This window comes from Chryseobacterium sp. NRRL B-14798 (assembly GCF_050470705.1).
GTDB lineage: Bacteria > Bacteroidota > Bacteroidia > Flavobacteriales > Weeksellaceae > Chryseobacterium > Chryseobacterium cupriresistens.
Map to the genome: position 1 here is coordinate 1,994,287 of NZ_JBFLUL010000005.1, position 56,595 is coordinate 2,050,881.

At 36.3% G+C, this 56,595-nt stretch carries 61 protein-coding genes and 2 pseudogenes (1 of these 63 only partly in view); 33 read left to right on the top strand and 30 right to left on the bottom strand.

Annotated features, from left to right (window positions below; all coding sequences use genetic code 11):
• Nucleotides 1-492 precede the first annotated feature (492 nt).
• Together AB1278_RS09380 and AB1278_RS09385 are read right to left on the bottom strand one after the other, a co-directional pair.
• Nucleotides 493-1,275: pseudogene (locus AB1278_RS09380) on the bottom strand (recombinase family protein); the annotation flags it as partial.
• 48 nt (nt 1,276-1,323) lie between these two features.
• Nucleotides 1,324-1,545, bottom strand: a complete 222-nt coding sequence (locus AB1278_RS09385; protein ID WP_202838622.1) for a hypothetical protein — start codon at nt 1,543-1,545, stop codon at nt 1,324-1,326.
• Nucleotides 1,546-1,894: 349 nt separating this feature from the next.
• On the opposite strand from AB1278_RS09385, the gene AB1278_RS09390 reads away from it, so the two are divergent.
• Nucleotides 1,895-2,422 carry a JAB domain-containing protein gene (locus AB1278_RS09390; protein ID WP_330746809.1) on the top strand — a complete coding sequence of 176 codons (528 nt, stop codon included), beginning with the start codon at nt 1,895-1,897 and terminating at the stop codon, nt 2,420-2,422.
• 482 nt (nt 2,423-2,904) lie between these two features.
• Here the strand turns inward: AB1278_RS09390 and AB1278_RS09395 are convergent, their stop codons facing one another.
• Both AB1278_RS09395 and AB1278_RS09400 read right to left on the bottom strand, forming a co-directional pair.
• On the bottom strand, nt 2,905-3,720 hold the full coding sequence (locus tag AB1278_RS09395) for a hypothetical protein (RefSeq protein ID WP_227942506.1): 816 nt from the start codon (nt 3,718-3,720) through the stop codon (nt 2,905-2,907).
• A 68-nt stretch (nt 3,721-3,788) separates the two neighbouring features.
• Nucleotides 3,789-4,583, bottom strand: a complete 795-nt coding sequence (locus tag AB1278_RS09400) for a helix-turn-helix domain-containing protein (RefSeq protein WP_227942505.1) — start codon at nt 4,581-4,583, stop codon at nt 3,789-3,791.
• Between the two features lie 289 nt (nt 4,584-4,872).
• Between AB1278_RS09400 and AB1278_RS09405 the strand changes: the two genes are divergently transcribed.
• The 6 genes and pseudogenes from AB1278_RS09405 to AB1278_RS09430 all read left to right on the top strand — a co-directional run.
• Nucleotides 4,873-5,001, top strand: a complete 129-nt coding sequence (locus tag AB1278_RS09405) for a hypothetical protein (RefSeq protein ID WP_330746807.1) — start codon at nt 4,873-4,875, stop codon at nt 4,999-5,001.
• A 637-nt stretch (nt 5,002-5,638) separates the two neighbouring features.
• Nucleotides 5,639-5,830: a DUF3606 domain-containing protein gene (locus AB1278_RS09410; RefSeq protein WP_202838626.1), complete on the top strand. Its 192-nt coding sequence runs from the start codon at nt 5,639-5,641 to the stop codon at nt 5,828-5,830.
• Nucleotides 5,796-6,353 carry a DNA polymerase ligase N-terminal domain-containing protein gene (locus AB1278_RS09415; RefSeq protein WP_429813937.1) on the top strand — a complete coding sequence of 186 codons (558 nt, stop codon included), beginning with the start codon at nt 5,796-5,798 and terminating at the stop codon, nt 6,351-6,353. The genes AB1278_RS09410 and AB1278_RS09415 overlap by 35 nt, the downstream gene beginning before the upstream one ends.
• Nucleotides 6,353-8,551 (top strand): DNA ligase D, encoded by a 2,199-nt coding sequence (gene ligD / locus AB1278_RS09420; RefSeq protein WP_429813940.1) that lies wholly within the window; start codon nt 6,353-6,355, stop codon nt 8,549-8,551. Before AB1278_RS09415 ends, ligD begins: the two co-directional genes overlap by 1 nt.
• Nucleotides 8,552-8,664: 113 nt before the next feature.
• Nucleotides 8,665-9,042 carry a hypothetical protein gene (locus AB1278_RS09425; RefSeq protein WP_227942503.1) on the top strand — a complete coding sequence of 126 codons (378 nt, stop codon included), beginning with the start codon at nt 8,665-8,667 and terminating at the stop codon, nt 9,040-9,042.
• Between the two features lie 102 nt (nt 9,043-9,144).
• Nucleotides 9,145-9,291: pseudogene (locus AB1278_RS09430) on the top strand (JAB domain-containing protein); the annotation flags it as partial.
• 112 nt (nt 9,292-9,403) lie between these two features.
• On the opposite strand, the gene traN reads toward AB1278_RS09430, so the two are convergent.
• Genes traN through AB1278_RS09475 form a run of 9 tightly spaced genes read right to left on the bottom strand, consistent with a single transcriptional unit; the run spans nt 9,404 to nt 17,347 of the window.
• A complete protein-coding gene (gene traN, locus AB1278_RS09435; protein ID WP_429813943.1) occupies nt 9,404-10,303 on the bottom strand; it encodes a conjugative transposon protein TraN in 900 nt (299 codons plus the stop codon).
• 17 nt (nt 10,304-10,320) lie between these two features.
• On the bottom strand, nt 10,321-11,625 hold the full coding sequence (traM, locus tag AB1278_RS09440) for a conjugative transposon protein TraM (protein ID WP_227942500.1): 1,305 nt from the start codon (nt 11,623-11,625) through the stop codon (nt 10,321-10,323).
• Nucleotides 11,606-11,893: a hypothetical protein gene (locus AB1278_RS09445; RefSeq protein WP_429813946.1), complete on the bottom strand. Its 288-nt coding sequence runs from the start codon at nt 11,891-11,893 to the stop codon at nt 11,606-11,608. Before AB1278_RS09445 ends, traM begins: the two co-directional genes overlap by 20 nt.
• Nucleotides 11,894-11,903: 10 nt before the next feature.
• The gene (traK, locus tag AB1278_RS09450; protein WP_227942498.1) at nt 11,904-12,527 is read right to left on the bottom strand and encodes a conjugative transposon protein TraK; all 624 of its coding nucleotides are present in this window, start codon (nt 12,525-12,527) and stop codon (nt 11,904-11,906) included.
• A gap of 15 nt (nt 12,528-12,542) precedes the next feature.
• The gene (gene traJ, locus AB1278_RS09455) at nt 12,543-13,535 is read right to left on the bottom strand and encodes a conjugative transposon protein TraJ (RefSeq protein WP_330746804.1); all 993 of its coding nucleotides are present in this window, start codon (nt 13,533-13,535) and stop codon (nt 12,543-12,545) included.
• 1 nt (nt 13,536) lies between these two features.
• The gene (locus AB1278_RS09460; RefSeq protein WP_227942496.1) at nt 13,537-14,169 is read right to left on the bottom strand and encodes a DUF4141 domain-containing protein; all 633 of its coding nucleotides are present in this window, start codon (nt 14,167-14,169) and stop codon (nt 13,537-13,539) included.
• A 21-nt stretch (nt 14,170-14,190) separates the two neighbouring features.
• Nucleotides 14,191-16,701: a TraG family conjugative transposon ATPase gene (locus AB1278_RS09465; RefSeq protein ID WP_429813950.1), complete on the bottom strand. Its 2,511-nt coding sequence runs from the start codon at nt 16,699-16,701 to the stop codon at nt 14,191-14,193.
• Complete coding sequence (locus AB1278_RS09470) at nt 16,698-17,030, bottom strand: DUF4133 domain-containing protein (RefSeq protein WP_227942565.1); 333 nt, start codon at nt 17,028-17,030, stop codon at nt 16,698-16,700. The genes AB1278_RS09465 and AB1278_RS09470 overlap by 4 nt, the downstream gene beginning before the upstream one ends.
• 11 nt (nt 17,031-17,041) lie before the next feature.
• Nucleotides 17,042-17,347 carry a DUF4134 domain-containing protein gene (locus AB1278_RS09475; protein WP_429813953.1) on the bottom strand — a complete coding sequence of 102 codons (306 nt, stop codon included), beginning with the start codon at nt 17,345-17,347 and terminating at the stop codon, nt 17,042-17,044.
• A gap of 165 nt (nt 17,348-17,512) precedes the next feature.
• On the opposite strand from AB1278_RS09475, the gene AB1278_RS09480 reads away from it, so the two are divergent.
• Both AB1278_RS09480 and AB1278_RS09485 read left to right on the top strand, forming a co-directional pair.
• Nucleotides 17,513-17,728, top strand: a complete 216-nt coding sequence (locus AB1278_RS09480) for a DUF4238 domain-containing protein (RefSeq protein WP_429813956.1) — start codon at nt 17,513-17,515, stop codon at nt 17,726-17,728.
• Nucleotides 17,713-17,898: a hypothetical protein gene (locus AB1278_RS09485; RefSeq protein WP_330746803.1), complete on the top strand. Its 186-nt coding sequence runs from the start codon at nt 17,713-17,715 to the stop codon at nt 17,896-17,898. Before AB1278_RS09480 ends, AB1278_RS09485 begins: the two co-directional genes overlap by 16 nt.
• A 117-nt stretch (nt 17,899-18,015) precedes the next feature.
• Here the strand turns inward: AB1278_RS09485 and AB1278_RS09490 are convergent, their stop codons facing one another.
• Genes AB1278_RS09490 through AB1278_RS09500 form a run of 3 tightly spaced genes read right to left on the bottom strand, consistent with a single transcriptional unit; the run spans nt 18,016 to nt 19,827 of the window.
• Nucleotides 18,016-18,648, bottom strand: coding sequence for a conjugal transfer protein TraD (locus tag AB1278_RS09490; protein WP_429813959.1), 633 nt, complete (start codon nt 18,646-18,648; stop codon nt 18,016-18,018).
• 2 nt (nt 18,649-18,650) lie between these two features.
• The gene (locus AB1278_RS09495) at nt 18,651-19,049 is read right to left on the bottom strand and encodes a DUF3408 domain-containing protein (protein WP_227942491.1); all 399 of its coding nucleotides are present in this window, start codon (nt 19,047-19,049) and stop codon (nt 18,651-18,653) included.
• 10 nt (nt 19,050-19,059) lie between these two features.
• Nucleotides 19,060-19,827 (bottom strand): ParA family protein, encoded by a 768-nt coding sequence (locus tag AB1278_RS09500; protein WP_429813962.1) that lies wholly within the window; start codon nt 19,825-19,827, stop codon nt 19,060-19,062.
• Between the two features lie 607 nt (nt 19,828-20,434).
• Between AB1278_RS09500 and mobA the strand changes: the two genes are divergently transcribed.
• The gene (mobA, locus tag AB1278_RS09505; protein WP_330746801.1) at nt 20,435-20,866 is read left to right on the top strand and encodes a conjugal transfer protein MobA; all 432 of its coding nucleotides are present in this window, start codon (nt 20,435-20,437) and stop codon (nt 20,864-20,866) included.
• A 7-nt stretch (nt 20,867-20,873) separates the two neighbouring features.
• The gene (mobB, locus tag AB1278_RS09510) at nt 20,874-22,157 is read left to right on the top strand and encodes a conjugal transfer protein MobB (RefSeq protein ID WP_330746800.1); all 1,284 of its coding nucleotides are present in this window, start codon (nt 20,874-20,876) and stop codon (nt 22,155-22,157) included.
• A gap of 18 nt (nt 22,158-22,175) precedes the next feature.
• Here the strand turns inward: mobB and AB1278_RS09515 are convergent, their stop codons facing one another.
• Nucleotides 22,176-23,183: a PDDEXK nuclease domain-containing protein gene (locus AB1278_RS09515; RefSeq protein ID WP_227942488.1), complete on the bottom strand. Its 1,008-nt coding sequence runs from the start codon at nt 23,181-23,183 to the stop codon at nt 22,176-22,178.
• A gap of 179 nt (nt 23,184-23,362) precedes the next feature.
• Between AB1278_RS09515 and mobC the strand changes: the two genes are divergently transcribed.
• Complete coding sequence (gene mobC / locus AB1278_RS09520; RefSeq protein WP_330747665.1) at nt 23,363-25,360, top strand: conjugal transfer protein MobC; 1,998 nt, start codon at nt 23,363-23,365, stop codon at nt 25,358-25,360.
• 193 nt (nt 25,361-25,553) lie between these two features.
• Here the strand turns inward: mobC and AB1278_RS09525 are convergent, their stop codons facing one another.
• The 5 genes from AB1278_RS09525 to AB1278_RS09545 all read right to left on the bottom strand — a co-directional run bounded on the left by AB1278_RS09525 (nt 25,554) and on the right by AB1278_RS09545 (nt 30,321).
• Nucleotides 25,554-27,629 carry a DNA topoisomerase gene (locus AB1278_RS09525; RefSeq protein ID WP_429813967.1) on the bottom strand — a complete coding sequence of 692 codons (2,076 nt, stop codon included), beginning with the start codon at nt 27,627-27,629 and terminating at the stop codon, nt 25,554-25,556.
• Nucleotides 27,630-27,653: 24 nt separating this feature from the next.
• Nucleotides 27,654-28,682, bottom strand: coding sequence for a DUF3945 domain-containing protein (locus AB1278_RS09530; RefSeq protein ID WP_429813970.1), 1,029 nt, complete (start codon nt 28,680-28,682; stop codon nt 27,654-27,656).
• On the bottom strand, nt 28,679-29,053 hold the full coding sequence (locus AB1278_RS09535; RefSeq protein ID WP_429813973.1) for a hypothetical protein: 375 nt from the start codon (nt 29,051-29,053) through the stop codon (nt 28,679-28,681). Before AB1278_RS09535 ends, AB1278_RS09530 begins: the two co-directional genes overlap by 4 nt.
• 239 nt (nt 29,054-29,292) lie before the next feature.
• Nucleotides 29,293-29,511, bottom strand: a complete 219-nt coding sequence (locus AB1278_RS09540; RefSeq protein ID WP_120231288.1) for a hypothetical protein — start codon at nt 29,509-29,511, stop codon at nt 29,293-29,295.
• Nucleotides 29,512-29,541: 30 nt separating this feature from the next.
• A complete protein-coding gene (locus AB1278_RS09545) occupies nt 29,542-30,321 on the bottom strand; it encodes an XRE family transcriptional regulator (protein WP_330746798.1) in 780 nt (259 codons plus the stop codon).
• Nucleotides 30,322-30,382: 61 nt separating this feature from the next.
• Between AB1278_RS09545 and dinB the strand changes: the two genes are divergently transcribed.
• From dinB to AB1278_RS09560, 3 genes are read left to right on the top strand one after another with little or no spacing between them, the layout of a single operon-like run.
• Nucleotides 30,383-31,531 carry a DNA polymerase IV gene (gene dinB / locus AB1278_RS09550; protein ID WP_429813977.1) on the top strand — a complete coding sequence of 383 codons (1,149 nt, stop codon included), beginning with the start codon at nt 30,383-30,385 and terminating at the stop codon, nt 31,529-31,531.
• Between the two features lie 16 nt (nt 31,532-31,547).
• Nucleotides 31,548-34,601: a DNA polymerase III subunit alpha gene (locus tag AB1278_RS09555; protein ID WP_429813980.1), complete on the top strand. Its 3,054-nt coding sequence runs from the start codon at nt 31,548-31,550 to the stop codon at nt 34,599-34,601.
• Between the two features lie 29 nt (nt 34,602-34,630).
• Nucleotides 34,631-35,239: an alpha-ketoglutarate-dependent dioxygenase AlkB family protein gene (locus AB1278_RS09560; RefSeq protein ID WP_429813983.1), complete on the top strand. Its 609-nt coding sequence runs from the start codon at nt 34,631-34,633 to the stop codon at nt 35,237-35,239.
• 99 nt (nt 35,240-35,338) lie between these two features.
• Here AB1278_RS09560 and AB1278_RS09565 read toward each other — a convergent pair whose 3' ends face one another.
• A complete protein-coding gene (locus tag AB1278_RS09565) occupies nt 35,339-35,479 on the bottom strand; it encodes a bacteriocin-like protein (RefSeq protein ID WP_110010354.1) in 141 nt (46 codons plus the stop codon).
• Nucleotides 35,480-35,899: 420 nt separating this feature from the next.
• Between AB1278_RS09565 and AB1278_RS09570 the strand changes: the two genes are divergently transcribed.
• From AB1278_RS09570 to AB1278_RS09625, 12 genes are all read left to right on the top strand, one after another.
• Nucleotides 35,900-36,601 carry a hypothetical protein gene (locus tag AB1278_RS09570; protein ID WP_429813986.1) on the top strand — a complete coding sequence of 234 codons (702 nt, stop codon included), beginning with the start codon at nt 35,900-35,902 and terminating at the stop codon, nt 36,599-36,601.
• Nucleotides 36,553-37,329 carry an exodeoxyribonuclease VII large subunit gene (locus tag AB1278_RS09575; RefSeq protein WP_429813989.1) on the top strand — a complete coding sequence of 259 codons (777 nt, stop codon included), beginning with the start codon at nt 36,553-36,555 and terminating at the stop codon, nt 37,327-37,329. The genes AB1278_RS09570 and AB1278_RS09575 overlap by 49 nt, the downstream gene beginning before the upstream one ends.
• 14 nt (nt 37,330-37,343) lie before the next feature.
• Nucleotides 37,344-37,706, top strand: a complete 363-nt coding sequence (locus AB1278_RS09580; protein ID WP_429813992.1) for a hypothetical protein — start codon at nt 37,344-37,346, stop codon at nt 37,704-37,706.
• A 354-nt stretch (nt 37,707-38,060) separates the two neighbouring features.
• Nucleotides 38,061-38,246: a hypothetical protein gene (locus tag AB1278_RS09585; protein ID WP_047433500.1), complete on the top strand. Its 186-nt coding sequence runs from the start codon at nt 38,061-38,063 to the stop codon at nt 38,244-38,246.
• A 252-nt stretch (nt 38,247-38,498) separates the two neighbouring features.
• The gene (locus tag AB1278_RS09590; RefSeq protein ID WP_429813995.1) at nt 38,499-39,095 is read left to right on the top strand and encodes a Crp/Fnr family transcriptional regulator; all 597 of its coding nucleotides are present in this window, start codon (nt 38,499-38,501) and stop codon (nt 39,093-39,095) included.
• Nucleotides 39,096-39,293: 198 nt separating this feature from the next.
• Nucleotides 39,294-39,539, top strand: a complete 246-nt coding sequence (locus AB1278_RS09595; RefSeq protein WP_429813998.1) for a hypothetical protein — start codon at nt 39,294-39,296, stop codon at nt 39,537-39,539.
• 186 nt (nt 39,540-39,725) lie between these two features.
• On the top strand, nt 39,726-40,550 hold the full coding sequence (locus tag AB1278_RS09600) for a helix-turn-helix domain-containing protein (protein ID WP_429814001.1): 825 nt from the start codon (nt 39,726-39,728) through the stop codon (nt 40,548-40,550).
• Between the two features lie 226 nt (nt 40,551-40,776).
• Entirely contained in the window at nt 40,777-41,598 is an 822-nt protein-coding gene (locus AB1278_RS09605; RefSeq protein ID WP_429814004.1) for an alpha/beta fold hydrolase, read from the top strand.
• A gap of 116 nt (nt 41,599-41,714) precedes the next feature.
• Nucleotides 41,715-42,623 carry an alpha/beta fold hydrolase gene (locus AB1278_RS09610; RefSeq protein ID WP_227942476.1) on the top strand — a complete coding sequence of 303 codons (909 nt, stop codon included), beginning with the start codon at nt 41,715-41,717 and terminating at the stop codon, nt 42,621-42,623.
• A 64-nt stretch (nt 42,624-42,687) separates the two neighbouring features.
• Nucleotides 42,688-43,128, top strand: a complete 441-nt coding sequence (locus AB1278_RS09615; RefSeq protein ID WP_429814007.1) for a RidA family protein — start codon at nt 42,688-42,690, stop codon at nt 43,126-43,128.
• Nucleotides 43,129-43,766: 638 nt separating this feature from the next.
• On the top strand, nt 43,767-44,309 hold the full coding sequence (locus AB1278_RS09620) for a hypothetical protein (RefSeq protein WP_411412960.1): 543 nt from the start codon (nt 43,767-43,769) through the stop codon (nt 44,307-44,309).
• A 319-nt stretch (nt 44,310-44,628) separates the two neighbouring features.
• Nucleotides 44,629-45,120 (top strand): hypothetical protein, encoded by a 492-nt coding sequence (locus AB1278_RS09625; RefSeq protein ID WP_395973996.1) that lies wholly within the window; start codon nt 44,629-44,631, stop codon nt 45,118-45,120.
• Nucleotides 45,121-45,872: 752 nt separating this feature from the next.
• On the opposite strand, the gene AB1278_RS09630 is transcribed toward AB1278_RS09625, so the two are convergent.
• The 3 genes from AB1278_RS09630 to AB1278_RS09640 all read right to left on the bottom strand — a co-directional run bounded on the left by AB1278_RS09630 (nt 45,873) and on the right by AB1278_RS09640 (nt 48,575).
• Nucleotides 45,873-46,670 (bottom strand): carbon-nitrogen hydrolase family protein, encoded by a 798-nt coding sequence (locus tag AB1278_RS09630; RefSeq protein WP_395973994.1) that lies wholly within the window; start codon nt 46,668-46,670, stop codon nt 45,873-45,875.
• Nucleotides 46,671-46,762: 92 nt separating this feature from the next.
• Nucleotides 46,763-47,512, bottom strand: coding sequence for an SDR family NAD(P)-dependent oxidoreductase (locus AB1278_RS09635; RefSeq protein ID WP_395973992.1), 750 nt, complete (start codon nt 47,510-47,512; stop codon nt 46,763-46,765).
• Nucleotides 47,513-47,618: 106 nt separating this feature from the next.
• Nucleotides 47,619-48,575 carry an NADP-dependent oxidoreductase gene (locus AB1278_RS09640; protein ID WP_395973990.1) on the bottom strand — a complete coding sequence of 319 codons (957 nt, stop codon included), beginning with the start codon at nt 48,573-48,575 and terminating at the stop codon, nt 47,619-47,621.
• A 213-nt stretch (nt 48,576-48,788) separates the two neighbouring features.
• On the opposite strand from AB1278_RS09640, the gene AB1278_RS09645 reads away from it, so the two are divergent.
• The 5 genes from AB1278_RS09645 (at nt 48,789) to AB1278_RS09665 (ending at nt 52,742) form a co-directional block, all read left to right on the top strand.
• Nucleotides 48,789-49,154, top strand: coding sequence for a winged helix-turn-helix transcriptional regulator (locus tag AB1278_RS09645; protein ID WP_395973988.1), 366 nt, complete (start codon nt 48,789-48,791; stop codon nt 49,152-49,154).
• A gap of 466 nt (nt 49,155-49,620) precedes the next feature.
• The gene (locus AB1278_RS09650; protein ID WP_395973986.1) at nt 49,621-50,193 is read left to right on the top strand and encodes an NAD(P)H-dependent oxidoreductase; all 573 of its coding nucleotides are present in this window, start codon (nt 49,621-49,623) and stop codon (nt 50,191-50,193) included.
• 179 nt (nt 50,194-50,372) lie between these two features.
• Nucleotides 50,373-51,257, top strand: a complete 885-nt coding sequence (locus tag AB1278_RS09655; protein WP_411412963.1) for a helix-turn-helix domain-containing protein — start codon at nt 50,373-50,375, stop codon at nt 51,255-51,257.
• A gap of 113 nt (nt 51,258-51,370) precedes the next feature.
• Nucleotides 51,371-52,042: a DsbA family protein gene (locus tag AB1278_RS09660; protein WP_277694255.1), complete on the top strand. Its 672-nt coding sequence runs from the start codon at nt 51,371-51,373 to the stop codon at nt 52,040-52,042.
• A 70-nt stretch (nt 52,043-52,112) separates the two neighbouring features.
• Nucleotides 52,113-52,742, top strand: a complete 630-nt coding sequence (locus tag AB1278_RS09665) for an NUDIX hydrolase (RefSeq protein ID WP_042721856.1) — start codon at nt 52,113-52,115, stop codon at nt 52,740-52,742.
• 3 nt (nt 52,743-52,745) lie between these two features.
• On the opposite strand, the gene AB1278_RS09670 is transcribed toward AB1278_RS09665, so the two are convergent.
• The 4 genes from AB1278_RS09670 to AB1278_RS09685 all read right to left on the bottom strand — a co-directional run bounded on the left by AB1278_RS09670 (nt 52,746) and on the right by AB1278_RS09685 (nt 55,798).
• Nucleotides 52,746-53,213: a nucleoside deaminase gene (locus AB1278_RS09670; RefSeq protein ID WP_227942464.1), complete on the bottom strand. Its 468-nt coding sequence runs from the start codon at nt 53,211-53,213 to the stop codon at nt 52,746-52,748.
• A gap of 7 nt (nt 53,214-53,220) precedes the next feature.
• Nucleotides 53,221-54,108: a helix-turn-helix domain-containing protein gene (locus tag AB1278_RS09675; protein WP_227942463.1), complete on the bottom strand. Its 888-nt coding sequence runs from the start codon at nt 54,106-54,108 to the stop codon at nt 53,221-53,223.
• Nucleotides 54,109-54,184: 76 nt separating this feature from the next.
• On the bottom strand, nt 54,185-54,550 hold the full coding sequence (locus AB1278_RS09680) for a DsrE family protein (RefSeq protein WP_042721867.1): 366 nt from the start codon (nt 54,548-54,550) through the stop codon (nt 54,185-54,187).
• Between the two features lie 162 nt (nt 54,551-54,712).
• Nucleotides 54,713-55,798 carry an NADH:flavin oxidoreductase gene (locus tag AB1278_RS09685; RefSeq protein WP_429814018.1) on the bottom strand — a complete coding sequence of 362 codons (1,086 nt, stop codon included), beginning with the start codon at nt 55,796-55,798 and terminating at the stop codon, nt 54,713-54,715.
• A 378-nt stretch (nt 55,799-56,176) separates the two neighbouring features.
• Between AB1278_RS09685 and nrdD the strand changes: the two genes are divergently transcribed.
• Nucleotides 56,177-56,595, top strand: partial view of an anaerobic ribonucleoside-triphosphate reductase gene (gene nrdD / locus AB1278_RS09690; RefSeq protein WP_227942461.1) — the start only. Its footprint extends 1,375 nt past the window's final position; the window shows 419 of its 1,794 coding nt (coding positions 1-419); its start codon is at nt 56,177-56,179; the stop codon falls past the right edge of the window.

Below are 56,595 nucleotides of genomic sequence, written 5' to 3' on the forward strand. Positions count from 1 at the left end.
ATTTTTTCTTGTCAATTTCTGATTTTGTAATTCCATTTCTAAATTGTCTAACTTAGCTTTGGTATCAGATTTTATGAGACGGTAATCATCATAATCTAGCAGATCGTTCAAGTATTTGTCTCTGGCATTGTCTAATTTATTATTTAAATCTTGTAATTGCGAGATAAGATCTTTTTTTCTGTCATCAACATTTTGTTGGATATGTTTAAAATTAAACAGTATTATTTCCTTTAATAATTGTTTTGCGCTTTCGTTAAAACTCAATGTTTTTAATTGCTCTTCAAAAATTGTATTGACCACAGTGGAATTGTATCTGTAGCCACACTTTGAATTACAATGGTAATAGTAATATATTTTAAGTTTGCCCTTGGAGCCGCTTCCTGAGATATGTTCCCCACATCTGGGACATTTCAGAAAACCTCTGAGTGGTAAATTCTCCGAAACAAGAATTTTGCCCCTTGGCCTTTCATCCTTCGCTTTTCCAGTGAGTACCTGCTGAACTTGGATAAATAATGAATCAGAAATCAGGGGTTTATGCTTTCCTTCAACAATACATTCCTCCTCATCTTTATAAGCCTTTATAAAAATTTTGCCACAATAAATAGGGTTACGGATAGACTTATAAAATGAACTTCTACTGATAGGACTTCCTCCCATCGAATTCATTTTTTTGCGTATTTGGTCTATGGCATATTTTCCTTTAGAAAGTTCGTTAAAAGCCCAGCGCATGTTTGATGCTTCGGGTTCTTTTATAGCCACATATTTTCGGCCATCTTCAGTACATTTATTGATGTACCCGTAAGAAGCGGTTCCCATAACTCGTCCTTCTTTCTGCGCTCTTCTCATTCCGTATAATGTATTTAACGCTCTGCGATCATTTTCTACTTCTGGAGCAGCAAGGTAGATAGCAAGCATCATTTTATTTTCAGGGATACTTGTGTCCAGTGGCTGTTCAATAGCTTGTGGAGAAATATTGTGATTTTGTAGCAGCTTAATCATTTGATAGGCGTCGCCAGCATTTCGACTAAAGCGATCCCATTTGGTAAAAAGCAAATAATTGGATTTTGTACTCCTTTTTTTTATATGATTGACATATTTAATCCATTCTGGCCTTACAAAGTTTTTTGCCGAATGATCTTCAAATATCGTCTGACCAATAATTAAATTGTTTTGTTTGCAGTAACGCTCAAGCCGTTCAAACTGATCCCTCTGAGAATAACCTTTATCCGCCTGTTCGTCGGTAGAAACCCGAATGTATAAATCTGCTATCTTCATGATCTTTCTATTGTTATTCAAAAAAAAATAATTTATGCAATATAAGAATTATTTGGTAATAAACTCTTTTATAATGAGTTCTGCAATTTTGTGCAAAATTTCAGAGATTACTTTTACTTCTTGGTCAGTTAATTTTAGCCCCGAATTTAAAAGTATTTTTTTTGTTTTTTCAAAAGGAAGTTGCTGAATAGTATGATAACTATATAATGATCTTGGTAATGTCTTTATAGCATTACTTTTTCTTATTTTATGATTACGATTTCTCTTCATAAACCATCTCTATTTAGTCAGTTCCGGTACTATGTGTTTAACTATGAGTTAAATTACTATTAACTGCTTTATCATGTTGAATAGCTGCTCATTTGGAACATAATGTCTTTTGCTGGCTTATTTAATTGAATATTGTTTACAGATATTTCAAAAATAACCGGTAAAAAGGCAGCCAAGTTGTAACGGTCAGCCTTTCTATCTATATCCCTGTCAAAAGACTACGGCATAAACGGTTTCCTCCCTAAAGGTACCCTCCAGTTATTCCGTTTCCTTTTGCCTTTCACTTTGCCCGTAACAATAATCTGCTTTCTTTTTTCCAGTTTTTCTTTTGAGAAATATCAATAGAGTCTTGAGCTCAATAGGAAGAGGAATTGATTTAATAATTAAGCAGGTACGGGAAAAGAAAGGCTCCGCCGTATCCGGAGCAAAACAAATGAAGTTTAATATTGTCAATGAAATTAAATTAACTTATTCAAGAGAAGGGAATGCCGAAAAACTGATAACAAATTCAGATGATGCGGTTGAAGTATTCAGAGCACATTTTGATAGTAGCCAAATTGACTATAGAGAATCATTTTATGCACTCTATTTGAATCATGCACATAACGTTTTAGGAATAAAGAAAATTTCGGAATCTGGAATTTCTGCAACACTGGTGGATATTAGAATTATTATGCAGGCCGCCTTATTGTGTAATGCGTCATCTATTATTGTAGCACATAACCATCCATCGGGAAGTTTAAAACCGTCATCTGAGGATCTGAAAATGACCGGTAAAATCAGGAATGCCTCTGAATTTTTAAATATTCAACTGCTGGATCATTGTATTTTAACATCTACAGAATACTTATCATTTGCTGATGAAGGTTTACTGTGAGAGATTTTGTAAATTATAAATCATAAAAACGGCGATTAAAGATTGCCGTTTTTTTAATTTTCGGCGAAAAGACAGATCTTCCTTTGGTCGAAGGTGTTTTTTCGCGGTAAATTTATATTGTACGATTGGGAGCATATTTGATAATTTTTGCCCTGACCAGATCTCTGTTTTTTACCTTTAACCGCTGATGGCAGCCATCGTTTTTTTCAAATTTTTCAATACGGGATACGAACTGTATTCTTTAACCAGTGTATTATCCATATTTCCATCTTTTAAAGTAACAAGTGCCATGCTTCCGCCACAGTTTATTGTTAACTTATTAAGGAAATAATACTTGATTCTTGTAATTCAATTCTTTTTAAAGATGAAAAAATCTCATAATATTTCAAAATCCAAACAAACTATCACATGGGTACAAACTCAGATTCGTTTCATTTAAAGCGTAAGGTATATAGTAGTAGACATAAAGGATTATTATAGTATTACCTAATCTTAAGCTGCCATGTCTGCTGAACATTTCCTTTACTTCTCAAGGCCTCCAGCTGTTGGGGAGATGCAGAATTCAATAAACTGGGAAGGCTGCTGAATTTTTCAAATTCAGGTTCATATTTATTTATAATAATAAATCCATTGTCATAAAAAAATTGTTCTGCCTGGTCAAAAGAAACAAAATAATTTTCCATGACATTATTTGATTTAAAGAAGCGTGCCCATTTTTTATCCTTATCGCTACCTACGGAACCTGTTTCGTGTTTGAGATAAATATCAGCTGTTACCCAGGTTCCTCCGTTTTCCTGCAAGACCGAATGTATATTTTTAAGGATTTGAGACTGCTTTTCTCTATCAAAATACATGAGCAGGCCTTCATTAATAATAAGAAGATCCTCATCTTTAGTCAGAATACTGCCGGGGTTCAAAACGTCAAATTCCTGAAACTTGAGGTTGCCGGGAACAGGAATATTCAGACGTTTTAACATTTCCATTTTTTCATTCATTACCGTCCTGAGATCAGTATCAAAATAGATCCTGTCAGGATTTTTACTGGTGTATTCCAACCCACGCAATGAATATCCGGCTGACAATTCAAGTACTGCCGAGGAAACACTCTTTTCAAGGAAAAAGTCAAGGGAAAGGTAGCGCATTTCAAAATGGAGCACACTTGCCCTGAACCCAAAATCTGAATTCAGTGGATTGTCAATACTGAAATACTTTGCAATTTCTTTTGCATACGGTATAGTCGTAGTTGCAGCTTTAAAGGTAATAAGCTCTTTTGCTGTGTCAGTTACTTTGTTTAGCATATTGTTCTGTTTTTTTTCTGCAAAGTAACAGTACAGATGTAGTTGGTGATAGGAAAAAACAGACCTGTTTATTTTTTAATAAACTCGTTTCCCAGTTTATTGTTTTTTTTCAGAAATACATTCGGTTGTAATGTTAAGACTTTACGGAAGCTTTGCAAAAAATGGGATTCATCATAAAAAAGATCGTACAGTTCATTTTTATTCTCTGGTTTTTTATTTCTTATGTAACGGTTAAATATCTCCTGAAAACGTACTATTGAGGCATATTCCTTGGGAGTAATTCCAGTCTGCAACTTAAAGAGTTTGTTAAGGTGGCGTTGCGAAGTATTAATTCCTGCAAAAAGATCTTTAATTAAAATATTGCCCTTGTGAGCGTTTATTTGTTCCGCAATATGGACAACACGGCTATCTGGTTCAAACCTTATCCTTTCTGTAAGCAGTTCGGTAAGCTGAGTTACTGATTCCTGAAGGTTTCCTGAAAAATCTGTCAAAACTTCAGAGCCGTCAAGCTTTCTTTTTGAGATGGAAACCACTTTGCTGAGATAATTGGAAAGATCGCTACCTGCTATTGAGTAATAACCGTATGGCTTGAAACTGATACCGATGGAATGTACGGGAACATTGCCTTTGAGCACAATTTTAGTATGGTGCTGTCCTACCAAATGAAGATCAAATGTCGAATGATGATAAGATTGATTTTGAATAATATGTTCATATTTCCCACTATAATTCCATATGACGATCCAACGACCTGATGGAATTATAGCTGCTTGTTCATCAGCTTCCATCTGCTCCGGGCTTTCAAATGACCAGATAGATTCAACATAATTCATTAAAGCTTCTGGTATTGGATAATATTTCATTTTAATTGGCTTAAATTAATTATTGAAGATATTTCTCATAAATGCAATATCAGCTAAACACATGCAATTTTACAACTTCAAAAAAGAATAAATAATATTATAAATTGATTTAAAATACAAATATGCTACTTGAAAATATCTTTATATTTTAAATTTATTATTATAGATTATGTTTGGTTTATATTTTTAACTTTTAACCAGTATTTGCTAGGGATATGGCTTGAATTTTGATATTTGTTTTTACCAATTTACTAAGATTTTTTGTTGAATCACTTTAAATGAAAAGAATATGATCATCGATGAAAATCTTTTGCTCGAAAATGGAGCTGTTTACAAAGACTATGCTGACAAAGAAATAATCTTTCATTTTGGTAGCATTCCTCAGTATTATTTCCAGATTGTTACAGGAACAGTATAGGTAAATACTTACCATGAGGATGGTAAGGAATTTACTTTTAACATTTTATCAGCCGGACAGAGTGTTGGCACATCGCTTTTACTATTTATTTTTTGAGTAGTTGTATGAATCGGAATTTCCATTCTAGAACACCACTTTACGTGGTAGATTCCTGATATGCATTTTCGATGTCTATCGGTAGTTTATTTTACCTGATACGATATCGGTCTTGTAACCGTATATTGTTCTGTCTCCAATATCTGAAACCATTACAGTAAGGATTTCTTTTCCTGAAGCATTATATCTAAGTTCTGAGAATTGGCTGCGTGGATCAGGTTGGAGCTTAATTTTATTTTGCTCAGTTGTTTATTACAAAGCTGGAAAGCTTACCGAATGTTTATTTTAATAATAGATGAATTGAATCTGAGTGTCAATTACCTAAATTATATGTTCAAGGATTAAAGTAGGAAGACGACCCAACGGCATCTTCATAGCCGGTCGATAGAGATAGCCTAAGAATTACTTTGTAATTCATTCTTCTCCTATTTATCGTTGTTGGTACAGTAAATCCTGTGATGATAAAATATATTTTCGCAAAACGGCTTGGTTTTTGTAATTTTTTTAACCTACAAAATATTTATTCTCAAAACATCAGATCATGGCAGACAATAAATCCAAAAGAGGTTCATCTGACCGAAATAAAGTCAGCGGATCGGAAAATTACGAAATCCAATATTTTAAGGAAAAAATGGGAGTGACATCTCAGGCTGTAACAGGAGCGATAAGGGCAACCGGATCGAATGACCGTAAAATACTTGAAAAATATCTCAAGGAAAAACATAGAAAGTAAAGATTCTTTACTCACTGCAATAAATCTTAAAACTATTTTTATGGGCTTATCTGAATACCGCAAAAAGCGTTCTGAAGAAAAGACCCCAGAGCCTTTTGGAGGAAAACCAAATGGAAAAGAGCTGCATTTTGTGATTCAGAAACATGATGCCTCACATCTTCATTATGATTTTCGTCTTGAAATGGATGGGATATTAAAAAGCTGGGCAGTGCCAAAAGGGCCTTCAATGGATCCTGACATAAAAAGACTGGCTATGATGGTTGAAGATCATCCTTATGACTACCGGAATTTTGAAGGTATTATTCCCAAGGGGCAATATGGTGGTGGAACTGTGATCGTGTGGGACCAGGGGACCTATATGCCGGCAGATTTGCAAGATGAAGATCATACAAAACAAGAGAAGAATCTTCTTCATCAACTATATTCCGGGAAACTTAAGTTTATACTCAATGGTGAAAAGCTTAAAGGAGAGTTTGCTCTCGTAAAAGCGCATGGAAGGGGGGGGATAACGGCTGGCTGCTGATGAAGCTTGAAGATCAATATGCCAGTGAAAAAGATATTACAGAGAAAGGTAAGTCAGTGATTTCCGGTAAGACAATTGAACAGATGGAAAAAGCAACGGCTAATATCTATGGAAAAACAGATATTAATGAAGATGAGGCTGTAAAGAATAGGAAAAATACGAAAAGGAAAGCTGGAACCGATAAAGAACCTGAAAGTAAGAGTAACATCAAATCTCTTCTTAATAAATCGCCTGAACAAAAATTTTATACCCGAATTGAGCCGATGCTGGCAACATTGGTTGATAAGCCGTTTGATAATGATGAATGGATCTATGAAGTGAAATGGGATGGGTACAGAGCGGTAGCATTTATGAATGATGGTGAGGTTGAATTAAAGTCCCGTAACGATAAAAGTTTTGGCGAAAAATTTTATCCTATATATGATGAACTTAAAAAATTGAATCTGAATGCAGTGATAGACGGTGAAATTGTTGTCCTGACCCAAAAGGGTACCGCTGATTTTGGACGGCTTCAGAATTGGCGGAGCGAAGCAGATGGCGATCTGGTTTATTATGTGTTTGATATTCTATGGTATGAAGGCAAAGACTTAAAGGATCTTTCCCTTTTGGAAAGGAAAGCGGTCTTAAGGAAAGTGCTTCCTGAAAGTAACAGTATTATTGTCAGTGAACATTTTGAAACGTCAGGTACTGATTTTTTAGAAGAAGCGAAAAGGCTTGGCCTTGAAGGTATAATGGCAAAACGTAAGGACAGTGTTTATCATGTACATAACCGATCCCGGGATTGGCTCAAAATTAAAGCTAATAAAAGGCAGGAAGTTGTGATTGGCGGATATACCCTGAACGATGATTCCAATAAGCTCTTCAGCAGTATTCTTGTTGGAGTATATGAAGGCAGTAAATTCATATATACAGGAAAAGTAGGAACAGGATTCAATAGAAAGCTGCAGACGGAAATGATGGAACTTTTTAAACCGCTGATTATCAAAAAAGCACCTTTTGCAGAAGAGCCTGATGTGAATAAACCCTCACGGTTCAGACCCAACCCTCCACATGCAACGGTAACATGGCTTCGTCCTGAATTAGTGTGTGAAGTAAGCTTTGCAGAGATGACGAGTGATGGTGTTATGAGGCATCCTTCTTTTGAGGGAATGAGAGAGGATAAAAATGCGAAAAAAGTTGTTCTGGAAACAGAAGCACCTATAGAAAAGCTAGTAGAAGATCACCCTGGTAAAATGATAAAAGCAAGAACCGGGACCAGCCGTAAAACTCTTCTTAATCCGAAAGATAAAAGCCAGGTGCGGAAAATAAACAGACATGAACTCAAATTTACCAATCTTGATAAATTATTCTGGCCTAAAGAAGGGATCACAAAAAGAGATCTTATTAATTACTATTACCAGGCAGCCCCTTTTATTCTGCCTTATCTTAAAGACCGTCCGCAAAGCATGAACCGTTTTCCCAACGGTATCGAGGATGAAGGATTTTATTTCAAGGATGTTACGAAAACAGCTCCCGATTGGGCAGAAACTTATTTATATCATAGCGATACCGATAATAAAGACCGGCATTATCTTGTAGGAAAAGATGAGGCTACATTGCTGTATATGGCTAATCTGGGATGTATTGAAATGAATCCATGGAACAGTACCATTAAAAAACCTGAGCATCCTACTTTTTGTATTATTGATCTTGATCCGGATAAAAATTCATTTGAGCAGGTGATCGAAGCAGCGCAGGTAACAAAAGGTATTCTGGATGATATGGGGGTTCCAAGCTATTGTAAAACAAGCGGATCTACCGGGCTGCATATTTATATTCCTCTCGGAAATAAATACACCTACGAACAGTCAAAAGAATTTGCAAGAGTAATTGTTACTCTTGTACATAAGGAATTGCCTGAATTTACAAGTATCGAACGGACCATAAAGGATAGAAAAGGGAAGATGTATCTGGATTTTTTACAGAACAGACCTCATGCTACCATCGCAGCAGCTTATTCTGTCCGTCCGAAACCCGGTGCTACAGTTTCCATGCCGCTTTACTGGGACGAAGTTAAAAAGGGCTTGAAGATTGCTGATTTTCATATTTTCAATGCTATAGAAAGAATGCAGAGCGAAGGAGATATTTTTAAACCGGTATTAGGCAAAGGAATTAATCTGAAAAAGATCGTAGATCAGTTTTCGGATGAAATTAGGTAAAGAAGCATATCGGGATCAAGCATTTTTAAATATTAATATTTGCATCAAGACTACAGACCAATTCCTGATTTTATCAGTTTAAGTTTTCAAATTATTAAATTTGGAAGTCAAATTTGAAATGCAGTAAAAGTGGAATCAACAGACAATTTCGAATCTCATCTCTATTTCAGCTATACAAAGCACTGAACTTTCCTGTAGACCTGTTTGATCTTATGGAGGGATTCACTATTTTCAATTTAAGAGATATCCCGTTCAAACTTCCTTATCAATCTGCGTCTTACCGACCCAATTTTTCTCTTTTTTTGTTCTTCAAGAATGGCAGTGGAAGATATACAATCGATGAGCAAAGCTTTGAAGCTGAACCACATTCAATCTATTTTACCAATCCAAGTAATTATCGGACATTCAGCTGGAAGGAAATCGAGGACATTTTGTTAATTACTTTTGACGAAACCTTTCTTAAAAGTACGTTGGTGAAGATGTTTACGTAGATTTTCCATTTCTTCTTATTTAAACTGTAGACCAAGAGTGGTGACAGATGATTTTTTCCAAGAAGTTAAAGAGGTTAATGTCATTGTAGCACCAACCATCCTTCGGGAAGTTTAAAGCCGTCATCTGAGGATCGGAAAATGACCGGTACAATCAAGAATGCCTCTGAATTTTTAAATATTCAACTGCAGGATCATTGTATTTTAACGTCAGCAGAATACTTGTCATTTGCTGATGAAGGTTTACTGTAAGTGATTTGTAAATATAATCATAAAAAAACAGCAATTAAAGATTGCCGTTTTTTAAATTTTTTGGCGAAAAGACAGATTTTCCTTTGGTCGAAGATGTCTTTTCGCTGTAAATTTATATTGTACGATTGGGAGCATATTTGATAATTTTTGCCCTGACCAGATCTCTGTTTTTTACCTTTAACTGCTGATGACGGCCACCGTTTTTTTCAAATATTTCAATGCTGAGTGCCTGATCTTTCAGCAATGTAAATTGGTCGAAAAGATAAACACTTATAGCAGTGGAGTGGCTTTCTACATTTGTTACTGGAGAATATATCCGTACAGGACACATCACTTTTTCCTGAACAGCAGTCCGTTTGAGGTTTTTTTTATCCGTTATTTTAAAATGGATAAAATCGATATCATAATTGATATTTCGGCTGTTCTTGATCTGAAGAACAAAATAGAACTTGCCCCTGAATGTATTCAACGATTTCAATGAGAAATACACACCATCATTCTTTGCATGAATATGTCTGGTGCCGCGTTTCGTACTTTTTTGCAGTGTTTTCATTATATGATCTGTAAGAGCGGATGAATCCCCTTGGAGTTCCTCAAACAGAACCTCAGGATCGCTCTCTTTTTCAGTCTCCATAAGTAATTTAGAAAGATCATAGCTGAGTATATCAGGATAAGGATCATATACAACATCAAAACTGTAAAACCTGCCATCTTTTGTGACCACTGAAAAATTGGTTTCTGTCTCGAAATCTTTTATTGCTGCTTTAATCCTTAAAATATTTCCTAGATCTTCTGTTTTGCCTGCTGTAAGATAATCACTTCCCAAATCAACATATCGTATTGGTGAAGGAAATAGTAGGTGGGTTGTTTTATTATACGTGACCTCCATCTTGTATGGTTTAACCCTAGCTTTGTGGAGATTTGTATATCCTATAGTGTCCTGGGCTTTAACAGTATTGATCAGAATAAACGAAAAAATTATTAAGAGCTTTATATGATGTATTATTCTCATGATGGTATAATTATATGTTATTTACTTTTTGGAACTAAGAAAACATGATGTCCTGTCTTTACAGTTACTTTTTGATTCCTGACCTTTTTCTGAAAATATCCCGCTATTCCCTGAATAACCCCTTTGGACATATCGGCAACAACCTGTTGTCCTGCAGACTGCGTCATCATAATGCTTGTTCCTGAATTCTGGCCCATGTTGGCGGCCATTTCACTGAGGGCACTTTGTTCGGAAGAGTAGGGAATATGTAGTCCTGGCAGTCCGTCATTATCGTGGATATCAATGTCAACAGGCTCAATCATGCCTCCATACTCTATGGCAGAGATATGAAGCTGCAATCTTTCGCCCTGAAATCTGCACTTGGCTTTCAGAAAAGTTCCAGAAGGGATTTTTATGTGTCCAAGCAAAATAGACTCCAGGATCCTTACTGAAATAACACTTTCAGAGGTGACTGTTTTTGTTTCTGGAATGACAGCGCGGATACTGTTTCTGGGTTGTGATTCCTGGAACTGTTGATCCTGAATTCCTGTAAATCTTTGAGCATAAATACTGCTAAGGGTGATGCTGTCTGATGTACTGCGGTATAAACTTGAAACAATAGGATGAATGACAGGCTTTGCAATGGTGATCATGGTTTTAGCAGAAGCTGATCCTTCTTTTATTTCGCCTTTATTTTCTGAAACCTCCTGTTTAGAAGTTGGAAAATATTTGGCCGCCATCTGGTAAGATTTTTCCATGAGCTCCAGCTGGTTATTGATACTTGTGCTGGCCGGTATTGATTCCCGCTCTGTAACCTCTGTTCGTAACCGATGGATTTCTTTTTTAAGGTGCTCCACTTCCTGATCATCCCTGCTGTAAAATGAGCCTAAGACTTGCCGGGTATTCTGATAACTGCCCATCGAATTCCGGGCGGATAAGACAGATTCAGATTTATCTTGTAAAGACATCGGATCCGAGGGTAATGTTTCTGAAGAAGAATCCGTCCAATAGTCTGATAAGGTTGTGAGGGCATTTTTTTTCTCTTCATTTTGCTGTTCAAGCAACTGCTGTTCATACGCTTTTTGCTTATCAGACTGCAACTGGCCGTCAGATGCCTGCGGAATAACTGAATTGAAACCTGCCTTTTCTGCGTTATCATTCTCTTTTTCCGGTTTAAAGACTAAGAACAGGAAACTCGCACATGCAATAACCATTAGTAGATAAATGAATGGTTTTTTCAACTGCTCAATCATGAGCTTTCGGTTTTCAAATCCGTATTCGGAACTATTGCTTTGGTTGCCTTCCCTGACTCTGATACTGCTGTTATTTTGGGCTTTCATCATGATTGTTTTTTGGGGAATTATAGATTGAATTGCCTGCCTGCTGTTTGATTTTGAGATCTGCTGGTGCAGTAGTGATATGCCTGATGAGCGGTATATCAGTACTGCCAGTTCCTTTTGCCCATATCCGAATGATAACAAGTATGGTCAAAAGTGTATATCCTGTAAAAAATAGTTTTGTCAGTACGCGCTGCTTTTTTATAGGAATTGCTTTCCACTGGCTTTCCGTTTTTTCTATCCACCGGTCAATTCGTAGGGTTAATTTCTTCATGTTTGTTCATTTATCGGTTAACGGTTTCGAGATCTTTATTTTCAAGTACATTGAATTTTTCAATTGTAAATCCCTGTGGATTACTGTCAGATCGTACTGAATTAACAAGGAAGCAGTTGGTGATCAGGTTTCGGATCGTAAGGTTACTGGATCGGATGATAAACTGCCTGCCATAAGTTTTTACTGAATATGGATAGCTGCTGAAATTCGCAGCGATACTGTCAATTTCAATTCTCTGCTGTATATTTCCACTGATTATCCGGTTATAATATCCTTTTTCAGAAAGATCTTTGTAGTAGTTGAATGCGGACTGATCAGCCAGATTAAATGCCCTTTTCACATTGCTTTCAATCGCATTTTTATCGGGGGCAATCGTAAAAAACAGTTCATGAAACCGCCTTACGTGCTCCCTTGCTTCTACGGGTCTGTTAATGGACATATCCTGGGACAGTGCAACCATAAGTGATTTGCCATTATCCAGGACATATATTTTTTGCCTCTGTTCTTCGGCAAAGCTATATGACTGATAGACAACAATACCAACCACCCCAAAGCATAGCAGAGCGAAAATGAAGGTGAATAACCTGATCTGCTTAAAGCTGTTTTCTATATTTCTTAAGGTTTTAAATTCCATGATTTGATGATTTTGTTATTTAAGAAGCCTTCCTGATATATTACCAGCTGCAGAACCCGCCGCCGCACCGGCAATATTTCCTGACTTTTGTGCCATCTGGGTAACATTCCGCATAAAGTTTCCCGCTCCGCCCGCTTGAATGATCCAGCCTGTAACGGTAGGTACAGTGAAATAGCCAATGATTCCAATGATCATATAGATAATGTACACCGTATTGGAAGTATCTGGAATAAAGTTGGGATCTGCCAGCATTTCAATATCCCTTTCTATAATAAGGGATTGAATCTTTGCCAGGATAGCACTGAACATATCAGCCACCGGTAACCATAGGTATACACTGATGTATCTGGTCAGCCATTGGGTAAGCGTAGATTGAAAACCATCCCAAACCGATATGGCAAATGCAATAGGACCAAGAATCGAAAGTACTATGAGAAAGAAAGTTCTGATTGTATCAATCACCAAGGCCGCTGCCTGAAAGAGTATTTCCAGAAATTCTCTGAAACCGTCTCTGATATCTTTTTTAATGGCAAACATTTCTCTTTCAATATACATTCCCGACATTGTCACCAAATCAGAAGGTGACCATCCCAGTTCTTCCAATTTTTTGTCAAATTCTTCATCAGAAATGAGATAAGCCATTTCAGGATTTCGAAGCATAGCCTCCCTTTCCAGCAGATCTTTTTTCTGCTGGAGTTCATTAAGATCTAATACCTGACCCTCCAGCATGGAGTGGCTGCCCTGAACGACCGGACTTAATACTCCGTTGATGCTGCCTAAGACAATTGTTGAAAAGAACATAATGCAGATTCCGATGGCAAATGGTCTGAGCATAGGAAACAGATCAATCGGTTCGGCACGACTTAATGCCTGCCAAACCTTTACGGCCACATAGAATAATGCTCCCAGCCCTGCAACTCCTTTTGCAACTGCTGCCATGTCAGCACACATCGGCATCATCTCTTCATACACGGAACGAAGCACCTCATGTAAATTAGTAGGTTCCATCTTACCAGTATTTTTGATTAACGGTACCATACAGGTTTAGAACTCTCTGCGTATTGTTCTGCTTTTTAGCTCTCAGATAACTGACAGAGATATTCTTATTGGTGTAATATCTTACCAGATTGTGATAATCTTTCACCTCTTTATATACTCTGTCAATAATTTCCATTCTTTCCTTATCATTCAATGATAGATTGGTAGAGGTGACAATCTGTTTTAGTTCTTTAAGCAGTTCAGTGCTTTCGTTCAATAGTGTTGAGTAACCGTTAGCGATAGCGGTTAACTCCTGAGCATTGAAATTGGGATCATTCAGCATCTTTCCGAAATTATTGACATACATTTCGGAAACATCACCCACCAATAAAACAGTCTGCTGAACTTTACGGGCATCTTTTACTAAATTGTTTACTGCTTTCAGTTTGTCATAATATTCCTTACCCTGCTCATAAACCTTTTTAACTTCATTGAAGTTCTTAACTACATTCGAAACAGTCGATGAGGTCTGTACAATTTCATTGGCGGAGTTGAGTATTCCTGAAGCCAGATTAGCCGGATCCGTAACCACAAATTGTGCTTTTGCAAATGATGTTATAGCTAATACAATAACCATAACTGTTGTAATGATTGAATTTTTCATTGTTGTAAAATTTTAAATGATTTAAGTTTCTTTTGTATTCGATTTGATTCTCTTAAGAGAAATCCTCTTGATGGCATGCTCTAAATTGCCATCAAGTTCAGAAGCCAATTGCATGACTTCCATTTTCTCCGTTTCTTCTGTGGTATAGGCCAGATATTCTTCTGTGGAAACTTCCGTGGCATATACAGCAGAGTGCGTTCCTCCTAATCCGATCCAGACTTCTTTATACAGTCTTTTCGGATCATTATTCATATTGATGGAAAGAACCTGTGCTTTTTCTTTGTCTGTAAGACCCAGCATAGACTGAATATCATCAAACTTGTTCATGTATTTCCGCTGATCCAAAAGGATCTTACAGTCTGAATTGTTGATGATGCTTTCCTTAACAATGGGAGAATGAATGATGTCATCCACCTCTTGTGTAACGACAATGGCTTCTCCAAAGAATTTTCTTACAGTTTTGAAGAGGTATTTGATGTACTCAGCCATTCCTTCTTTAGCAATTGCCTTCCAGGCTTCTTCAATCAGGATCAGTTTTCTGATTCCTTTCAGTCTTCGCATTTTGTTAATGAAAACTTCCATGATGATAATGGTTACAATGGGAAAAAGGATTTTATGATCCTTGATCGCATCAATTTCAAAAACGATAAATCGCTTAGAAAGAAGATCTAATTGCTTTTCTGAATTCAATAAGTAATCATATTCTCCGCCTTTATAATAAGGCTCTAAAACATTCAGAAAGTTGGCAATATCAAAGTCTTTTTCCCTGACTTTTTTTTGCTCTAATACTTTTTGATAATCATTTTTTACATACTCGTAAAAGCCATTAAATGAAGGGAACTGCTCATTATTTTTGATTCGATCAATATAGCCGCTGAATGCATTGGATAAAGCAACTTCTTCGGAGCGGGTTGGCGGTTCATCATCTCTTTTCCATAGTGTGAGAATAAGTGTTTTGATGCTTTCCCGTTTTTCTATATCAAAAACTCCATCATCAGTATAGAATGGATTGAAAGCAATCGGATTGTCTTCTGTATAAGTAAAGTAAACTCCATCTTCACCCTTTGTTTTACCTTTGATCAGTTCGCATAACCCCTGATAGGAATTTCCGGTGTCGACCAACAGAACATGGGCTCCCTGCTCATAATACTGCCTCACCATATGGTTGGTAAAAAAAGACTTCCCACTCCCCGAAGGTCCCAAAATGAACTTGTTTCGATTGGTAATGATTCCCTGTTTCATCGGAAGATCTGAAATATCCAGATGGATAGGTTTTCCCGTCAATCGGTCTGCCATCTTTATCCCAAAAGGTGAAGGGGAATCCTGATAATTGGTTTCTTCAGTGAAAAAACATAAGGCAGGTTCTATAAACGTGTAGAAACTTTCTTCACTCGGAAAATCTCCTGCATTCCCGGGAATTCCTGCCCAGTACAATGTTGCAGTATCTGTTGTGTTATGACGGGGTTTACATTCCATCAGTGCCAAGGCACTTCCGGTATCATTTTTTAGCTGTTTAAGCTCAGCAGAATTATCAGACCAACACATAATATTGAAATGGGCACGTATAGACTGTAGTCCGAAAGAATGCGCTTCATTGAGATACTTTTCAATCCATTCCTTGTTAATCTGATTGGCTCTGCTGTATCTTGCCAACGAATGCATATTTCTCGCAGACTTTTCAAATTTGTTTAGGTTTTCATCACTGTTATCAATAAACAGATATTGATTGTAGATGTGATTACAGCTGAGTAGCAGTCCAACCGGAGATGCAAATGAGAGCAAGCAGTCACTTCTGTCGGTGCTTAACTTTTCGTATCTGCTGTGCGAAGAAACTGTACCCGGAAGATCATCCGTATCCGAAAGAGTGTGCATGCTGATGCGGTTGTTACCGATACGCAATTCTTCTGCTCCTAAGTTGAGGTCTTGGAGAGATGGATTAATTTCTCTGGACAGAGTCAGATACTGTTCTAACAATCCCGATTGTTTTGCTGTTCCCGTAATTTCATCAGCGGTCATTTTTTCAAGGAAAACATATCCACTGTCATTCATAATCCTTTCAAACTGATCAACCGCTTCCATGAATCTGCTGATCACTTCTTTATCCCTGATCTCTTTTGGAATCAAAACTCCTTTACAAAGTGACGAGAAATTACTCTGTGTTCTCATCCTTTCCTTTGTAGTTTTGTTAAGAAACAGATAGCAATAATGATTCAGGAAAGGTCTTTCGTTAAAGTGCCTTTCAAAAGACTTGGACAGAAAATTTTGATCGTCATTAGATAAATCAGGACGGTAATTTTCCTTGATAAACCAATCCTGTTTGTGAACGATGCTGTAATCAGGTAATGTCTTTATGGCTTTAAACCAAGCCGAATGGATAGCTTCATACTCAGCTGACGCTACCGTAAACAGTTCCGGAAGACTTACCTTGAAACAAACCGTAACATCAGCATCTTTTGAAATAATGCAGTTCTCTTCTACACCTAGCAGTGGAAATCTGCTTTCCAGCGTTGTCGCTTTGGATTGATTTCTCATGCTACAGCTTTTTTAGAGTGTATCTTGATATACCTGAAAATGGATTTTCGGCTGATGATGTACCTTGGATGCTTCTTTTTTGCTCCCAATTTCATTAATCCATGTTCTCCATACTTTCTGTTGAGAGAAAAGGTCTTCCAAATGAGAAGACCAGAAATAGTTCCTCCAAGAAGTAAGCAGATATAGGTATTGACACCAGCCATATACATGATCATGATAAATACAAGTATTCCCAATAATCCTCCTGCAAAAATGAACAGGTACTGTGCTTTCAATCCTTTGAACTCTACCGTTCTTCCGATTCCTTTGTTGATATGATAGGTATTCATCATCAATGATTTTAAAGGAAGAATGAACGTAGGATGGTAGCTGCAACAATTAAGAAGATACACGCTCCAAACCAGCTGGCAGCAGTTTTACTGGTATCAGGGTCACCACTGCTGAATTTGTTGTAAACCTTGACCCCTCCAATTAAGCCTACTACCGCACCAATGGCATAAATCAGTTTCGTTGCAGGGTCAAAATAGGAAGTAACCATTTGAGTTGCTTCAGTGATTCCTGCAGAACCATTTCCCTGGGCATTCATACTCAATCCGATTAACAGAAGCAATGCTGTTAAGACGATTTTTTTTCTTTGTTTTTTCATAATGAATAGATTTTATGATGATGAAAACCCGTGCTTTACGGGTTCTGAGACAAAGGTGTTTGGTATGGGGTTGCCACCTGGGAATTTGGTGTTTTCAGGAATTGTTTGGCTCTATAATGCTTTATAAAGAATATTTTGATTACTTTCAAAAAATAGTACTTAACCATGAAAGAACAATCAAAGAGACATCACTACATACCCAAATTCCTGAATAAGAATTTTAGTGATGAAAACAATATGTTGTGGGTATATAACAAAGAATCCAAAAGAATTATCAGTAAGATGCAAAGTCCTAAAGCTATTTTCTTTGAAGATGGCAGGAATCTTTTTGATATAAATGGGAATATGGGGATAATATCGAAAGGATGTATGAAGAAGTAGATACTTTACTGTCTAAAACTTTAACAAAAATTTTAAAAAGTCAGCAGATGAGCGGTAGAGAACTTACATGGATGATTTATTTGGCTAATTTAACAAAGTGGAGAGTTCCAAAAGTTGATGATATTGCTAAAAATCTTGTTAAAGATATTCCTATAGAACAATTGGGTTAGCGATACGTCCAACTGACCCAGATCAGAAAATAATGGCAGAAAAAGGTGATCTTCATTTTTTACAAAAAGCTGTTTTTGATCAAATAGTTTAGTGCTTTATAAAGAAAATAGGGAACTTCAAATGAATTTCCCTATTTCAAAATCATTGAGATCGCTTTTCCGCATATCGGAAGAACCGGATATTCCTTCATTGTTAAAAGAATTATCTAATAGTAATGCTATTTTATGGGAATCATTTTCCATAGAATTCTCAAGTAAGGTATATAATTCGGTTCCATAAGTTTTTTGAACGATCGCTTCTGCTGTTTCCTTTTGAGATAAGGTAAAACTATTTTGTTTCACAAACATCTCCACAGAGCTCAGTTCTTCAAAGGTAATCCCTTGGGCTAAACTGTTATCCTCACCGATTATTCTATACTTTTTCCATTCTTCTTCCTCTTCAATAAAATCAGGTTCATTATTAAAACCATATTCCGGCTCTTCCTGCGGATTTAATAGACTGATATTTTCGCTGATATCATATTCTATGTCTAAATTAGAGGGATCAAAACCAAGTTCATTTTCTTGTCTTTCAGAGGAAGTCATTGTCATAGAATGGAGTGAAGTTTTTGCTTCACCCATAATATTGAGTTGCTTTTTATTATTTGCTTGGTCTTCAGTTTTGTGACAATGGGATTGTTTTCGGATAATTTTGTCATGGAGTAATAGCAGAATTATGATCAGAAGACAAATAATGATGAGAGTCTCCATAGTTATAAAATGGGTTTAAAGTGATTGTTAAAATACTCCGTAATCTCGTTTCCATATTCCAGAAAATGCTGTTCAAGAATATTGTCAATATAGGAATAGAGAGTTGTCCTTTCTTCTCTGGAAAGCTGTACAATCCGCAATAATATTTCATGATACTCGGGGCGTATGTAGACCACTTTACCATTCCTTCCTGAAGGAAAGCGATTGGTTAAAAAGGTCTTTTCATAGTTCAGTTTTTTAAAAGAATTGGTTTTTGCTTTTTCTTTGGACTTTTGAACAGCTGGTTTGGTTGTATGATTTTGTTCGTCAAGAGCCGTTTGTTCACCACTGATGACCTGCATTAAATACTCTTCATCAACAGTAGCCTTTTCTAAATCGTTGTTCTCATTGTTTGTAGCCATCTTTTGGGTTTTATAGATTTGTGATTCTTAGAAACTCTTCAATAAACAGATCCATTCTTGTCACTTTTAAAAGCGGATAGTCTGCTGGTAACAGTGTTGATCTGAAAATACTGTTTCCGATATGGTCGGATTCCTTACGAAATCGTTTACTGTCCATGATTCGCGTATCCATTATATTCATCTGAAGAGTCGCAATCGCTTTTTCGTAGATTTCGTATAACCCGGTCTTTTCCCGACCATCAATCTGATTCCAGAATAGCCATAACGCTTGTTGCGAAAAATCATGCTCACCGGAAGGAAGCGCCATAAAAGCTTTGGTAAATCCTAACGTACTTTCTACAACCAAACGGTCAGCAGTCATGGGAGCAAAAATAAAATCCATTGATTTCAAGGTCGTCAGCACCCCTTTGGTATTGGCGGTACCAGGCAGATCATAAAAGATAATATCCGGAACTATGGTAGTTTGTTTAATATATCGGGTAGCTTCTTCTATTGCATTTTCTGCCTTACAGCGTATAATCGGATATGCTTTCTTATTGATCAGTTGGAATTGTTTCATAACAGCTTTCTTATGGTACTCGTTCACCATAATTGCTTTTTTATCACGTTCCCTCATATTGCTTAGGCTGTATTGTGGAAAATCACAATCCATGACTAAAACATTGTATCCCAATCGGTAATGTAATACGCCGGCAAGTAATATGGTAATCGTCGATTTTCCAACACCTCCTTTTTGAGTGGAGAAACTTACTTTTAAAGTTTTTTTTGTTGCTTTCATGATGCATGTATTTAATGTTGTTTTATAATGTTGAATGGTAAGAATCTGTATAAGTTGATTTATATGTAGGGGTACTCCTGTATTATCTTAAAAATCTAAAGATGTATACATTTACATCTTTTTTACAGGGCATATCTGCAACTGCTTTGTTGAGAGAATACCTTTTTTTGAATATCTGTAACTGCTTTTTTGCTTTTGCGCTTTTATAGTTTTAAAACTTTACATTTTTATGATTTGCCCGTTTCATCATCAACTTTATGTGTTGCTGTAAAGGAAAGAGTTTTCAAAACCAGTGCTGATCTTCAGGTGATACCTGGTGTTATTTGGCAGTTATTGGAAGGGGGGATTATTGTAGATATCCGGTTGTTTCTGTTTACCTTATTGTATACAATTTTAAGAAGAGTTGGTGTTTATTACAACATCTGAAAGATGTTGATCGCTTGTTACAATATTTTTTGTGATATGGTAAATAGGGTGTTCGCCTGAACACGGCAAGTTGTGTTTTGAGTGCCTCATAACTGTTTTTTGTGCCTCAAAACAACTTGCCCTGCCGGGAGCTTTGAAACACTCTCCGAAGTCGAGGTTTATAAACTTTAAATGGATATCTATGAATGATCAGAAAAATAATAAGAGAAGTAAAGGTGGGCGAAAACCAAAGATAAACCCTTGTAATCACCGTTATGTTTTTCGGCTGGATGATGAAGATAATAGCAAATTTCTGTCTTTATTTGAAGCCTCTGGAATAGATAATAAAGCTAAATTTATAACTTCTGTATTGTTTTCAAAAGAAATAAAAACAGTAAAAATTGATAAAGGTACTGTTGATTTTTACATGAGGCTGACTTCCTTTTATTCCCAGTTCAGAGCAGTGGGCGTGAATTACAATCAGGTAGTTAAGTTATTATATACTCATTTTACCGAAAAAAAAGCTGCGGCATTTCTATATCAATTGGAGAGACACACTGCTGAACTTTCAGCTTTGTGCCGGAAAATTATCGAATTGGCTAATGAATTTACTAACCGGAATATAGAAAAATGATGGTTCAATGATTGCAAAAATTGGCAGAAGCAGTAATTTATATGGTGCCTTAGCCTATAATCATCATAAGGTGGAAAAGGGACATGGACAAATTTTGTTGATGAATAAAATGGTGGAATCCACAGATGGGAAATATACTATACCCCAACTCATGAGATCTTTCGATCCTTATCTGGCTGCCAATCAAAAGACGGAAAAACATACTTTACATATATCGCTCAATCCCGATCCGAATGATAAGGTCAGCGATAAGAATTTTGTGAAGATGGCAGAAGAGTATATGAATGGAATGGGGTACGGTGAACAGCCTTACATGGTTTTTAAACACACTGATATCGACCGTACCCATATTCATATTGTGTCTGTATGTGTTGATGAAAATGGCAGGAAAATATCAGATCGATTTGAGAAAAGACGGTCGATGAATATGTGCAGACAACTCGAAAATACCTATAATTTATGGCCAGCTGCAGAAGGGCAGAAGGTGAAAAATAACATGGTTTTCAAACCGGTTGATTATCAGACTGGAAATATTAAACATCAGATCGCCTCCGTGATCAGGAATATAGCTGATGTGTATTCCTTTAAAACACTTGGAGAGTACAATGCGCTGCTTTCACTTTTCAATATAGCAGTTGAAAAAATTGATGGCGAATTGCATGGAAAACCACAGCGGGGGTTGGTGTATTTTGCATTGGATACAAACAAACATAAAATTGGAAACCCATTGAAAGCTTCAAGCATTGGAAAAGCTGCACTCTTACCTGCACTGGAATCTCATTTTTTAAAAAGTAAAGAATCTATTCTTCAATCGAATAAAACTGAAATAAAGGGCTGGATTGATAATGCCCTCAAAGTGAGTCATCATGAAAAAGATTTTGTGGAGAAATTAAAGTCTGTGGGTGTTAATACGGTAATCCGCAGAAATGAAGCCGGACGTATGTATGGAATCACGTTTATCGATCATAACACCCAAACAGTATGGAATGGTTCAAATTTGGGAAAAGGATACTCCGCTGCTGTTTTTAATGATTTATGGAAGAATCAGGAGCATTTAAATAAATCCTCTGATGCAAAGCAGACAGAAGCTGAATCACTCCCAACAAATCAATTTTTACCCCTTCAACTTCATCCCCTATTTGGATTCTTAAATGATGACAATCACGATTTACATGACTTTGAATCAATGGACTCATTTCCCGGATTGTTGCCAACAGTGCAGGGAGAAGACGATGAAGAACAGTTTTTTTCACAGCAAATGCGAAAGTGGAAAAAGAAAAGAAAAAGATAGTCTAATGATTTCTTACCCTTAGCCTTCTTTTTGCATAATTGCCTGTACTTTTTGCTGTAATTCCTTTTTATCAGGTAAATACAACTGGTATTTGGAAACAAATATTTTATTAGAAATACCACCTGTTGCATATTCCACCAATACTTCATCTTTTTCCGCAGAAAGGATAATGCCTATAGGCTCATTATCATCCACAACATTTTCTTCAGATTTAAAGTAGTTCAGATATAAATTCATTTGTCCTATATCATTGTGCTCAACCTGTTTTATTTTTAAATCAATCAGCACAAAACATTTTAAGATACGGTGGTAGAATACAAGATCAATATAAAAATGCCTGTTACGAAGTGATATCTTATACTGTCTTCCGACAAATGTAAAACCCTTTCCCAGTTCTAAAAGAAACATCTGCAGATTGTCAATAATCTTCTGTTCCAATGCTTTTTCGGTAACACGATGACTTTGAGGTAATTTGAGAAAGTCCAAGACATACGGATCTTTTATAGCCTCTGTGGAATCGGTTACGATATGACCTTTTTCCGCCAGTTGCAGTACGCCCTTTTTATCTTTGCTCAATGCCAGTCTTTCAAAAAGGGAAGAGTTGATCTGCCTTTCCAGTTCACGGTAGCCCCAATTTTCCAGTACTGCCTGTTTTTCATAGAACTTCCTTGCCGTATCATCAGAGATGCCCAGCAAAGTAACCAGATGAGTCCAGCTTAATTTGGCAGGCACTGCCTGCCATTTTTGATAGGTCAGATAAAATCTGCGCATATCTAAAATATTACGCCTGCCAAATCCTTTGCCGTAACGCTGCCTCAGATCTTTGGAAAGTGTTGCCAGTAAGTTACTTCCGTATTCTGCACGTTCCTCACCATGCTGCTCGTATTCCACGATATGCCTGCCAATTTCCCAGTTGGCTTTCACCAGTTCAGTATTAACTGCCTTGACCGCATTTTGTCTTGCAACCTCAATAGCGGATCCGATACTGTCCAGTAATTCAGTGTATTTTGATTGTACAGGTTTCATTGATATTTTGTTATAAGACAAATGTAAAAAATTCCCTGGTCAACAACTGCTATGATTCATGAGAAAATAAATTTCGGTACTGTGCCAAATGCTTCCTTATAATGCCTGACACTGCCAGTGTAGAAAGCAGACTTCTGTTACCCGATAAATTCATCATCCTAACTCTAAAAATAAATGATATGCAGGGTGAAGATGATCTACGGGGCTTAGCTAAAATTATGGCTTTTATGCGTACCGTCAGTATTTTAATGGTACTGATGCATTATTACTGGTATTGTTATCCATTTTTTCATGAAAAAGGATGGACATTGGAAGTTATCAACAGAATACTGCTGAATTTCCAAAGAACGGCAGGGTTGTTCTCTCACTGTCTCTATACAAAAGTTTTTAGCATTGTATTACTCTCTCTAAGCTGCCTGGGAACAAAAGGAGTAAAAGACGAGAAGATAACCTGGCCTCGGATTATCGGCTTCATGGCAGTAGGAACGGTGTTGTTTTTCTTGAATACTATTTTGCTGAGATGGGGCGGGGCAGGCATTCTTTTATATATGCTTTCAATGTCAGTAGGATATATCCTCCTAATGGTATCAGGGGTATGGATGAGCCGTTTGTTAAAACATAACCTGATGGATGATGTATTCAATAATGAGAATGAAAGTTTTATGCAGGAAACCCAACTGATGGAAAATGAATATTCTGTTAACCTTCCCACTAAATTCTATTATAAAGGAAAATGGAATCAAGGCTGGATTAATATTGTTAACCCATTCAGGGCAACCATTGTCCTGGGGACACCAGGTTCAGGGAAATCATACGCCATTGTTAATAATTATATCAAACAGCAGATTGAGAAGGGGTTCTCCATGTACATCTATGATTTTAAGTTTGATGATCTTTCAACAATTGCTTATAATCATGTATTGAAACATCAGGATAAATACAAAGTAAAACCGAAATTTTATGTCATTAATTTTGATGATCCCCGAAGAAGCCATCGGTGCAATCCTTTAAATCCTGACTTTATGACGGATATTTCAGATGCCTATGAAGCAGCTTACACCATCATGCTCAATTTAAACAGAACCTGGATTCAAAAGCAAGGAGACTTCTTCGTGGAATCTCCCATTATTCTTTTAGCTGCTATTATCTGGTTCCTGAAAATATATGAAAATGGTAAATACTGCACTTTTCCGCATGCCATTGAACTACTCAATAAAAAATACTCTGATGTTTTCACAATATTAACTTCTTATACTGATCTTGAGAATTATCTTTCCCCTTTCATGGACGCGTGGCAAGGTGGCGCACAGGACCAGCTTCAGGGGCAGATTGCCTCTGCTAAGATTCCTTTATCACGAATGATATCTCCTCAGTTATATTGGGTCATGACCGGAGATGATTTTTCATTAGATATCAACAATCCGAAAGAACCGAAAATATTATGTGTAGGGAATAACCCGGATCGGCAGAATATCTATTCAGCAGCACTGGGTTTGTACAATTCCAGAATCGTAAAACTCATCAATAAAAAAGGACAACTAAAGAGTTCAGTGATTATTGATGAATTGCCTACGATTTATTTCCGGGGATTGGATAATCTGATTGCAACCGCAAGAAGTAATAAAGTAGCTGTCTGCTTAGGATTTCAGGATTTTTCTCAGCTGACCAGAGATTACGGAGACAAAGAAAGTAAAGTGATTCAGAATACAGTAGGCAATATATTCAGCGGACAGGTAGTCGGAGATACCGCAAAAAATCTTTCAGAGCGTTTTGGAAAGATTTTGCAGAAAAGGCAAAGCATAACCATCAACAGAAATGATAAATCTACTTCCATATCTACCCAGCTAGACAGCTTGATACCGGCTTCCAAAATCTCAACATTAAGCCAGGGAATGTTTGTAGGAGCTGTATCTGATAATTTTGATGAAAGAATTGAACAGAAAATGTTTCATGCAGAAATCGTAGTGGATAATGAGAAAGTAGCTGAAGAAACTAAATTTTATCAGCGGATACCAGAGATTTTATCATTTGTAAATGATAGTGGAGAAGACCGGTTCACATCAATTATTGAAGAGAACTATAAAAAAGTGAAGCTTGATATGGTAGAGATTATTGAAAATGAAATGAAGCGTATTAAAGCCGATCCTGAGTTACAGCATTTAATACCCAAAAAATAAAGTAAAAATCCCCGGAGACCGGGGATAAAAAACTAATAACCATGAAAACTCAAATTAAACATGAGAATCGGGTGCAAATTTAAAACAAATGATTCTCTTTTCCGATTTACTGTGTCTATGCGTTATATTGTTAATTAAGTTTGCTTTTATAAGAGTCGTTGTGAGATTAGGAAATCAATAGTATTGAGCTGCTTTATCGTCTTTTTTGTTCAAATTCAAATGAACTTTCAGCTTTTTCGTTAAGGATGATATGGGCATTAAAAGTTTTACCTGATCTGCTTTTCATACCCTTGATTAATGCGGTTCTCCCGTTTTTGACAAGTCTTTCAATGTCGGCTGTTTCGATCCGGGTTCCGCAGATATTTCGGAATTGATACCAGTTACAATACGTATCAGGACATTTTATAACACGATCATCAATCATCAATGACTGGGTTTTACATTTGGGACATACAATACCGGGAAGATGAGTTCTTTCAATTTTTATCTGCAGTAATTCTTCCGTAATCGTCATCGTGTAGTTTTCAATGTTCTTTTGAAATTCAGCAGCACCCAATTCATTATTCTCAATATCCTCCATGGACTGTTCCCATTCTGCAGTCATAGAAACGTCCGCAATTTTTTTATCCTTAACTAAATCATATACCTGTAAGCCTTTATCAGTAGGAATAAGCAGTTTCTTTTGCCTTCTGATATACCCCCTGTCAAGCAGTGTCTCAATAGTAGAGGCACGCGTGGCAGGAGTGCCGATTCCGATATTCTTTACATATTTTCGCTGCCATGTTTCTTCAATATTTCTGCCTGCATTTTCCATTGCAGAAAGCAGGGTTTCTTCGGTATAAAGGCTGGGAGGCTGCGTTTTCTTTTCCAGAACAGCAAACATTTTAATCTTTAGATCCATTCCTTCTTTTAACTCAGGAAATTGCCGGATTTCATCGATACCTTCAGAAAAATTGCCGTTGATATGGTGCCAGCCTGTTTGTAATATCTTTTGTCCCTTAGCTGTAAAATCATAGTGAAGTACCTGTAAACTGATTTCTGTGATTTCTTTGACACATGGCGGTGAGACGGCCTCAAATAGTCGAAAAGCAATCAGATCATATATCACCTTTTCTTCTGAAGTAAGTGCTGAAGGTATTTTTTCTGTAGTAAGCAGCCCGTGATGATCGGTAACTTTAGCATTCTTGACAATGCTTTTATTGAAGTTTCCCCATGGGATTATGCTTGCTGCGGTTTTATAAGGCTCCCATTCCTGCAGTACTCTTATGAGATCTGGAATGTCCGGCCATAGATCTTCTGAAATATATTGGCTGCCCGTACGTGGATAGGTAATGAACCTTTTTTCGTAAAGGCTTTGGGCAATATCGAGTGTTCGCTCAGCACTGAAGCTGAATCTTTTATTAGCTTCCTTCTGAAGGCCGGTTAAGTCAAACAGAAGAGGAGCATGTTCTGTTATGGGGTGTGAAGTAATCGCAGTGACTGTTGCTGTAGTCCTGTTTCTTTCCAGTGATTTTACAAAGTCCTCAGCTTGTTTTTTATCGCTGAATTTGAGTACTCCAAGACTTTTGAACTCCACAAAATCTTTTTGATGCATAAGCTCAATCTGCCAGTATTGCTGGCTTGTGAACTCTTTATATTCTCTATAACGTTTGCAGAGTAAAGCTAAAGTGGGAGTCTGGACCCTTCCAAGTGAATATAACCCGTCATCTGCTGCTATAGTTAGTGCCTGGGTCGTGTTAATATCTAATAACCAGTCGGCTCTGTTTCTGCACTGAGCAGCATGGAATAATCCATCATATAGGTGACCCGGCTTCAGATTTTGAAAACCGTGCCTAATGGCTTTTTCAGTGAGTGAACTGATCCATAATCTTTCAAATGGCAGGGTACAGTTCAAATACTCATAGATGTACCGGAAGATCAGTTCCCCTTCTCTTCCTGAGTCTGTAGCAACAATAATACTGCTGCATGATGTAAACAATTTTTCTATGATTTTTAGCTGTTTGGATACGCCAGGATCAGTTATCAGTTGTTTTTCTTTTCTTACTTTTCTGATGGTTAGTTTAAAAGGGTCAGGTAAAATAGGTAAAGTCTGCTTTTTACAAGCTGAAATGCCATAATCTTCTGGCATCCCGAGTGTAATCAAATGGCCAAAAGCCCAGGTAACGGCATAGCCATTACCGGTCAGATATCCATCTTTCTTTTCTGTTGCTCCCAAAACCATTGCTATTTCTCTGGCAACACTTGGCTTTTCTGCTAATACTGCTTTCATAATGATTATTAATTGAAGTGGGTATTATAGGCGTTTTCTAGCGCGGGACTGAGCTTTGTCCTGTTTTAACTGCTGGCTTTTGTCTTTAGGTGCCTGCTGACCCTTTTGTAGAGGCTTCTTTAAATGCTTGGTGGCTTCGTTGGTCTTGCCTTCTGAATTCACTGCTGTCTGGGTTGTATGCTCCTCAGTAGGCTTTGCCTTATGTTGGATTTTATCAGGATTCTGAAATGAGAAATCGATTTTTCCGTTCTCCTGATTAAGAGTGATATATCCTTGATAAGGCTGATTCTTTTTATCCAGCAATCCGTCGAGATAAATCGTTTGACCTGCTTTAAACTGACTGTACTGCTCGTCACTTAATTCTTTGCCTCTGAATGATCTTGGTATCTCGGTCTGTTTATGGGTTTGAGATTGTTGCTGAATCTGCTTTTGATCAAAAAGAAATTCAACATACTTTTTATCGGCATTAAACTGGACATGGGCATTGAAAGAATCTCCTTTGGTAGAGATCATTCCTTCCAGATATAATGCTTTGCCTTCTATCAGCGTCTGCTTTTGGGCTTCATCTAATCTAACACCCTTGATTTCATCAGGGATTCTGATGTTTTCTACTTTATAGGCAACAAGTTCATTAGTCAGCCGGTCTCTGCTGATAAGGGAAGGAATGATTTCATCAGTCTTTGGATTGACAAGATCTACAACACGTCCCATATTTCCGGTTTCCATTAGATTTTTCCGGTCTTCAGCAGTAAATTCATGACCCAGAAACTTAAAATTGAAATTAGGTTCTTTTCTGATGCCGTGGAGATTGATCATGACATTGCCGGCATCATTAGTGCTGAGTGAAAGACGGGCGTCTGTCCGGATAAGCGCTGTTCCGAGATTAAGACTGATGGGAACGAGACCATTGGTTTTGAATCCCCTTAGCATGGGTTCCAGGGCATTGGCTTTTTCTAATTTTTCCTGCGTCAGCCCAAATTTTGACATCATATCCCAGTCAATCTGATCCTGGGAGTACTGATACTCTTTTTCTGTTGATGGATTTGTACTCATTGTAATGGTGTTTGGGTTACTATTTTATAGGTCTTCAGAAATTCTTCACCTTCACTGCTTGAATGCTTGAGGCAATGCTCAATCTGTTTTCCAATTTTTTCAGATTCTTTGAGAGGAGAGGTAAAAAAGTTAAATGAAGTAGGGTTTTTGAGCTGGCTGAGGAAATTGGAAAAAAAGTTGGAAAATAAATCGCCCTGCTTATCAATTTTTAAAAATTGATTCTGGTTTTTCCGGGTATTGGATACTGTTTTCAGATCACCTTTTTCATCAACAGTTTTTACCACTTCTATTTTATTGGTCTTAGGGTTTAAAACCAGTAAAGTGTTAATTAATGCAGGATCAGGATTTTGGGTATTTGCTATATCTTCCATGATGTTAAGTATTGATTTAACATCGAAGTTAGACCTATTGGATAGGAAAAGTTAAAAGTGGAAGTAGATGGGAATATTTGGCTGGGATTGTCTGGAAAATACCAATAAGACATTAATTTTTTAACAGCTTTTTGTTGCTACTATGGTAAAAATAATTAATTTTACGCCGTCTCGATCGAGACGTTTTTTTTTCATCATTTGTGTTTTTTGTCCTGTTTATTATTGATAAAACAGGATTTTTATCTATAACTGGAGTGCTTTTCAAAAAGATTCATACCAATAATTTTATTATGCATGTTGTCATAGATCAGCTCTACCGAAAAATTTGAAATTTCATACAAAACATATCTTGATTGGGAAACCATTCTTTCACTGATGATGCGTCCATGAGTTAGTACAAGTTCATATTGTGTCTGGCGATCGGTTAAATTCTGAAAATCGTAATAGGAGATATTCATAGTTATAATAATGGGATAGTGTAAATTATTTTAATCTAATTTTTTTGAAAACTTTTCATCAAGTATCCGGATATCTTTTTGAATCCCAAGCAGTATTTCCTTCACATTATAGTTTTCAAAAAGCTCAGGTTCAAAATCTTCAGGAAATATTCCAGAAGCATACTGCCATACTTCAACGATTTCTCCGAAAGGAATATCATAAGGTGTATAAAATGAATTGTCAGCTGCTACGGTTATTGATTTTTCATTCAAAGAGATAAGTCTTTTATAAGAGATACCATCATTCAGGGTGACGAAAACATAACTTTTGCCGGACTTTAAATCCTTGATATTTTCTATATATTTCCCGACAATGTAAGAACCGTCTTTAAAGGGCGGCATGGAATCGCCTTTTGCCGGAAACGCTCTGTATTTTCCGTTGGTCAGAAAGGGTAGTGAAATTCTCTGTAAGCTTTCAATATATTCAGGATCACTGTATCCTGATAAATATCCCATGGAGGCTTTTTGGGGAACAATTTCAATACTGTTGTTACCTAATTGATCAACGATAACTGGTAGAACAATTCTATTATCCGGAAGTCTCAATACATCTTCTAAAGGATATTTCCTGATATCCACTGTCAAAAGAAGATCAATACTTAAATTGAAATACTTTGAAATTCTGATCAGTATTTCGTAGGGGGCTTCCGAACGCCCGTCCTCATATTTTGAATACCGGACCCTGCTCAGCAAAATTTTATCCGCCAGTTCCTGCTGGGATAATTTTTTCTGAGTTCTTAAAAACCTGATGTTATCTGAAAAAATTGACATTGATACAAATTGTATCTGCAAATATATGAAAAATGATACATATAGTATCTAATTTTGTGACGTGAACCGGGCGATTGTACATATGGATCTGGATACATTCTTTGTATCCTGCGAGAGACGTAATAATTCTCAGCTTGACGGAATTCCCCTGATTATTGGCGGAGGTGACCGTGGAGTGGTAGCATCATGCTCCTATGAAGCAAGGAAATTTGGAGTCCGTTCTGCCATGCCGATCCGAATGGCAGTCCGGTTGTGCCCTGATGCGAAAGTCATCCGGGGAGACCATGAGCTGTATTCCAATTTATCTCATACCGTGACTGAAATTATCCAGGAAAGAGTTCCGGTAATGGAAAAGGCGAGTATTGATGAGTTTTATCTTGATCTTTCAGGTATGGATAAATTTTTCGGTTGCTATCAGTGGACCCAGGAAATTGCGGCAGCTGTTACCAAAGAAACAGGACTTCCTATAAGCTTTGCTTTATCTGCTAATAAAACTGTTTCAAAGATAGGAACGGGAGAAGCGAAACCGGTGGGCCGACTGGAAATTAAAGATTTAGAGATCAGATCTTTTTTAAACCCTCTATCTATTAAAAAGATTCCGATGATGGGAGACAAGACTTTTCAGTTATTATCAAGAATTGGAATCCGTACCATTCATACGCTGTCTGAAATGCCCGTTCTGGTTTTACAGCAGATGATCGGCGTGAACGGAAAAGAGCTTTGGAAAAAAGCTAATGGAATTGATGAAAATCCTGTAGTTCCTTATTCTGAAAGAAAATCCATTTCTACGGAAAGAACCTTTACCAATGATACTATGGATGTTTCAGAATTGAAAAGGCTGATATCGGGAATGGCGGAACAGTTAGCGTATCAGCTCAGAAAGGAAAAATGGCTGACATCCACAGTGGTTGTAAAAATACGGTATGCCAATTTTGATACCGAAACCAAACAATGCAGAGTTTCTTATACTTCTGCAGATCACACCCTTTCAAGAGTGGCTCTGGAATTATTCAATAAAGTATATACCAGAAGAATGAGGCTTCGTCTGGTAGGGCTGCGCTTTACCGGACTCGTGCATGGGAATCACCAGATGAACCTGTTTGAAGATACTGAAGAGCAGATGAATTTATATCAGACCATGGATTATCTGAAGAACCGATATGGCATGAGAGCAGTAGGCAGAGCTTCAGGTTTTGATTTTGAAAAATAATTTTAAATTTTTAATAATGTTTTTGAATTGTCATTCTTTTCACAGCCTTCGGTATGGGACCTTATCCATAGAGGAATTGGTGCAGCAGGCTTATGCATCAGGGTGTACAGAGCTAGTACTGACGGATATAAATACCGTTACCGCTATTTATGATTTTAAGAAAGAATGTGAACGGGTTGGTATTAAACCTATCGCAGGCGTTGAGGTACGCAAGGAAGGCAAACTGTTGTATATTGCTGTTGCAAAAGAGTTTTCAGGAATAAGAGAAGTCAATACCATTATTACTCAGCATAACTGTGACGATAAGGAACTTTCAGAGACAGCGCCGGAATTTGAAAATATCTTTGTGGTTTATCCTATGAGTAATATCCCGGAAGTCTTAAAGGAAAATGAACGGGTTGGGGTGAGAATAGAGGAACTGAATTTTTTGATAAGACCTGAGTACCAGAAACTGATTTCCAGAATGGTAGTTCTGCATCCTGTTACATTCAGAACCGGTGAGGAGTATAAACTGCATAAAATTCTCAGGGCCATTGATCATAATACCTTATTGTCAAAGCTCACTAAACGGGATATATGTAGGGAATCAGAATATTTTATGACTGAAAAGGAGATTGCAAAGGCATTTGAAAGATATCCGGAGATTGTTACAAGAACAAAAGCAATGCTGGCACAATGCAGCTTTGAATTTGATTTTAAAAAGGTAAAGAATAAACAATTTTATACAAAATCAAAAGCAGATGATGTAAAATTACTTCGCAGGCTGGCATATTCAGGACTGGAAAAAAGATACGGAACTCATCATGAAATGGCCAGATTAAGAGTGGAAAAAGAACTGAAAGTGATCGATGAACTTAATTTCTGTTCTTATTTTTTAATAACCTGGGATATTATCCGTTACAGCAACAGCTTGGGGCTTATGCATGTGGGAAGGGGAAGTGGTGCTAATTCTATTGTAAGCTATTGTCTGGGAATAACCGACATCTGTCCTTTGGAATTGGACCTGTATTTTGAACGTTTCTTAAATCTTAACCGGAAGTCTCCGCCTGATTTTGATATCGACTGGAGCTGGCAGAACAGGGATACGATATTGGAGTATGTTTTTGACCGGTATGGAAAGGATCATGTAGCCTTTTGCGGAACCAATGTGGAGTTTAAATACCGGTCTATTTTCAGAGAAGTGGGAAAAGTGTTTGGACTTCCTAAAGAAGAATTGGATGATCTGGCGACAAAGCCTATGGAAGACCATGAAAGGAACAAGGTAGTGCGGATGGTACAAAAGTATGGTAAGCTGCTGGAGAAATTTCCCAATCAGAGAAGCATGCATTCCTGTGGAATTCTGATTTCTGAAGAACCCATTACAAGTTATACGGCACTTGAAATGCCTCCCAAAGGTTTTCCGATTGTTCAGTTTGATATGAATGTGGCAGAAGATATCGGGTTGGAAAAATTTGATATTCTTTCCCAGAGAGGACTGGGTACCATCAATGATACGGTAGCTCTTATTAAGAAAACAAAAGGAATCGCTGTGGATATCCGCGATACATCACTGTCAAAAGATGAAGAAAAGACCAATGAATATCTGGCGATAGGAAGAACCATCGGCTGTTTTTATATAGAATCTCCCGCCATGCGCGGTCTTTTAAGAAGACTTAAGTGTGATAATTACAGAACACTGGTCGCCGCTTCCTCCATTATCCGCCCGGGAGTGGCTCAGAGCGGAATGATGCGGGAATATATTTTCAGGCATAACCATCCGGATCAGTTTGAATATTTTCATCCGGTATTTGAAGAGCATCTGAAAGAAACCTATGGCATTATGGTATATCAGGAAGATGTGATTAAGATTGCCCAGTACTTTGGAGGATTATCATTAGCGGACGGGGATATCTTACGAAGAGCCATGAGCGGAAAAGGAAGATCGATTAAAAAGCTTCAGCAGGTGAAGGATAATTTCTTTGCATCCTGTAAGGAGAAGGGCCATTCGGAACTGTTGACCGCTGAGGCATACAGACAGATTGAATCTTTTGCCGGGTATTCTTTCTGTAAAGCACACTCGGCATCCTACGCGGTGGAGAGTTATCAAAGCTTGTATTTAAAGGTGTATTACCCATTGGAATTTATGGTGTCAGTGATTAATAACCAGGGAGGATTTTACAGAACTGAAGTCTATATTCATGAAGCAAAAATGTCGGGCGGAAATATCCAGGTTCCCTGTATTAATAACAGTGAGTATCAGACAACACTGAAAGGGACGGATATCTATCTGGGATTAATGCTTTTGGAAGGGCTGGAAACAAGAATTGCCCACGGTATTGTCGAGGAAAGAAAAACCAACGGAGTATATACCTCATTGGAGAATTTTATAAGACGTATTCCCATTGGTATTGAAACCATACAGATCCTGATTTTTATCGGCGCCTTCCGGTTTACTGGAAAACCTAAAAATGAACTGCTTGTTGAGGCGAGAGTTCTGCTTGTTAACTTTAAGCCTGAAAACAGAGGGCTTATGCTGATTGAAGAACCGGTTCAGGAATTTAAGCTTCCTGAATTAAAGCGGGAACATTTTGAGGATGCCTTTGATGAAATTGAACTCATTGGGTTTCCTGTTTCATGCAGCCCTTTTGATCTGTTACAGACCCGGTACCGGGGTTCTGTTTTGGTGAAGGATTTATTGAAGTTTCATAAGCAGCAGGTTAAAATGCTGGCGTATCTGATTTCAAGAAAACATGTACCCACGAAGAAAGGCACCATGTATTTTGGTACGTGGACCGATGTGAACGGAGATTATTTTGATACCGCTCATTTTCCTGATAGTCTAAAGCAGTATGATTTTCAGGGTGGCGGATGTTATCTGCTCCTTGGAACCGTGGAAGTCGATTTTCATTTTCCTACCGTTACCATTCATAAAATGGCAAAGATGCCCATGATTCCTGATCCAAGGTATGCTTATGATAAAGAAAAACAATATGATATTCACAGGCAGATCAGGGAAGATGTAAGCATGACCTATAGAGAACCTTATCCGCAGGCCCATGAGATTGGATTGCCAAGACATAAGATACAGTAGTAATAGTAAAATTTTTGATAAGAAGAATTATGAATCAGTTAAGTTTATTCGATACAGAAGCGTTCTATGAATTTCCAAAGGATCTTTTGGAATACAGGGAGCATTTCCTAAGTAAAGAGCAAGCTGATCAGTTAAAAGATAAGCTGCTCAATACCGCGTCATGGGAACAGCGTACACAGAAAATGTATGATAAAATGGTATTGACTCCACGGCTGACAGCATGGTATGGGGATTCAAAAGATTATGGTGCTCAAGAAAAAGAAAGGCCAAGAAATCCATGGACTCCTGAACTGTTCTTGCTCAAGGAAAGGATAGAAAAAGAGTTTAACTGTAAGTTTAATGGAGTTTTATTAAATCTCTACAGAGACCATAATGATTCTGTGGCCTGGCATAGAGATAAAGAAAGCCGGTATGGTAAACGGCCTGTGATTGCCTCTATCAGCCTTGGGCAAACCAGGAACTTTGATTTCAGGAAAAAAGACCACCATGCCAGTAAGTACAGTTTACCGCTTCCGCATGGTTCTCTGCTTATCATGAAAGGCGATTTGCAGGAAAACTGGGAGCATCGGATAGCTAAATCTATAATACCCATGAAAGAGCGGATTAATCTGACGTTCAGGTTAGTTCTTGATTCTTAGGTGTGTATAGATGTTTTAAGGTAATAACCTGTTTTTCATGGTTTACTATTGTTGAAAGTATTTTGGAAACATGTATCTGAAAAACAGGTTATTCTTTTTTTATGGCTCAAGCCCAGGGCCGCCACATGAATTATACGGAACGCATGTTAATTTATCATTTATAAAACATAGTCTGGTACAATCTGCTCCGCCAACAATTGTTTTTAATTCTGCTTTGTTAAGCTTTTTTAAATTTTTCATATTAATATATTTTATGTTCACAACAAATCTCAAGAATAATTATTATATAATAGTTTAAATTAACGAATTTTAACGTTCAAACCTTGTTTGTTACTTTGCATTCCAAAATTGATGTTCTAAGAAATGATCGTTTTTTAACAATAATACTATATTCGTTGACCCCATACTTTTTCTCTATTCTATCAGATCTGGTAGTACAATAGTTGTTATAATTTATCAAAAAACTTCAACCGGCAGGGTTCCATTTTTCTAGGGATAAAATACGACATGTTTTGTCGTTTACGGAGTGTATTTTTGTAAAATAAAATGGTTGATAATGTGGATGCATATTATTGGGAATTCTAGCAATGCTAGGTTTGAAAAGTTAAATTAATAAAATAACAATACCTTTGAAGTCATTTAATTTTGAGTTTGAAAAACATGCAGGGAAATGAGTTGGCATATCAGGTTTATTCTCCGGGATCGGTACTTGGCCTTTTTAGTAATGCATTAAAACTTAATGCAACGGTTAATCTTATTTATCTTAAGGGAAGATACTCTTTTGGTGGTGGAAAAGCCTATGGAAATTATTACTATGATAATTTATTTTCAGAATCTGATACAATTTCTATTGGGGTACGGGTTTCTGCGTTACTGAGAAGTAAGATTGAAAATAATGAGATTTATACCCTCAGAGGATATATTGAGAAAAATATTAAGAACTCTTCTGTGGAACTTCGCTTTGTAGTGGATGAGATTATTCAGCAGGAAGAACGCGCAATTTCGGAGGAAGAATTACAGAGATATGAGCTTATCCAGAAGAAGCTTGGGAAGGGTTCTAAGGACCTGGAAACTGTGATCAGAGAGAAGATTCTGAAAGATGAGCCGATCAGAATTGCTAACATTTATGGAAATAATGCGATTGTCCAAAGAGACTTTGCAGAAGGATTGGATGTTTCCCAGAAGTATTTCCAGGTCTCGGAATATACCTGCAGTATTACTTCATCGACCTCTATTGTTTCCAAACTTGAAGAAGTTTCAGCATTAGGCTACGATATCATAGCATTGGTAAGAGGTGGGGAGACAAACAAAGTATGGAAACTTTTAATGATTTACAGCTTTCAGAGCTGTTTATTACAATAGAAGCAGTAACAGTCACAGCAATAGGGCATACGGTAGATGAAACTTTGCTCGATAAGCTGGCAGATAAAAGATTTCATCTTCCTCATGATTATGGAGCAGGGCTTCACTCCATCGTTGAAAAGTTGTCTCATGAGAAATCAAATTCCCGGGCATTACTGATTGATGAAGTTAAAAAGGATGTAGGCAAACAGTTTGCAGAGCAAGTGTTAACACTGGAAAAGCAGCTTAAAACGAAAAATGACGAATTTACCGAAGCACAGAAAAACTTTAAGGAGCAGGCTGAAAATCAGGTAAAGATTTTTACGGAGCAGCTTAAGGTTCGTAATGAAGAGGTAGAGAAGTTAAAGAGGGATCTTACTGAAAAACATGGCCAGCAGGTAAAAACTTTAACAGATCAGCTTTCAAAAAGAACTGAAGAGTTCCAGAAATTTCAGGAGTCTTCGGCTAAACATCTTCAGGAAACACAAAAGAGTTTTTCAGAACAGCAGAAACTAAGACAGCAGGAAATGGAAAGCTATAAAAAGGAACTCAATGTTTTACATGAGAAAAACTTACAGTCAGTTATTAATGAGAAGACAGCTTCTCTAAAGGCTGCAGTAGAATCTTTACAGCAGGAAAATATAAGACTGAATACGGCGGTTAAAAATAGTAAAACAGATTATATAAAGATTGTAATTGCAGCTGTTATAGCTTTAGTAACAGGGTTTTTATTGGCAAAGTTATTTTAAAGCAGCATAAGATTATGGAAACTACTAAAATAACAGAAATTAATAATATTATAGATACTTATTTGAATTTTGAATCTCTTTCAACTATTGATGATGAGCAATATAAAAAGGTTGTAATTGAATTTTTTAAAAAGCTGGATCAATTAAAGAAGAAAGGAATACTCATAGATAATGAGCTTATACGTTTTATAAGTGAGAAGTATTCAGAGATATCAGATAAATTTGAAGAAAATCCTATCTATGAAGAAAGGATTCAGAGGATCCTTCCAGAAATAAGTGAGTATTGCTCACCTCCTTACTTCTGGGATACCCCATTACATGATTATATGAAAAATAAATGGGGATTAACTATTAATGCTTCTGGTCTACAACCATAATTCCAAGCGGAACTTTAACTCGATTTTTACATATATAAAAAAACGAAATAGAATTCAATAGGATTGTTACTATGACATTTCCCACTTGTTAAAGAATATTTTTATCCAAACGGCTTAATTTTTGCAATTTTTTTAACTGCCGGATATTAATCATATGATGGTAGTTAACAAACAAAAAAGAGAGGGAAAAGTAATCAGCCTTCCTTAAAGTTCGGAGCATAGTTTTTAACCTCGCATCTCAGTTAACTGAATAGGGGAAAACTGTTTTTAAGGCTGTGCTGATAATCTCAAAAATATCAGCGCAAGTAACTGGCAAAAAATTGTAGAGTACTATTATTAAAAAAAAATACTGTTATGAACGTTAAACGCACATTTGGAACAATACTGACTGTTTTAGGAATCGCAGGTTTGATTTATACAGGATATGAATTGATTAATAAAAGCTCAGCCTATACGACTTTAGGAGTGATCGGAGTTCTTGGACTGATATTCTTTTTTTCGGGGATTGGTCTCGTCAAAAATACTAAAGACGAGGCATAAATACGTTATTTTTAAAGAAGATTGAGAGCAGTCTGAAAAATTAAAAAGCTACAGGTGCGGATATTGGAGCGTCTTTAGTAATTATTTGGGCAGCCAATAGATCGATATCTGATTTTTAGGAGTTAGACAGATGGTCATTGAGACATTTATTGAAGGGCTTTTTTGCATATGAATGGCCCAAAATTTGTATGTAACGTTACTGCCAATTTTTGCTAAGATATTCATTTGGAGCCATAACAAAATATAGATAATATGATCATCGATGAAAATCTTTTGCTCGAAAATGGAGCCGTTTACGAGGATTATCCCGCAAAGGAAATTATTTTTGAAATGGGAGGTGTTCCCCACTATTATTTCCAGATTGTTAAGGGTACAGTAGAACTGAATAATTATCACGAGGATGGAAAAGAATTTACCCTGAATATCCTCTCGGAAGGTCAGAGTTTTGGAGAATCTTTACTTTTTGCCAATAAGAATTATCCGATGAATGCCATCGCTAAAACTGACTGCATAATTCTGAAATTACCAAAATCCAACTTTCTGAATATGTTGAGTACCAATAGAGAATTGATGTTTACAATTTTCCGTCATCTGTCAGACCGTCTTTTCGATAAGTATGTGATGCTGTTCAACAATTCATCCACTGACCCGGTGTCGAAAATAAAATCATTAATGGATTATTATAAGGATAGTTCCTTAAAACAAAATCCTTACTCTTATCCTGTTCCACTTACCAGGCAGCAAATTGCCAATTTGACAGGTTTGCGGGTCGAAACAGTAATACGGACGATTAAAAAAATGGCACAAGAAAAGATTCTGAAGCTTGATGGACGAACGATTTTCTATTAATGTATTTTTATAGTAACCCTGGTTAGGTAAATCCAAAGTATCTACCAGATCTTCAACGATCTCTGATCATATCATCATAATCCTGTGCATAGGTTTTTAAATGATTACAAACATTCGTTCTACCATATAATAAAAAGAATCAGAAAATAGTGTTAAATTTGATTTGAACAGATCTTTACTATTTGAAAAACTATAATTATGAATGAAGAACTAAAATTTAATCCAGTGGATCAATTTCCTGCCAAGGTAGAAGGAGAGCAATTTTCAAGAACTGTTTTATTGTACGATAAAGATTTAGATAATTTTGATCTGGGTTATTATGACTTTGAGCTTCAGAAATGGCAGGCCATGGGAGGTTTTCAAATGGATGTAATTTGCTGGTCCTACATTCCTACACCTAATGAATTACAAGTTTCAGGATTTGATTCTGTTACTATTGATTAATTACGGAACTCATTAATTAAAGCCAGATAACCAGATTACTTTAGATACATGAAAGTAATTGGAACTAAAGTATAATGAACTCTTGGATAATAAAGAAATACTGTTGACATTACTGTTATATTATTACTTATTTTTACAGTAGACTTCTAATTAAGTTTATGTACATAGCAATTTTAAATCATTATAATGATAAAGGAATTTTCATTTAAAAAATTTGGGAATTTAGAATTTAGCAAATCCTCCGTTCAAAACGATACCCTCAACAAAATTAACGAACATATCAAAGTCCTGTTCATTCCACAAAAAGCTATTATACAAGTGGATTTTCAGGAGATTGAAATGAAAACAGATACCTTATTATTTATTAATCCCCATGTCATCTTAAAGCCCTGTGAAACTATTGGAGGGCAATTGATGCATTTTAACAGGGACTTTTACTGTGTGGAAATTCATGATCATGAAGTTGCCTGTGATGGTATTCTGTATAACAATGTGTTTGAAATTCCATTCATCAATTTAAATGAAGAACAGTCTGCTGATATCCAAAAGATCATCAGTGATATTCAGTCCGAATTGAAAAATGAAGATTCCGGTACAGAAGAAATGCTGAGGACATTGTTAAAACTGATCATTCTTAAATCTACACGCATCTGGAAGCAGCAACATCAGCTGGCAGACAATATACAGCAGGCCGATGTCCAATTTCTGCGGAAATTCAGCAAATTGGTAGAACAGCATTTCAAGACTCTCCATACTGTAGCTGATTATGCTGATTTGCTTTGTATTACTCCAAAAAATCTAAGTAAAAAAATAAGCCTGGTTAGTAAAGACACACCAAATGAAATTATAAAAAACCGTATTATACTTGAAAGTAAGCGTCTTTTAGTACATACTACAATGAGTGTCAAAGAGATTGCCCACACATTGAATTACGAAGACGACGCCTATTTTGTCCGCTTTTTCACCAAACACACGGGAATATCCCCAACCAGTTTTAGAAAGCAGTTTTAACCAGGTATTTCTCCAATATCCAGTACAAGCACAGCCCTGATCGGTTGTGCTTTTTTCATATTTACACCTTACTTGTCCCCAAAAACAGATTGTTCATAATACTACTGGTTCCTGTTGGGGCAAAAAGTGCAATTCAAAGCGAAAACCATCCATTGATACGCCTTCGGAATTACCCCAACTTTGCAATAACAAAAAGGAACAATAACAACAATTAAATAGTAAAGACATGAACAAGTTTACAGTAAAAGACGGAACAGAAATTTATTTCAAAGATTTAGGTGAAGGGCAACCGATATTTTTTCACCATGGATGGCCATTGTCATCCGACGACTGGGATGCACAGATGATGTTCTTTCTGGAAAAAGGATATAGAGTTGTTTCCCATGACAGAAGAGGGCACGGAAGATCGACTCAAACCTATAAGGGTAATGACATGGACACGTATGCAGCGGATGTTGCAGAATTGGTAGAGTACCTGGATTTAAAAGATGTGATCCACGTAGGTCATTCAACAGGTGGTGGCGAAGCAATAAGATATGCTGCCCAATATGGAAAAAACCGCGTATCTAAAGTGGTTTTAATAAGTGCAATTACACCTTATATGATTGCTGATGTCAATAATCCTGAAGGGGTGCCACTTGCTGTATTTGACGATATCCGCCATAATACACTTCATAACAGACAGCAATTCTATCAGGATCTTACAGTGCCTTTCTACGGTTACAACAGAGAAGATGCGGTTATTAAAAAAGGTATACAGGACAACTGGTGGAGACAGGGAATGATGGGTGGTATCAAGGCACAATATGACTGTATCAAAGTCTTTTCTGAGACCGATTTTACAAAGGACCTAAAAAGTCTGGAAATACCTGTTTTAGTACTCCATGGTGATGATGATCAGATTGTGCCTTATCAGACTACGGCAGTAAAGGCTGCAGAACTTCTTAAAAATAGCCAACTGATCATTTATCCGGGCTATTCTCACGGCATGCCTACCATCAATGCTGATGTAATCAACAAGGATATCCTATCATTTATAAAAGAATAGAAATCAAGAGAGACAAAAAGTACAATTCAAAGCGAAAGCCGTCCATTGGAAGGCCTGAGGAATAAGAGCAACTTTGTAGTGTCAAAATAACAACAATAATAAATATTTAAAGAAACATGAAAAATTTAATTTTAGCAGTCGTATTATTTACAACATTAATTTCAAACACAGTTTTATCACAAACAAAAAGAACACCAGCAGCCTTTGGAAGAGAAGAATATATTGAAGTAGAGAAAAATGTGAAACTTCATGTAACGGACCTTGGTGAGGGAGAGCCTATTGTTTTAATTCACGGATGGCCATTGAGTGATGCCATGTATGAATACCAGTATGCCGATTTTATCCAAAAAGGATATCGTGTGATTGGTATCACTTTAAGAGGATTCGGACTGTCTGACAAACCGGGAGGCAAATATAATTATGATGTATTTGCAGATGATATCAAGGTTGTTTTGGACAAATTGGATGTTAAAAATGCTACAATCGGCGGATTTTCAATGGGTGGTGCTACAGTGATTCACTATGTAGCCAAATACAATGCGGCCCACGTTTCAAAAATGGCTTTATTTGGGGCAGCAGCACCGATCTGGACAAAAAGGGCAGACTTTAATTATGGCCTGTGGACTAAAGAAGATGTCAATGGTTTGATACACCTAAACAACACTAACCGTCCGGAATTATTCGCCACATTCGGTAAGATATTTCCAGCTAATGAGACCAGCGTTTCCCAAGGTCATGGTGCTTGGTTGGGAGGCATTCAGGCTCAGGCATCACCTTATGCAATGGCTGAGGGATTAAAAACTCTGAGGGATAGCGATTTGCGTAATGATTTGAAGAAAATAACAATTCCTACTTTGATCTTACACGGTAAGCTGGATAAAATCTGTTCTTATGATCTTGCGGAACAAATGAATATTTTGCTTAAAAACTCAACGTTAGTACCTTTTGAAAAAAGCGGTCATGCCTTGTTCATTGAAGAGTTGGATAAATTTAATACCGAATTATTGAACTTCATCAAAAAATAGGATAAGTACAGTATGAGGTTAGTCTAGAAAGCTAACCTCTTTTTTTAATATCAAATGAACCAAAATGCACAGATTTATATTACTTTTCATAACATTAACATTGTTGTCATGCAGTACAAAAAAAACGATTGTAGCAGTAAAACATACTAATCTGGTAAATCCGATAGGACCTTATAGTCATTCAATCAGATTTGGGAATTTAATATTTGTTTCAGGGCAGATTGGTCTTGATCAAAAGACAGGTAGTTTGAAATCCGGAATTGAAGCTCAAACCGTCCAGATTTTTAAAAATTTGGAGATTATTCTCAATGATAATAATTCAGATTTTGATCATATTGCCAAGACCACCATTTTTATTACGGATATGAAACAATTTGAGACAGTAAATAAGATATATAATCATTATTTCAAAAACCGCTTTCCGGCACGAAGTACAATTGAGATAAAGTCATTACCAAGAAATGCAAGTATCGAAATAGAATGCATTGCCACTCAGAAAAACTAATTGTTTTGATAGATTTATCAGATTTATATTAAGATTATGTTTATAGTTATAAAATAACTAGTGAACCCCCGACAATAAGATGTTAATGGAAAAAAATAATATCGTCATATCAGAAGATAATTACTTGTTTAAAGGTGGGTTTTGATAAAATATCAGTTTCACTACTAATAGATTGCGGTCGAATTTTCTACAATGTGTATTTTTCAAATATAGTATACCTTGCTAAAAAAAGTTTATTTTTTTGTTGGTTGTGCATACTTGATACACTTGTGATTTTAATTATATAAATGTTTATATTTTTTTGAATATTTATTATAGTTTAGAATTAAATTTATTTTAAATAGCTATTTGTTAATTAAAATAATATAAATTAAGACATCTAAATTGTTATAAAGTTAAAACCTAAAAATGTATGCAAAAAAGATTACAATTACCCCTATTTAATAACTATAAATTTTTTTCAAATGATCTGGAAAAGATATATATTACTATTGATAAGAGGATTAAATATAGCTTTTTGAAATATTAATTCAATATTAGATATTGTTATGATTTATTTTAGAAAAGTACTTTGTTTAGGGATCATTTTTTCTTTTTTAGAATATAAGCCACAACTCTCAATACATAAAATTGACAGTTTGCAGACAGATGTTTTTACTAAACTGTTGAGAAGTGGTGAATTAAAACAAATAATTTCGCAAGAAAAAATCTGTCTTGAATTTGCTCGCAAACAGGATTATAAGAAAGGTAAGATAAGAGGGAACATCAATATTGCCTATGCTCTGACTTTACTCAAGAAAAACAAAATGAGTCTGGATTTTTTAGAGATTGCTAAAAAGGAACTTGAAAAAGAAGATGATGATAACCTTTTAGCATATTTGTATTTTGCTTATGGTATCAATTATAATTCACTAAATATGCACTCGCAGGCGATCAGAACTTTTGATATCGCATTTGCCTATGCACAAAAAATAGAAGACAAAAAGCTAAGAGAGAAAAGGTTATATGGTATCTATGATTGGAAACGAACTAGCTTTCAGGTCTTAGGGATGATGGATTCAGTATATAGTAATGAAAAAAAATGTATGCAGTCTCCCATGCCTATGTTGTTTATAACTATTGCTAACAAACATTTTCAAAAAAAGAATATTGATTCAGCTGAATTTTATATTAAAGGCTAATGAATTATTGTTCAAAAAGGAAATTCCGATCGAAGGTAAGGCTAATGTGCTACGTGCTTTCGGGAAACTATACATCAGAAAAAAGCAGTATGGAAAGGAATTGAATTATTTATTTAATTCATTCATTCATTAGAAATCACAACTAAAGCTAATCTAAGAAAAAGAAATCTGGAATCATATGAATTAATTTCAGAAGCTTATAAAGGACTTAACGACAAGGAGAAAGAGAATGAATATGCACTAAAGCGCTCGCTGCTAAGTGACAGTTTAAGAGCAGAAGAACAAACTGTTACTAATAATGTAGTTGAAAAAATTCTTGATGAAGAATTGTGTTAAAGCCTTGGAAGTTAAAAATTCAGATGGATCAGAATTATTTAAACTCCAAAGTAATGGAAATATAGGAATTAATGCAGGAGCATCTTTACCAACTGATTTACTGCATGTAAAGACTGATGTGAAACATGAAAATCTGCAGGTTTTGTCTTCCCCTTACAGCCCGTTAGCTGTTGATGCGACTGGTGCAGCCAAGATTAAGCCTGCAACAATCCAGTATTTTTATTTTAAACGAAGCTCGTCATTCGGGAGCTTTTCGCTTTTTAATACAAATATATATACCAATATACCGTTCCCTGCAGGGGGAGATGTTCTAGGTAATACGACTGGTTTTGGGTTCAGAACCGATGCTTCAGGAACGGTAAACTCACAGTCTGTTAGTAATATAAGTTATCTGACGATTCCTGAGCCTGGTGTATATCTTTTTGAAATGTATCAGACAGTGCTTTGTACCGGGTTTTCCAACAACTTCATCTAGTACAGGGCAAATTGCATAAATATGATACAGCTAATAGCGGAACCTCTGTCTATACTACAAATACAATTTTCAGAGATTATGCGATTGCCCGAAGAAGAGCGACAGGAGGAATTCATAGTAGCAGTTATGGTTATGCTAATCCATAGAAACTTATTGTTGCTTATCAGAGTACTACAGTCAATGAAAAAGTGGCGCTGTTTGTTAATTATGCCGGAGGAGACAGCTATAATACCCTAACATGTCAAATGAATAGACCGAACGGAAGTGATAATTATGGTTACTTAATAGTCACTAAGCTTTAAGTACCTTGAAGTAACACTATAAGATTCTAAAAACAACAATAAAGAAAAAAATGTTCCCAGAAACTCCTGCTATTTTATTCTATCCAGAGAATAAAAGCAGGAGTTGTTTATATAGGTTTGAAAGACACTAAGGGTTATATTATATTTTACTGATTATTAAGTATCGTTTCTCCATACATTTATTCTGTTTTTGTTAGGTAAATAGAAATTGAAAGTCCTGTTGTATCTGAAAAGTTATGTAAAATCAGAATGCGGTTTTATTGATTAGTTTTGCAAATCTTAATAAACAGTTTTTTCTCTTTCTTCATCCAAAGCTGATGCTGCTCTACACTTTTTTATTATTGGAGATGGTATCAGAATTAATATTATCCGATAATCATACTAAATTTGCAAAGGTATTTTACGATGATGCATTTATCAGAGTTTTTAAAGGTTTCAAGAAAAGATAAATTACTCCTTTTCGAGGTACCGTTTGTTAGTATTAACATAGAGGGGGTATTCTTTCTTTGCTTGGACTGATCTTTTCACATCTATGCAATGGGTTACAAATTTTCTTTCTGAGGTGGTTGATTCCAATAAGTTACCCGTCATCGGTTCTATAATCCAGCCTGTACCACCCCATTCGAAATCATCACTGAATCCTGAGCGATTAGAACTTAAACAATATGTCCCGGATATAATTGCAGAAGCTTTTCCACAAGTTAGCCATTGTTCAACAGAGGATTTCCCCGTTGCTCTGGGGCATAACAATAGATCTGCATTTTGTTTTCCATATTGACGGGCCTTTTCTGTGAACCACAGCTCAGTACACATGAGCACACCAATTTTCAAATCATCAAGCTGAACTGTCTCAAAGGAAATATTATCTTCTCTGTCAAACCAGCTTTCTTCCCAAAAATGATCTTCTTCCGGAAAAAGTGCTTTGGTATGAATTCTCCTATGTCCTTTTCCTCTTTGAAATACAAATGCCGTATTATAAAATTTTGTACCAACAATTTCAGGGGTAGAATAAACAATATACTTTGCTTCAAGCTTTTCTACTTCCTTGATCCAAAGTTGATGTTGTTCTACACTTTTTTGCTGTATATCTTCTGAAACCTCCTTGTTAATTACAAACCAGGAATAAAAAGGCATTTCAGGTAAGAGTAGTAAATCTGTCTTATTTTGAGCGAGATAAATTTGAAGTTCTCGCCAGTCTTCTAAAAATTCACTTCTATCATTGCTGAGTTCACATACCGTAACATTCATACTTAGCTATTTTTAATACTATATAAAGGATTATTTAAAGGACAGGACAAAGTTTTAAAACTTTGTCCTGTTTTATATTGTTGCGAAATCAATTATGCAGAAATTCCACCATCAATTTTAAAGTTGCTGCCTGTAATATATCCTGCTTCATCACTAGCCAGGAAATTAACTAGGGACGCTATTTCCTCTGGAAGCGCAAAGCGCTTTAACGGAATAGAATCCATGAGATACTGGCGTATATTTTCATCGGCATTAATCAGCATATCTGTTTCCGTAGCTCCCGGCTCTACACTGTTGACAGTAATTTTTCTAGGAGCAAGATCCCAAGCTAGACCTCTTGTATATGCAGAGACAGCAGCTTTTGTCGCGATGTAATCAGACATGCCAGGACTGCCAATTCTGATTCCACCAACCGAGGCAATGTTGATGATTCTACCTCCGTCAGGCATATATTTCTGTGCAGTTCTAACTGCTTCGGCAACAGAACGAATATTTACATCGATCTGGTTATTATATGCTTCTGCTCTTTCGCTTGCCGTTTCAATCGGACCGTTTACGGCTACTGCAGCATTATTGACCAAAACATCGATTTTGCCAAATGCTGCTACTGCATTTTCGATAGCATTTTCGACGGCTCCTTGAATTGCTCCATTAGCTTTTATGGCTAATGCTTTTCCTCCGGCCTCAACAATATCAGATACGATTTGCTGTGCGCTGTTTTCTGAGTTTAAATAAGTGAAAGCCACTATTGCGCCTTCTTTTGCAAGACGTTCTACGATTGCTTTCCCCATTCCGCGAGTTCCTCCGGTAACGAAGGCTGCTTTTCCTTTTAATGTTGACATTTTATGTGATTTTTATTTTAAAGTTTGTTAATATTAGTTTATAGATACCTGGTCTAAGTATCATTGATCATATACAATTTCTAAGACGTCTACTGAAGGTTTATCGTCACGGATTGACGATAATTTTACCTGCAGTGTGGTTTTTTTCGAGTTCCGTATGGGCCTGTGCTATTTCTTCAAGTTTAAACTTTTTGGAAACATGTGATTTTACTAAACCTTCTTTCATTAATCCTGCAATGGCCGTCATATCTTTTCCATTTGAAACAACAGCATTATAGTACGCATGCACATCTAATTCTTTAGCACGCTTTTCCCATCCGCTTCCATCAATGTGAGACCATAGACTTAATAATGTACCTCCCTTTTTCACTATGCTAAGGGTTTTTTGGATATGCTCATCCCGTAAGCCTTCAATAACATAGTCTACCGGTTCGATTACTTCTAAGAAGTCAGTCTTTTGATAATCGACAAATTCATCTGCTCCAAGGCTGATCACCAGGTCCTTTTTTGATCCGGAAGCTACAGCAATAACATAAGCTCCAAAATATTTGGCAAATTGCACGGCAAAATGCCCCACACCGCCACCGGCTGCGGTTATAAGCACACGGTCGCCCATTTTTATAGGATTTTTGATGAGCGGTTGCCAGGTAGTTAATGCTGCCATGCCTGCAGCAGCTGCTTCATCATGGGAAATATTAGCAGGTTTTATTGTAATGTCAACTATATTGGCAACTACATATTCTGCATAAGCTTTAGCGTGTCCGGCTGTAGTAAAGGTTGGAAAATTGAGTAGACCGAACACCTCGTCACCAATAGTAAAGGTGCTGACATTATTTCCGACAGCTTCAATTACACCAGAAACATCCCAGCCCAATATTTTGGGTGTTTCATTGTTAAATATGTAGTCTAATGCAGGGTTTTGCCGTGCATAGATATCTGTAGGATTAATGCTTATTGCATGAACTCTGATGAGCACTTCATTATCGTTAGGTGTTGGAATGGGAAGCTCTGCCATTGATAGTTGGTCGACATTTCCCTGCTTTTTTAATATGACTGCTTTCATTTTAGTAATTGTATAATGTTGTTGAGAATTTGAATAAATTTTTATAAAATTTTGATCCTTTATCTCATTTACTTATGCAAAGTTATAAGCAATTAGGTATAACTTTGTAACCGGTATCACGGCTGATACTTGAAATTGAAAATGGACGAAGCCTATTGGACAAAAGCAAAACTTATTTTGTTAAAATAATTAAACAATAAAGATTTTAAGAATATGAAAGAATGTGTAAAAACCAAAATTGACGCTCAGGATATAAAGGCATTGCAGGACACAATTTATGTAATCGGGGGGAAGTGGAAACTACCTATTATCTATTCTATCTGTAATGGCAATAAGCGTTTTAGCGACATTGAAAAAAGCATTCCGGGAATTACAAAACGGATGTTATCATTAAATTTAAAAGAACTCGAAGCCAATAAATTAATTACAAGAATCGTTGATGTAGATTTCCCTTCAATGATTGAATATGAATTCACAGAGTATGCAAAGGAATATGGCATTCTAATTACTGATATGATCGAGTGGGGAAAGAAGCATAAAAGACTAATAACCGATAAAAGTTTAGATAGTAAACAATGATTTACCAAAACACTAAAGAGAAGTTAAATTTGAAATCCAAAGAAGGTCAGTATTGAGGAAAGAATGGCAAGATTTTGATACAGATCGTTGGGTTTGATGTCGAGTAGAGATGATATTTAGCAATTCGCTTGTATGTTGAGAGGTTGGATTATAATCGATCACAAACAATGTTCCGGATAAATCATTAGCATCTAATGCTAAACTCAAAACTCTTGGAATCTTGGATAATAACCAGACTTCCTCAGTCTAATTTGCAGGATAAAAATGAACTTGTTTCAAGTTTAATATCCTTTAAATTATGACAACTATATATTTTAGTATACCAAATCAAAACAACAACGTTACCAATATCCCAATAATAACTCTGAACTTTTTACAGTATTTTTTGAACTTTTAATGAAATAAGTGCTTCAAATCATGATCTAATTTTGTCTATCAAAACTTAATTAAATACTAAAAATTTAAAATGAAAAAGACATTAATTATCATCACGCATCCCGATATGGATAACTCTGTCATCAACAAAAGATGGCTTACAGAATTAGAAAAATATCCTGAAAAATTCCAAATACATCAATTACATAAAGTTTATCCTGATCAAAAATTTGATATTGCAGCAGAACAAAAACTAATTGAAGAGCACGATCATATCATTTTTCAATTCCCATACTATTGGTATTGTGCTCCAGCATTATTAAAAAAGTGGCTGGACGAAGTTCTTACACACGGTTGGGCATATGGGAGTTCAAGCGGATTTAAGTTTAGAGGAAAGAAAGTCGCTTTGGCTATTTCATTAGGTTTGAAAGAAGAACATTTACAACGCGGCACGCCTTTGAAATTTAATCTTGATGATCTCACTCATCCTTATGAAGCAATGTTTGATTGGATAAAAGCCGACTATCAGCCCTATTTTGCATACTACGGAATGACATTCGAGCCATCGGAAGAATGGGTGGAAAGAAGCGTACTTTTATATCTGGATTTTTTGAATCGCTTTAATCCTGAAAAAGAAGAGACAGTGTTGCTTAATTTGCAATAATAAATTAAATGTACTAGCAACCGGAATTAGCAAGAAGAGATGTATTATTATACCTCTCTTTTTTAATTTATAAAAGTATTTTCAACAAAATTTATCCATTACAAAGTGAAAATTATCCATTTTTTATCAGATTCAGATTCATCAATTTTACAGATCACAGAACGAAAATTATTGAACAAATGAACGATCTCAATTGCAGTAAAATTATCAAAGAAAATTCCAAGGTTTTATCTTGGAATGATGATATCCAAGTGATGTATTATCAGACTTCTAAGGAAATTATCAGAGCTAATATGTGCGTTCACATGAATATGATTAGCATTGTTCTGCAAGGTACAAAGGAGATTTTGGGATGTGGAATGAAGAGGGTTGTTCCGGCAGGTTCCGGTTTTTTTATGAAAAAAGGTTCTTATCTGGTTTCTGACAAAATCGAAGATGAAGAAAAAGATTACGAATCAATAATTATCTTTTTCTCTGATACTTGGCTCCAATCCCAAATAGATACAATATTCGATTGTAAAAATACTTCGGACACACAGGGTGAAGACTGTCTTAACGGAGATATTGCGTTGCTTGAGGAGGATAAATTAATGAATTCGGTGATTGATCAGCTTAAATCTTATTTCGAGTTAAGTCAGGATAAAGATCGTTTACAGATTTTATTGCCATTTAAAATCAGAGAGTTATTTCAGATCTTGATTTCTGCCCCAAATGGTTATCATTTTGAAAAACGATTACGCAGTCTTGATAATCATCATAATCCCGATTTGGTCGTATTAATGCAGAATAACTACAAAGAGAATATTTCTCTTGAGCAATATGCTTTTCTTGCCAATTGTAGCTTGTCAACATTTAAAAGAAAATTTATGCAGACCTTTAAAACAAATCCCGGAAAATGGATTATGCAGCGTAGATTGGAAGAGTCGTACGAATTATTAAAAAAATCAGAAAAGAACGTTACGGAAATAGCATATGAAGTCGGCTTTGAAACTCCCGCTCATTTTATAGCATCATTTAAACAGAAATATAGAAACACACCGAAACAGTTGCAAAAGCAACTTTAGCACAAAATCATTCTAAACTTTTCACGATAGTTTTTGAACTTTTTAAGAAATCAATTCATTCAAAACAAGCTGAACTTTGTCTTATAAATTTAAAACAATTAAAATTTAAAACAATGAAATTGTATTATTTTACAGACCCAATGTGTTCCTGGTGTTACGGTTTTAGTCCGGTGATGAAAAAACTGAAAGAAAGCTATCCGAATATTGATTTACAGATTATTTCAGGAGGTTTTGCACCGGGAAGCACACAGAAAGTGACAAAAGAGTATAAAGATTTCCTAGCATATCACTGGAGAAGCGTAAGTCTTCGCAGTGGTCAGTATTTCGACCATTCGATGAAGTTTGTTTCTGATAGTTTTCATTATGATACAGAGCCTTCGAGCAGGGCCTTAGTAGTAGTCCAAAGGTTTTTACCGGAGAAAGATTTCGAATTTTTAAGCCTGATGCAAAAATCGTTTTATGTGGAAGGAAAAGATATTACCAATGATGGGGTTTTGGCAGAATTAGCAGAAGAACTTGGAATTGAAAAAAAAACTTTTTTAGAAGGATTTCATTCGGAAGAGATAAAATTGAAAACTGCTCAAGGATTTCAATTTAGCAGGCAATTAGGCGTAAAGGGATTTCCAACTTTACTGACTTTGGAAAACGGAACTGTGAAAGTTTTGACTCATGGTTTTCAGTCTTTTGAAAGTTTAAAAGAAATTATTGAGGAAAGGTTGACAACAATGTTTATCCCGGAATCTTTTAGCGGGCAATCTTGTTCGGATATTTCCTGTGAATGTTGAGAAGATGAGTCGGCTAATATCTATTAACAGTGGATTTAGCCGACTTTTTTAATCTGTTAAAACTGCAATTATGAAAAAGCAAAATTTTTCTTCACTGATTGAAAAGATTCAGAAAAATCTCCATAAAACACTTCCAGGAGAAAAAGCACATCAAATAATGGAAGCTCTTTCTGCAAGTTATCTGACTTTAAGACCAACACGAAAAACGCGGAAAAGCGCGGTTTTGATGCTTTTATATCCAATCGATAATGAAATTTATTTCCCTTTGATTTTAAGGAATTCTTACGATGGTTTTCATTCCAATGAGGTTGGTTTTCCAGGAGGAAGATTTGAGTTGACTGATGAAAATCTTATCCAAACTGCACTTCGTGAAGCAAAGGAAGAAATCGGAGTAAATTCTGATGAGGTCAAAATTTTAGGAATATTAACCGAAATATTTATCGGCCCAAGTGATTTCAATGTCTTACCTGTAGTTGGTTATGTTCCATATCGGCCAAATTTTAAACCTGATTCTCGGGAAGTACAACAAATTTTCGAATTAAAGTTGGAGTACTTTTCAGCCCCCAATATTATCGGTTGCAGTGAAATCAGTATTCCCGGAGATTTGGTGACAACGCCTTATTATGAAGTTGATAACCATAAGGTTTGGGGTGCAACAGCTAAAATAATTGTTGAACTTTTGACCGTACTGAAACTTTAGTATTTACTTCTGTTTTGCAAGATAGTCTGTAAACTGTTCATTCAATAACTCACATTCGTGCTGCAATATTCCCGATTCAATTTCAGGCCTATTTCCCCATTTGGGAACCGTTTCCGTTTCAAGAATTTTAAATTCAGAAGATTGTCCGCCAACAAAAGGAACAGAAACTCCAAAGACCAATTTCGCAATTTTATGATGTCTGATAAGATAGGAACACATTATGCAAGGCTCGTGAGTTGAAAACATAACAGATTCCTCCAAAACATCTCTGTAACCATTTACTAAAGCATCTTTTACCGCTAAAATTTCTGCGTGTTGCGTAATATCTCCGCTTGATTTTCCAGATTCAATTCCTCTGCCTATAATTTTGTTTTCAAAAACCAAAAGAGATCCGACTGGCGGATTTCCTTTTTCCAAAGCTTGTTTTGCAAGTTCGATGCATTCAAGCATGTATTGATTGTAATTATTCATTTTTATTTTAATTAGATTCTGCTCCTCTGTTGAAACCGATAGTATTTCTATAAATCTGTGGTGAAACATCTGTTTTATTCTTAAAAAGCCGACTAAAATAATATTCGTCCTCATAGCCCAATTCGTAGGCAATTTCTTTAATTGTTTTGTCTGTAAGATACAATTCTCTTTTAGCCTCGATAATAATTCGTTCCGTAATTAAATCAGAAAGGGTTTTATTGAAATGATTCTTTGTAATTCTTGCCAGTGAAGCCGGAGTTTGATTCAATAAATCCGCATAATCACTGGCTGAATGTTTAGTTCTGAAATTATCTTCAATCGCATTTTTAAGATTTTGAATGATAAACTGCTGCTTAATATTTACCGTTTCAGAATTTTGAATCGTTTGCTGTTCCAGTTTAATTCTTGTCGCCGTAACCAGCAAAATTTTTAAATAAGAAATCAAAACTTCATCCTTTCTGAAAGCATCGTTTTTAAGTTCATTAGCAATTCCGTTAATCAAATTTAAAATGGAACTCTTACTAAATTCGTTTAAACTAATAAACGGCTGTTGATAAACATTATTGAATAAAATTCCATTCGCTGCAATTTCCTTATGATGCCTGTAAATACAGAAAAAATCGTGGTGAAACTGTATCGAAATTCCCATAATCGGCTTCGCAGACTGTAGCATAAAAGGCTGATACGGATAAAATGCAAACAGCGTATTTTCCTTGAAAGAATAATCGCAAAGGTCAACCGTCGCAACGCCTTCTCCCGAAGTAATCAGGATTAAAGTAAAATAATTATTCCGCTGAATATGGTCAAAATAGCTGTTGTTATCAAACTCAAAAAGTTTGAAAGCCAGATTTCCGTTTTGCTCGTTCACGAGAGTATAGACAGATTGTGATAGCATTGTTTCTGCAATTTAATTATTATTTTTAAATCAAAACTGCCCTTTAAAAATTTCAAAGAGCAGTTTTAAGACAAGATTAGAAAATCAAAATATCGTAACCCTCATTTCTCAGGTTAAGGAAACTTGGCAAACCAGGTGTTCCAGGAACCTCGTTTTCGTTCAATAACTCGTACCCGGAAATTTCCGTCCCAAATACTGCTACACAACCTTTCGAAAGACCATGAACATAATCTTTCACTTCATTGTAAAGCCCGTGAACAGGATGGTCTGCTTTTTCCAATTGTTCCGGCCATCTGATTCCTGTTCCCTGAAAAATAATTTTCACATCTTCACCCGCGTGCTTGAATTCGTAAGCCGAAGCCAAAGCGTTGAACACTCTTCCTAAAGCTTCTTCCGATCCAGACTTTGGGTCAGAAAGAATAATAATTGCTGTCTTTTTCATTGTATAAAAATTTAATTTACACTGCAAAGATGTGGGAATAAAGTACGCTAAAGAATGGATCATTTCTACTTTGTAATGGAGATTTTTTTTAGTTGGTCCTTTAATATTCATAGAAAAGCGAACTTTAGTTAAAAAGTTCGCTCAAAGTAAAATTCAAATTTATTATGATCCGGGTTTTACAAAAGTTTGCCAGCCTCGCATCGTTTCAATAAAACGTTCACTCAGTCCGCCTTCACGAAGAAAACCGGCTGTTACAGGCAACTGTGGACTGTCATACAACGGATTCGCTTTTACCTGAAGCGGAAAATCCCTCTGAAGGATTCCAGCTCTGGCAATCAACACAAAATCACAACCTTCATCCAGTAATTCTCCGGCCCGCTGTGCGCTCATAATTTTTCCGGCTGCACCCAGGCGAACGCCTTTTCTTGGAAGCTCTGTAAAAACACTCAACATCGTTTTGCCTTTAAAACTTCCTTCCCTTACAAGCTGAGCCGAATCCCAAAGTGCCAAATCCAGATAATCAATCAATTCTTTATCAAAAATTTCGGTGGTAATTTCACGTAATTCTTCCAAACGAAGTCCGTATCGTTCAATCGACAAGCGCCATCCAATCTGAAAATCATTTCCACAAGCTTTGCGAATTCCTTCAATCACTTCAATGGTGAATCGTGCCCGGTTTTCTATACTTCCTCCATATTTATCGGTTCGGTCATTCAGGTTTGGTGAGAGAAATTCAGACAAAATCCAACCAAAAGCACCGTGAACAGAAACGCCATCAAAACCAGATAATTGCGCCCTTTTTGCCGCTTCAATAAAACTGTCACGAATTCTTTCCACGTCTTCGGTTGAGATTGCTTTAATATCTTTCAATGTTTTGCTTGATGCAGGAGCCGGAATTCCTCCAAACTCTGGTTTGGCTCGGTGTCCAGCGTGATGAAGCTGTACAGCCGATAAAGCTCCCCCTCCACGAATAGCTGTTGCCATTTTCGTTAATCCAGGTAAATGTTTATCACTGTGAATTCCCAACTGCCGTTCAAATGCAATGGCTCCGGCTTCTACTGTAGATGCGCTGGTTTGGATTAATCCGTAGCCGCCCTTTGCCAATTGTTCCATCCATATTTGGTCGTATTTGGAGGCTGTACCATCAAAATCACTTTGCTGACTGGTCAGGGGAGCCAACATAAAACGGTTTCTCATCGGCGAACCGTGCAGAAAAATGAGGGGTTTAAATAAATCAGAAACAGACATTTTGTATAAATTTTATGGTTTTATTTATCAATTTTATCTGTTACAAAGTTGGATCTTTACAAGGTCTTTAAAAATGGATTATTTTTACGTTGTAATGGATGTTTCTATAAGATTGGTTTATTAACACACTAGTTATACTTTAAATTAAATTCTTTTAATAATAATATCTACAGATCGAATCTAAAGGATGCAAATTTTACTAAATTATCTAATGAAAATAGTTGTGTTTATAAAGAGTATGTAAACTATTTTATATTTTTGTCAGCAGATATTTTGGAAGCCTGTTTCATTTGGACTGGATTTTCCTGTTTGGCAATGTAACTTTCTTCTATCTAAATAAAAGACATTAACATCTTTATATCTTATTAAATGAATATTATGAAAAACAAATTCACAAGACTTACAGAACAGCAGTTGGCCAACAAATGCAATTTCATTGAAAACTATTTGGCATCTCAAAATGCCGCAAGTGGAGCAATATTTGACTCGAACGCGAATGTTTCCACCAAAAATATTGCAACCATGGAAGCAGAATTGAACAAAGATATCAACATCCAGATCAATCGCAATCTTATTGGTAATAAGATAGAAGAACTCTTTGGAGCAAGCCTTGCCAAAGAATATATAAGACAGTTGGAAGAACATGAAATCTATGCTCATGATGAAACAAGTCTAAAACCATACTGTGTAAGTGTATCCATGTATCCGTTGCTTTTGGACGGATTGACAAAGCTTGGTGGCGAGTCTAAAGCCCCCAAACATTTGGGCAGTTTCTGTGGCTCCTTTGTGAATTTTCT

What these genes read in the sequence shown, in the direction of transcription:
- AB1278_RS09405 (WP_330746807.1), top strand. Translation starts at nt 4,873, where the DNA reads ATGATCATCGATGAAAATCTTTTGCTCGAAAATGGAGCTGTTTACAAA.
- AB1278_RS09485 (WP_330746803.1), top strand. Translation starts at nt 17,713, where the DNA reads ATGTATGAAGAAGTAGATACTTTACTGTCTAAAACTTTAACAAAAATT.
- AB1278_RS09470 (WP_227942565.1), bottom strand. Translation starts at nt 17,030, where the DNA reads ATGAATACCTATCATATCAACAAAGGAATCGGAAGAACGGTAGAGTTC.
- AB1278_RS09655 (WP_411412963.1), top strand. Translation starts at nt 50,373, where the DNA reads ATGAACGATCTCAATTGCAGTAAAATTATCAAAGAAAATTCCAAGGTT.
- ligD (WP_429813940.1), top strand. Translation starts at nt 6,353, where the DNA reads ATGAAGCTTGAAGATCAATATGCCAGTGAAAAAGATATTACAGAGAAA.
- AB1278_RS09500 (WP_429813962.1), bottom strand. Translation starts at nt 19,827, where the DNA reads ATGAAAGCAACAAAAAAAACTTTAAAAGTAAGTTTCTCCACTCAAAAA.
- AB1278_RS09630 (WP_395973994.1), bottom strand. Translation starts at nt 46,670, where the DNA reads ATGAATGTTACGGTATGTGAACTCAGCAATGATAGAAGTGAATTTTTA.
- AB1278_RS09555 (WP_429813980.1), top strand. Translation starts at nt 31,548, where the DNA reads ATGTTTTTGAATTGTCATTCTTTTCACAGCCTTCGGTATGGGACCTTA.
- traN (WP_429813943.1), bottom strand. Translation starts at nt 10,303, where the DNA reads ATGAGAATAATACATCATATAAAGCTCTTAATAATTTTTTCGTTTATT.
- AB1278_RS09605 (WP_429814004.1), top strand. Translation starts at nt 40,777, where the DNA reads ATGAACAAGTTTACAGTAAAAGACGGAACAGAAATTTATTTCAAAGAT.
- AB1278_RS09560 (WP_429813983.1), top strand. Translation starts at nt 34,631, where the DNA reads ATGAATCAGTTAAGTTTATTCGATACAGAAGCGTTCTATGAATTTCCA.
- AB1278_RS09570 (WP_429813986.1), top strand. Translation starts at nt 35,900, where the DNA reads ATGCAGGGAAATGAGTTGGCATATCAGGTTTATTCTCCGGGATCGGTA.
- AB1278_RS09535 (WP_429813973.1), bottom strand. Translation starts at nt 29,053, where the DNA reads ATGGAAGATATAGCAAATACCCAAAATCCTGATCCTGCATTAATTAAC.
- mobC (WP_330747665.1), top strand. Translation starts at nt 23,363, where the DNA reads ATGCAGGGTGAAGATGATCTACGGGGCTTAGCTAAAATTATGGCTTTT.
- AB1278_RS09495 (WP_227942491.1), bottom strand. Translation starts at nt 19,049, where the DNA reads ATGGCTACAAACAATGAGAACAACGATTTAGAAAAGGCTACTGTTGAT.
- AB1278_RS09585 (WP_047433500.1), top strand. Translation starts at nt 38,061, where the DNA reads ATGAACGTTAAACGCACATTTGGAACAATACTGACTGTTTTAGGAATC.
- AB1278_RS09410 (WP_202838626.1), top strand. Translation starts at nt 5,639, where the DNA reads ATGGCAGACAATAAATCCAAAAGAGGTTCATCTGACCGAAATAAAGTC.
- AB1278_RS09575 (WP_429813989.1), top strand. Translation starts at nt 36,553, where the DNA reads ATGGAAACTTTTAATGATTTACAGCTTTCAGAGCTGTTTATTACAATA.
- AB1278_RS09600 (WP_429814001.1), top strand. Translation starts at nt 39,726, where the DNA reads ATGATAAAGGAATTTTCATTTAAAAAATTTGGGAATTTAGAATTTAGC.
- AB1278_RS09675 (WP_227942463.1), bottom strand. Translation starts at nt 54,108, where the DNA reads ATGCTATCACAATCTGTCTATACTCTCGTGAACGAGCAAAACGGAAAT.
- AB1278_RS09580 (WP_429813992.1), top strand. Translation starts at nt 37,344, where the DNA reads ATGGAAACTACTAAAATAACAGAAATTAATAATATTATAGATACTTAT.
- mobB (WP_330746800.1), top strand. Translation starts at nt 20,874, where the DNA reads ATGATTGCAAAAATTGGCAGAAGCAGTAATTTATATGGTGCCTTAGCC.
- traM (WP_227942500.1), bottom strand. Translation starts at nt 11,625, where the DNA reads ATGATGAAAGCCCAAAATAACAGCAGTATCAGAGTCAGGGAAGGCAAC.
- AB1278_RS09670 (WP_227942464.1), bottom strand. Translation starts at nt 53,213, where the DNA reads ATGAATAATTACAATCAATACATGCTTGAATGCATCGAACTTGCAAAA.
- AB1278_RS09545 (WP_330746798.1), bottom strand. Translation starts at nt 30,321, where the DNA reads ATGTCAATTTTTTCAGATAACATCAGGTTTTTAAGAACTCAGAAAAAA.
- AB1278_RS09530 (WP_429813970.1), bottom strand. Translation starts at nt 28,682, where the DNA reads ATGAGTACAAATCCATCAACAGAAAAAGAGTATCAGTACTCCCAGGAT.
- traK (WP_227942498.1), bottom strand. Translation starts at nt 12,527, where the DNA reads ATGGAATTTAAAACCTTAAGAAATATAGAAAACAGCTTTAAGCAGATC.
- AB1278_RS09490 (WP_429813959.1), bottom strand. Translation starts at nt 18,648, where the DNA reads ATGGAGACTCTCATCATTATTTGTCTTCTGATCATAATTCTGCTATTA.
- AB1278_RS09610 (WP_227942476.1), top strand. Translation starts at nt 41,715, where the DNA reads ATGAAAAATTTAATTTTAGCAGTCGTATTATTTACAACATTAATTTCA.
- AB1278_RS09460 (WP_227942496.1), bottom strand. Translation starts at nt 14,169, where the DNA reads ATGAAAAATTCAATCATTACAACAGTTATGGTTATTGTATTAGCTATA.
- AB1278_RS09645 (WP_395973988.1), top strand. Translation starts at nt 48,789, where the DNA reads ATGAAAGAATGTGTAAAAACCAAAATTGACGCTCAGGATATAAAGGCA.
- AB1278_RS09660 (WP_277694255.1), top strand. Translation starts at nt 51,371, where the DNA reads ATGAAATTGTATTATTTTACAGACCCAATGTGTTCCTGGTGTTACGGT.
- AB1278_RS09475 (WP_429813953.1), bottom strand. Translation starts at nt 17,347, where the DNA reads ATGAAAAAACAAAGAAAAAAAATCGTCTTAACAGCATTGCTTCTGTTA.
- mobA (WP_330746801.1), top strand. Translation starts at nt 20,435, where the DNA reads ATGAATGATCAGAAAAATAATAAGAGAAGTAAAGGTGGGCGAAAACCA.
- AB1278_RS09525 (WP_429813967.1), bottom strand. Translation starts at nt 27,629, where the DNA reads ATGAAAGCAGTATTAGCAGAAAAGCCAAGTGTTGCCAGAGAAATAGCA.
- AB1278_RS09480 (WP_429813956.1), top strand. Translation starts at nt 17,513, where the DNA reads ATGAAAGAACAATCAAAGAGACATCACTACATACCCAAATTCCTGAAT.
- AB1278_RS09615 (WP_429814007.1), top strand. Translation starts at nt 42,688, where the DNA reads ATGCACAGATTTATATTACTTTTCATAACATTAACATTGTTGTCATGC.
- AB1278_RS09635 (WP_395973992.1), bottom strand. Translation starts at nt 47,512, where the DNA reads ATGTCAACATTAAAAGGAAAAGCAGCCTTCGTTACCGGAGGAACTCGC.
- AB1278_RS09680 (WP_042721867.1), bottom strand. Translation starts at nt 54,550, where the DNA reads ATGAAAAAGACAGCAATTATTATTCTTTCTGACCCAAAGTCTGGATCG.
- AB1278_RS09515 (WP_227942488.1), bottom strand. Translation starts at nt 23,183, where the DNA reads ATGAAACCTGTACAATCAAAATACACTGAATTACTGGACAGTATCGGA.
- AB1278_RS09565 (WP_110010354.1), bottom strand. Translation starts at nt 35,479, where the DNA reads ATGAAAAATTTAAAAAAGCTTAACAAAGCAGAATTAAAAACAATTGTT.
- AB1278_RS09465 (WP_429813950.1), bottom strand. Translation starts at nt 16,701, where the DNA reads ATGAGAAATCAATCCAAAGCGACAACGCTGGAAAGCAGATTTCCACTG.
- AB1278_RS09445 (WP_429813946.1), bottom strand. Translation starts at nt 11,893, where the DNA reads ATGAAGAAATTAACCCTACGAATTGACCGGTGGATAGAAAAAACGGAA.
- AB1278_RS09665 (WP_042721856.1), top strand. Translation starts at nt 52,113, where the DNA reads ATGAAAAAGCAAAATTTTTCTTCACTGATTGAAAAGATTCAGAAAAAT.
- AB1278_RS09650 (WP_395973986.1), top strand. Translation starts at nt 49,621, where the DNA reads ATGAAAAAGACATTAATTATCATCACGCATCCCGATATGGATAACTCT.
- traJ (WP_330746804.1), bottom strand. Translation starts at nt 13,535, where the DNA reads ATGGAACCTACTAATTTACATGAGGTGCTTCGTTCCGTGTATGAAGAG.
- AB1278_RS09590 (WP_429813995.1), top strand. Translation starts at nt 38,499, where the DNA reads ATGATCATCGATGAAAATCTTTTGCTCGAAAATGGAGCCGTTTACGAG.
- AB1278_RS09385 (WP_202838622.1), bottom strand. Translation starts at nt 1,545, where the DNA reads ATGAAGAGAAATCGTAATCATAAAATAAGAAAAAGTAATGCTATAAAG.
- AB1278_RS09640 (WP_395973990.1), bottom strand. Translation starts at nt 48,575, where the DNA reads ATGAAAGCAGTCATATTAAAAAAGCAGGGAAATGTCGACCAACTATCA.
- AB1278_RS09625 (WP_395973996.1), top strand. Translation starts at nt 44,629, where the DNA reads ATGAAGAATTGTGTTAAAGCCTTGGAAGTTAAAAATTCAGATGGATCA.
- AB1278_RS09395 (WP_227942506.1), bottom strand. Translation starts at nt 3,720, where the DNA reads ATGCTAAACAAAGTAACTGACACAGCAAAAGAGCTTATTACCTTTAAA.
- AB1278_RS09685 (WP_429814018.1), bottom strand. Translation starts at nt 55,798, where the DNA reads ATGTCTGTTTCTGATTTATTTAAACCCCTCATTTTTCTGCACGGTTCG.
- AB1278_RS09400 (WP_227942505.1), bottom strand. Translation starts at nt 4,583, where the DNA reads ATGAAATATTATCCAATACCAGAAGCTTTAATGAATTATGTTGAATCT.
- AB1278_RS09595 (WP_429813998.1), top strand. Translation starts at nt 39,294, where the DNA reads ATGAATGAAGAACTAAAATTTAATCCAGTGGATCAATTTCCTGCCAAG.
- AB1278_RS09540 (WP_120231288.1), bottom strand. Translation starts at nt 29,511, where the DNA reads ATGAATATCTCCTATTACGATTTTCAGAATTTAACCGATCGCCAGACA.